This is a genomic window from Shewanella insulae (assembly GCF_009831655.1).
Lineage (GTDB): Bacteria > Pseudomonadota > Gammaproteobacteria > Enterobacterales > Shewanellaceae > Shewanella > Shewanella insulae.
Window position 1 is genome coordinate 1 of sequence record NZ_WRPA01000028.1, and the last position, 46,558, is coordinate 46,558.

Genomic DNA, 46,558 nt, shown 5'->3' on the forward strand with positions numbered 1-46,558 from the left:
CCTGTCGGCGTCAAGCGCTTTTTTCAAAAGATTTTTAAGTGGTTAATTACTGTGCTTTCGCGCTGTAACTACCGGCTTAAAAACTCGAACCGCTTATCACCTTGACTCGACCTTGGTTACCTACTCATTTGGTAAGTAGCGCCGTTTGCCGTGTCAGTGGGAGCGCATTATAGGGAGCCAAATCTTTTGCGCAAGGGCTTTTTACAAAAAAAAGATCGCATGCCGATCTTTTAGGCAATTGCGATCATTTTCGTATGATTTACGGCCAATATTGCCGTGTTTTACTGCTTTTGAGTCTCTGACGCGATAAAGCTCTCGATCAATTTCACCGCTTTCTCATCATCCCAGTCGACAAATGTTCTGACGAAGGCGATCAATTCGCCCTGTTGATTGAGAATAAAGGTAGCCGGAATGGTATCGAGGGGGAAGACCTGACCCAGTTGCTGCTTCGGATCATAGTAAGTCTCAAACTTATCCATCCCCAGAGAAGCCAGGAAAGGTTCTACCTTCTCCTTACCATTCATATCGATCGATATCGGCAGCACGCGAAACTGTTTAGGATCGAATTTGCCTTTGAAACGATCTATGGCTGGCAGCTCACGCACACAAGGGGGACACCAGGTGGCCCACATGTTCACCATCACCACCTGACCACGATACTGACTAAAGTCAATCGCCTTGCCCTGGGCATCCTTAAAGGGCACAGGATCTATCGGATAGGCTTTTGGCAGCACGTTGATCAGATCGACACTCGACTGCACCTCACCGCCTTGCTTCTTCTGCATACCGGGATAGGCCTGCACGCTGGCGGCGTAGCCGCTTAAGGCAAGCGTCGTCGACAGCAGCGCCGTGGCTAACTTTGACTTCATTTATCGTCTCGCTTGAGCAATTTATCCAGCTCGGCTTGCTCCTCGGCGCTGATCTCCTGTTCGACGGCATTGCTGATACGCTGCTGTCTAACGAAGATAAAGCCGATCACTAAGCCCACCAGCAATAAGGCAATTGGACCTAGCCATAGGATGTAGGTCTTGGCTTCCATACGTGGCTTATAGAGGACGAACTCGCCGTAGCGGCTGGTCATGAACTCGATGATCTCATCGTCGCCCTTACCTGCATCGACCATTTGGTAGACTTCGAGGCGCAGATCCTGTGCCACAGGTGAATTCGAATCGATCAGGTTCTGGTTTTGACACTGCGGACAACGCAGTGAGTGAGCCAGTTCGAGCGCCCGTTTCTGGTTATCTACCGACTTAAACTCATAGGTATCCACCGGGGTCGCCATCGCGGCGCCCACCAGGGAGAAAGATAACAGTATTGCGGTAATAAACCCGACTAAGGTCTTCATTAAGATGCTCCCTCAGCTTTAGCCTGTGCCTGTAACTCTTGAATCATAGGATAGAGTGTCTCTTTCCAGACACGCATATCGATAGGACCGGCATAACGGAAACGAATGATACCGTTGTGATCCACCAGATAACTCTCGGGAGCACCGTAAACACCAAGATCCAGACCTAAACGTCCGTCGTGGTCGAAGATGTTCTTGGTATAAGGATCCCCTTCGCGGCTAAGCTCACGGATAGCCATCGCACGCTCGTCACGATAATTGATGCCATAAATAGGCAAAATGTTTTGTCTGGCCAAACGCATCAGATAAGGATGCTCATACTTACATGAAGGACACCAGGTGGCCCACACGTTCAGCAGTGAGACCTGCCCCTTGATGCTTTCATTGGTAATGATCTCATTGGCATCTTCTAGCTTTTGCAGCTGGAAAGCCGGTATCGGCTTTCCTTCTAATGCAGAGTCCAGCTGCTGTGGATTCAGGAAGAGTCCCTTATAGAGGAACACTCCCATCACCAAAAACAGAATCAAAGGAATAAAGAGTACTAGCCTTTTCTTCATACTTGCCCCAATTCAAGTTATGCGGTTGCTAATTTTGCTTGTTTGGCTTTTTCGCCGGCGCTTTCGGTCGCCTTGGCTCTGCGGTAACGCTTGTCCGATGCCGCGAACAGACCACCGACCATCATAAAGATGCTTCCGAACCATAACCAACGCACGAATGGCTTATAGTTCAGACGTACGGCAAACTCGGTACGGCTGATAGGATCGCCCATGGTGATATAGAGATCGCGGAACAGTCCCCAATCGATACCAGCCTCTGTCATATCCATGGTACGTACGTTGTACTGGCGACGATCAGGCTTAAGCAGCGTGATGAACTCACCATCTTTAGTGACTTCGACCTGCCCCTGCTGGGCGGTATAGTTAGGGCCGACAACATTCTTGGTCTCGATATAATGGAAGCTATAGCCCGCCAGCTCCTGGGTAATGCCAGGGCCCATGCGAACACTCTTCTCGATCGAGTAGTTAGAAACCATAGTGGCACCAACCACAGAGACGGCGATACCTAGGTGCGCAATGATCATACCTAACTGGCTGCGCCCCATACGCGCCAGGCTTAGGCCATCTTTAGACTGCATGATGTCGTAGGCGGCGCGCAGGGTTGAAACCGTCACCCATACCGCAAGACCGATACCAAACATCACCCAAGCATTAAACTTGCCATCGACAAGGAAAGGTGTCGCGATACCGATCACTGCAGAGACGATAGCAGGCACCATCAGCTTGGCCTTAAGTTCGCCGGCCTTGGCACGCTTCCAGCGGATGCTAGGACCTATGCCCATGAAGGCAAATAGCACGAGTGCGATCGGCACGAATACCGCGTTGAAGTATGGTGGGCCTACAGAGATCTTACCCATGTTCAGGGCATCGATCAGCAGCGGGTACAGCGTACCCAGCAATACGGTACCACAGGCTACGGTAAGCAAGATGTTACCGACCAAGAGCATGGTCTCTTTTGACATCAGCTCGAAGCGCGCCGGGCTCCTCATATCACTAGCGCGGAAGGCAAACAGCGTCAGTGAGCCGCCGATGGCAAGGCCAAGCAGCAATAGGATGAACATACCACGGCTTGGATCCGCCGCGAATGAATGCACCGAAGTCAGTACCCCTGAGCGCACGATAAAGGTACCCAAGAGACTCAATGAGAATGCGAAGATTGACAGTAATACCGTCCAGTTACGGAAGGTTGCACGCTTCTCGGTCACGATGACTGAGTGCAGCAAGGCGGTACCGATCAACCAAGGCATGAATGAGGCGTTCTCGACGGGATCCCAGAACCACCAGCCACCCCAGCCGAGTTCGTAATACGCCCACCAAGAACCGAGAGAGATACCGCCGGTCAGGAAGATCCAGGCCGCCAGTGTCCAAGGACGGCTCCAACGTGCCCAGGCCGAATCCAGACGTCCGCCCATGAGCGCGGCAATGGCGAAGGCAAAGCTCACCGAGAAACCAACATAACCCAGGTACAACATAGGTGGATGGAATATCAATCCAACATCCTGCAGCATAGGGTTAAGATCGCGTCCCTCCATCGGGATAGGGAATAGACGCTCGAATGGGCTCGATGTCAGCAGCATGAAGAGAGAGAAGCCTATCACTATCATGGCGAGAATAGAGAGTACACGCGCGGTGAAGACCTCTTCGAGCCCCTTACTAAAGAAGGCAACCGCAGCGGTCCAGACAGACAAGGCGAACACCCAGAAGAGCAATGAACCTTCGTGGCCACCCCATACCGCGGCTATCTTGAAGAAGATCGGCAGCTGAGAATTTGAGTGGTGTGCAACATAGGCGACAGAGAAATCGTCGACGGCAAAACTATAACCTAGGACGATGACAGAAAGAGCGATAAAGAAAAACATGCCGTAACTCAACGGCCAGGCATAACGCACCAGATATTGATCTTTGCGAGCAACACCGATTAAGGGGACGCTGGCCAATAGAAAGGCAAATGCCAATCCTATTATCAACGAAAAGTGACCTAATTCAGGGATCATGGGGTTTCCTCAGTCCTATATGAGAACCAGTCGAAGCATTAGCCTCTCCTAATTCACCAGAGTTTGCAATTCACACTACTCAAGGTACAAAATTTGAGTCATTTTAGTATTTGCTATTGTATCTGTCTGCCTCTTTCGCACAATTCTGGGTGACCTGTCTCATTCTTGCAAACAGAAACGCAGGGTTACAATTGTTATAAACTGACAGATTTTATGCTCTGACCCTTGTTTGAAACTTAAGTTTCAGCCAATTTTTGAAAATAGAATCGAACTGTGAACCAGTGCAAAAGTATCAGTATTTAACGGCTTGAATCCCTTATATTACTGTTCAATGAATAATCTTTACGTATAATCTGATCCCTATATCGCGCGGTATCCCCGCATTCCTGCAACTAATGTGAAAAAGAAATAATGACCACACTCTGGATTTTTATTGCGCTTTTTGTATTAGTCAGCCTAGTGCTGATTTGGTTTCCACACTTCCGCCAGCAAAAGATGTTAAAGGCCGAAGAAGCCGGTGTGCGTAGGGCCACCAACCTCGAACTCTTTGACAATCGCCTGGCGACGCTAGAGAAGGAACTCGAGGATGAGCTGCTGGATCAAGATGAGTTTAACGCGCTAAAGAAAGAGCTCGAGATCAGTTTGCTACAGGACATGAAGCAGGGCGAAGATGAATCCTTGGTCGGTCAAATAAAGCCTAAGAGCCTGCTCTGGCCAACCCTGATGTCTGTCGTCGTCATAGGCGTTTCAGGCTACTTCTATGCCAACCTAGGCGCCTATGCCAACCTGGATAAGGCCGTTCCCGACAACCCACACGCAGGTATGGATGCCGCCCAGATCATGACCCAGCGCATTCAGATGATGGAATCACAGCTGCAGGCCGAGCCGGAAAACAGCCAACTGCTATTTAGCTTGGGCCATGCCTATATCAGCGCCAACCGTTATGACGATGCGGTAAAGGCATTCGACAAGGCGATGGAGCTTGTAGGTACCCACGCCGAACTGCTTGGGCCTAAGGCGACGGCCATGTACTACAAGGCAAACCAGAGAATCACTCCTGCGGTACAGGCTATTATCGACCAGTCACTGGCTCTAGATCCTGAAGACCCATCTACCCTACTCCTCGTCGGTATGGATGCCTTCTTCAGTGCCCAATATAAGAAGGCCATCGATGCCTGGCAGATCATTCTCGACAGCGACAGAAGCGATGTGGATCGTAGCGCTATCATCAACGCCATCGAGAGCGCCAAGATGAGAATGCAGGCTGAGACTGGCGAGATGCCTAACGACGCGACGCATCAGCAGGCCGCCACTACAGGCAAGACTGTCACCATAGATGTCTCTATCGCACCTGAGCTGGCAAAGAATGTCAGCAGTAGCGACATGCTATTTATCTTTGCCCGTAACACCCAGGGCCCTAAGGTTCCGCTAGCGGCAACTAAGGTATCTGCAAAATCACTGCCTGTATCTATCACCTTAGATGACAGCACAGGCATGGGCGGCGATATCAAGCTAAGCGACGCCAAGCAGGTTGAGGTGATCGCCGTGCTTTCTAAGCATGGGTCGGTTAAGGCACAACCTGGCGATCTGCAGGGTCGTCTGGAATCTATGGATGTGGGCGCAACCGCCAAACTGGTGATTGATACCCTGGTACAATAATCCTGGTTCAGTCATGAACAGAAAAGCCGGCATTTAGCCGGCTTTTTTTTTTGCTCCTCTGCTTTATTACAAGCATCACTTTTAATGGAACCTACCGAGAAGCAGACATAAAAAAACCGACCACAAGGTCGGCTTTTATCAACGAAGTCAAATTACTTAGACATGAACTCGATAGCGTTCTTGTAATCTTCGTCGGTACAATCTGTGCACATACCACCTGGTGGCATAGCGTTCAGACCAGTCTTAACACTACCTACTAGTGCGTCTAGGCCTTTCGCTAAACGAGGCTCCCATGCAGCTGCATCATGAGCTTTAGGTGCACCGGCGACACCCATACTGTGGCATACATGGCATGCCTTGTTATATACAGCTTCACCTTCTTGTGCAAAAGTGTTTGCAGACAAGGTCAATGCAGCCACTGCAGACAATGCTAACAGTTTTTTCATGTTCAATGTTCCTAATGCAAATATTAACAGAGCTCTATGCCACCCTAAACTGGGGCAGACTTATTATATAGCGGCACTAGGATACATCAAACTTCAATAAATCTCACCTTTTTGTGATTAATATCAGAATTTGACAGCTCAACATGTTATAGGTGCCCGTGTTACCTGATACATTAGCAATTGTTGAAAAAGTTCAATCTTGATGAGGAAAAGGTTTTACTTTTTGGAAGCATATCAAATTGCTGACACTAATCAGAGAGCAAGACTAAACCCCTCAAAGGGATTATGTTAATATCGCTTATGTTTACATCAGGCTTGAGATAGAGGGTTCAGTGGTAGAAGAAAAAACAGCAACAACACTGGTATCAGCCGATAACTTGACTTGTATCCGCGAAGAGCGAATTCTCTTCGATGAGCTGAGCTTTGATATCCAAGCAGGTGAGATCGTTCAAATCGAAGGCCCCAATGGTGCGGGTAAAACCAGCCTACTGAGGATCCTTGCCGGCCTGTCGCGTCCCTATGCGGGCGAGGCCAAGTACAAAGGCACCGACATTACTCGCTGCCGCGACGAATACAATGACGATCTTTTGTATCTGGGCCACCTTGCAGGTGTAAAGAGCGAGTTAACCGCCGAAGAGAATCTTAACTTCAATTTAAGAATCAGCGGGTATGATGATTTCGAAACCAACCAGATCCTCGCCAAGGTAAACCTGTCTGGCTTCGAAGAAGCCTTGGCCGGCCATCTGTCGGCGGGTCAGCATCGTCGTACCGCCTTAGCCCGACTCTGGCATACCAACTGTAAGGTCTGGCTACTGGACGAACCATTTACTGCAATCGATAAGAAAGGCGTCGAAGAATTGGAACACCTGTTTTTACAACATGCTCAAAACGGCGGCTGTGTCATCATGACCACCCACCAGGACATGAGCATTATCGGTGACGATATTCTCCGTAAGATTCGCCTCGATTACCGCTTTATTTAAAGGTGCAGTGAATGAATAAAGGTATCAGTTTCACCCAAGCGTTTTTCACCCTACTTAAGCGCGATCTAAAGATTGCGATTCGTCACAAGGGTGACATCTTTAACCCCTTACTGTTTTTTATCTTGGTCGTCACCCTCTTCCCGTTAGGTATTGGCCCTGAGCCACAGGTACTGACTCGCGTGGCGCCGGGAATCATCTGGGTAGCCGCCCTGTTAGCCTCTATGCTGTCGCTCGAGCGGCTGTTTAAGGCAGACTTTGCCGATGGCAGCCTGGAACAGATGCTGCTTAGCCCACAACCGTTGTCACTCATGGTATTGGCCAAGGTGCTAGCCCACTGGTTATTGACGGGTGTGCCATTGATCTTGGTTGCTCCACTGCTGGCCGTGCTGCTGCATCTGGAAGCCAACAGCTATGGCGCACTGATGGCGACTCTCGCACTGGGCACCCCGGTATTGAGTTTACTGGGTGCTATCGGTGTCGCACTAACCGTAGGCCTACGTAAAGGCGGCGTTCTGCTGAGTCTGTTGATCCTGCCGCTCTATATACCGGTTCTAATTTTCGCAACCAGCGCCATCGACGCCGCTGGTCTAAATCTACCCTACAGCGGCCATCTCGCTATCATAGGCGCTATGCTGGTCGGTTCGTTAATATTGGCACCTTTTGCAATTGGTGCCTCACTAAGAGTGAGTACTAACTAATATGTGGAAATGGCTACATTCTTACGCAGACCCTCAAAAAGCCTATAAGCTCTCGGGTACGCTGTTGCCTTGGTTTGCAACGCTTGCATTCCTCTTCATCGGTGTGGGTTCTATCTGGGGACTGTTATTTGCACCGGTAGACTACCAGCAGGGTGACAGTTACCGCATCATCTTCATCCACGTACCAGCGGCTTCCATGTCGATGTCGGCCTACATGGCAATGGCGACCTCAGCCTTTATTGGCCTGGTATGGCAGATCAAGTCGGCCGACTGGGCGGCGGCGGCCATTGCACCTATCGGTGCGGTCGTTACCTTTATCGCCCTCATCACAGGTGCGGCCTGGGGTAAGCCTATGTGGGGCACTTGGTGGGTATGGGATGCACGCCTGACTTCAGAACTTGTATTGTTATTCCTCTATCTGGGTGTCATCTCTCTATATGCCTCTTTCGAAGACAAGGTGCTCGCCGCTCGCGCCGCTGGTATCTTAGCCATAGTAGGTGTGATCAACATTCCTATCATCAAGTACTCGGTAGAATGGTGGAACTCACTGCACCAACCCGCCACCATTAAGATCACTGAGAAGTCTTCCATGGCGCCCGAGATGCTATATCCACTGCTGATCAATATCTTAGGTTTCGGTCTGATGATAGGTGCCATCACTCTGATCCGTTTCAGAGCCGAAATCCTTGCCAGAAACGGCATGCGTCCCTGGGTAAGGGAACTTGCAAAAGCTGAAGGAGTCAAATAATGCAGTTCGATTCATTAGCAGATTTTTTTAACATGGGTGGCTACGCCTTTTATGTGTGGCTATCTTACGGCATAACCGCCTTCGCACTGGGGACTTTGATCGTGATGAGCCTACGCCAGAAGCGTAAGATCCTCACCGAGATATCGAAGAAGATGCAACGCGAAGAACGCCTCAAAGCCAACCGGAGTAAAGAACAGTGAACGCCAGACGTAAGAAAAGACTCGCCTTAGCAACCGCCCTCATAGGTGGCGTCGCCGCCATCGCGTCCTTGCTACTTTATGCGCTCAATTCCAACTTGAACCTTTTCTATACCCCAACAGAAATTGTTCACGGTAAGAAAGACACAGGGGTTAAGCCCGAGATTGGTCAACGTATCCGTGTCGGTGGTATGGTGACCGTTGGCTCCCTGGTGCGGGATCCCGATAGCCTGCATGTAGAATTCGCCGTTCACGATGCCGCCGGTGGCGAAGTCATGGTGACCTATGATGACCTACTGCCCGACCTCTTCCGTGAGGGACAAGGTATCGTCGCGCAGGGCGTACTGATTGAAGGTGGTAAGCTGGAAGCGACCGAAGTATTGGCTAAGCATGACGAAAACTACATGCCGCCAGAAGTTGCCGAAGCCATGGGTCAGACCCATGAGAAACTCGATTATGACTCTTCACAGAAGTCTGGTTACTAAAACCAGATATCGAATAGCTAAAGGCCTCTTTTGAGGCCTTTTTTATTGCCTGTTATCTACGTTGGCACAAAATCGTCTATAACTATGTAAAAGACTTTGGGGTGAAATAATTTAGGGAATCCCGTCTATGCGCATACTTGCCTGTCTCCTGCTACTCTGGGCCAGCCTACCCGTATCGGCCGCTAAGCTAATGTTTATTCATAGTTATCATGAAGGCTACCCTTGGGTACAAGACTATCGAAGAGCAATACTGGGTAATATTAGCGAGCCAACCAAGATGACGGAGATCTATCTGGACTCCAAGCGTTTGCCCCGCGATGTCTATGTCAAACGCGCTGACAAGGCCTGGGAAGCCATTAAACGTGATAGACCAGACATCATATTACTCGCCGATGACAACGCCATATCCCTGCTAAGCGAGCGCATTGCCGCCACTGAGATCCCTGTGGTATTTCTTGGGCTCAATACCAACCCCAGAGATCATCGGCTGCAGGCCTATCGACAGTTCACCGGCATTCTAGAGCGTCCGCTATTCAAACGATCCCTTCTCCTGGTGGACTGCTTACTGCCAGACATGGATCGTAAGAAGCTGTTGATCCTATCGGACAACAGCGCCACTTCTCGCGCCGCCCTCAGCCCCATCAGCGACGATTTCAAACCTATTAAGATTGGCAAACTCATCATAGACTTCACCCTAACCAACTCGGCAAAAGAGTGGCAGCAGGCAGTGCTTAATGCCAAGAAAGCCGGCTACCATGGCATATTTATCGCGCTTTACCATACGTTAATGGCGCCTGGCGGCGACTACATGAAGCCTGACAGCATCATCGCTTGGACCGCCAATAACTCACCCGTGCCCCATTTCGGCTTCTGGGATTTCACCATAGGAAAACAGGCCAACGCAGGAGGCTATGTGCTTAATGGCTATGAACACGGCATCTTAGCCGCCAAGCTGGTCAATAGGCTCTTAGCGGGCGAGAGTGCGGCCGATCTTGGCTATATCAGCGACAGTAAGGGAATGTTCCGTTTTAGCCGCTCAGGGGTAGCCAGATGGAATCTCTCAATCCCTAAGGAGATGGCCGACAAGGCCGTTTGGGTAGATTAAATTTGAGGGCAATAAAAAAGCCGGGCAATGCCCGGCTTTTTACAATGAACTTAAGTGTTACTCAGCAGCTTCTTCAACAGCTTCAGCAGCTTCTGGACGACCTACTAGTTCGATATACGCCATAGGCGCTTTATCACCAGTACGAAGACCGCACTTAAGGATACGGGTGTATCCACCAGGACGTTCCTGGTAGCGTGGACCCAATTCATTAAATAACTTACCTACGACTTCAGCGTCGCGAGTACGTGCAAATGCCAAACGACGGTTTGCAACACTGTCACTCTTAGCAAGTGTTATTAGAGGCTCAACTACGCGACGCAATTCTTTCGCCTTAGCTACAGTAGTCTTGATCACTTCGTGACGGACTAATGAACTTGCCATGTTACGGAACATAGCTTGACGATGACTGCTGTTACGGTTTAGTTGACGACCACTCTTACGATGGCGCATGACCTAATCCTTATTACCTAAATCTGTACAAACTAGGACTTATAGGTCGTCTGCTAAACTGGCTGGAGGCCAGTTTTCTAGACGCATACCTAATGAAAGTCCACGAGAAGCCAACACATCCTTAATTTCGGTAAGAGACTTCTTACCCAAGTTAGGAGTTTTAAGTAGCTCAACCTCAGTACGCTGTACCAGATCTCCGATGTAATGAATCGCTTCGGCTTTCAAACAGTTAGCCGAACGTACAGTTAGCTCTAGATCGTCGACAGGACGCAACAGAATTGGGTCGAACTCTGGTTTCTCTTCTTTCTGCTCTGGCTCAGTGACATCACGAAGCTCAACAAACGCATCTAGCTGTTCAGCCAGGATGGTTGCAGAACGACGAATCGCTTCCTCAGGATCGATAGTGCCGTTAGTGGTCATATCGATAACGAGTTTGTCCAAGTCAGTACGCTGTTCAACACGTGCTGCTTCAACGTTATAAGCAATACGCGCGACAGGTGAGAAAGATGAATCTACTAGCAGACGGCCAATTGGGCGATCGTCGTCTTCAGTTTGTGCACGAGCCGAAGCTGGTACATAACCACGACCACGCTCAACGCGGATACGCATGCTAATGTCATTGTTACCAGTCAGGTGACAGATAACATGATCAGGATTCATAATAGTAACATCACCATCGTGCGTGATATCTGCTGCGGTAACAGGGCCTGCGCCTGACTTGCTTAAAGTAAGCATAGCCTCGTCTTTACCCTCGATAACCACTGCCAAACCTTTAAGGTTTAGTAGGATCTCTAGGATATCCTCTTGTACGCCTTCCTTGCTGCTGTATTCGTGCAGTACACCATCAATCTCGACTTCGGTAACCGCGCAGCCGGGCATAGACGACAATAGGATACGACGCAACGCGTTACCTAAAGTATGACCAAAACCACGCTCAAGCGGCTCCAGTGTAACCTTGGCACGTGTTGGGTTAACCTGCTCGATATCAACGAGACGCGGTTTAAGAAATTCTGTAACAGAACCCTGCATTGTGTCCTCTCTTGTTTATTAGCTTTACTTAGAGTAAAGCTCGACGATCAGCTGTTCGTTAATATCCGCAGATAAATCGCTACGCTCTGGCAGACGCTTGAAAGCACCTTCCATCTTAGCGGCATCTACTTCAACCCATGTTGGCTTTTCGCGCTGAGAAGCAACCTCTAGAGCAGCTTTAATACGAGCTTGCTTTTGAGACTTCTCACGAACGCTAATTACATCATTCGCAGACACTTTGAATGATGGAACGTTAACAACGCGGCCGTTTACCATAATTGACTTATGGCTAACTAGCTGACGTGCTTCAGCACGGGTAGCACCAAAACCCATACGATAAACAACGTTATCTAAACGAGTTTCCAAAAGAGCAAGCAGGTTTTCACCAGTGTTACCTTTTAGACGTGCAGCGTCTTTGTAGTAGTTACGGAATTGCTTTTCAAGCACACCATAAGTACGACGAACTTTTTGTTTTTCGCGCAGCTGAACGCCGTACTCAGACAAACGTGCTTTACGAGCGCCGTGTTGTCCAGGTGCAGCTTCAAGCTTACACTTCGAATCAATTGCTCTCACACCGCTTTTCAGGAAAAGGTCTGTACCTTCTCGGCGAGTGAGCTTGAGCTTTGGACCCAAGTATCTTGCCATGTTCTTTCTCCAACTATCCTATTAAAAACGGGGCGATTACACGCGACGTTTCTTAGGAGGACGACAACCATTATGAGGGATCGGCGTCACATCGGTAATGTTAGTTATCTTGTAACCAACCGCGTTCAGCGCTCGAATAGCTGACTCACGTCCTGGACCTGGACCCTTCACGAAAACTTCAAGGTTTTTAACACCGTAGTCCTGAGCAGCAACACCTGCGCGCTCAGCAGCTACCTGTGCAGCAAATGGGGTAGATTTACGTGAACCACGGAAACCTGAACCACCAGAAGTTGCCCAAGAAAGTGCATTACCTTGACGATCTGTAATGGTGATAATTGTGTTGTTGAAAGATGCATGGATATGAGCCATGCCATCAGCAACCTGTTTACGTACGCGCTTGCGCGTTGAACGTGACGGAACTTTAGCCATATTGGTTTACCTTCCCGTTACTTTCTAATTGGCTTACGTGGACCTTTGCGAGTACGCGCATTGGTCTTAGTACGTTGCCCACGAAGGGGCAGGCTACGACGGTGGCGGAGACCACGATAACAACCAAGGTCCATCAGACGCTTGATGTTCATAGAGATCTCACGACGCAAGTCACCTTCTACAATGTATTTAGCAACTTCTTCGCGTAGTGTGTCTATTTGAGCTTCGCTCAATTCCTTGATCTTAGCATCTTCAGCAATTGAAGTAGCCGCGCAGATTTGTTGTGCGCGAGTTAGTCCAATACCATAGATAGCAGTCAATGCAATGACTGTGTGCTTCTGATCAGGAATGTTAATGCCAGCGATACGGGCCACTATGCACTCCTCATAAGTTAAAGGCCATCTGTGAAAAGCCCGGTAGGATACTCGACAGATGACGATTTTGCAAATAATATTTTGACCAGCTCAGAAACTGAGCTGGTCAAAAAGTTTTTAGCCTTGACGCTGTTTGTGTTTTGGTTCAACACAGATAACGCGTACAACGCCGCTACGCTTTACGATCTTGCAGTTACGGCAGATCTTCTTCACGGAAGCTCGAACTTTCATTTCATCACTCCGTAAAGCTACTTAGCGACCAAAGCGATCTAAGTTCGCTTTATTCACTAGGTTAGCTTTCTTCATCACAGACTCATACTGATGTGACATCATATGGGTCTGAACCTGAGCCATGAAGTCCATGATCACGACTACCATAATCAGTAGTGAAGTACCGCCAAAATAGAACTGTACTTTCCACGCGATTAACATGAACTCCGGAATTAAACAGATAAAGGTAATATATAATGCACCGGCCAGTGTCAGGCGAGTCATCACTTTATCTATATATCGCGAAGTCTGTTCTCCAGGACGGATCCCGGGAATAAACGCACCACTCTTCTTCAGGTTGTCTGCCGTCTCACGCGGGTTAAATACCAACGCAGTATAGAAGAAACAGAAGAAGATAATCGCTGTTGCATACAACAATGAGTAAAGCGGCTGACCTGGCGATACTGCAAGTGAAAAATCACTTAACCAAGACAAGCCTTCATTCTGACCAAACCACTGAGCCAGTGTGCCTGGGAACAAAATGATGCTTGACGCAAAGATTGGTGGAATCACACCTGCCATGTTGACCTTAAGCGGTAAGTGAGTGCTCTGTGCGGCAAACACCTTACGGCCCTGCTGACGCTTAGCATAGTTAACAACGATACGACGCTGTCCACGCTCAACAAACACAACAAAGTAGGTCACAGCAAATACGATCACTGCAATCAACAATAATACTAGTACGTTCAAGTCGCCTTGACGCGCCTGCTCGGCCGTTTGGCCGATAGCAGAAGGTAGACCGGCCACAATACCTGCGAAAATAAGAATCGAGATACCGTTGCCTATGCCTCGTTCGGTGATCTGTTCACCCAGCCACATTAGGAACATGGTTCCCGTGACCAGACTCACTACAGCAACGAAGTAGAAACCGAATCCAAGGTTTACAACTAAACCAGGAACCAGGTTTGGCAGACCCGTTGCGATACCGATCGCTTGGAATGTACCCAAGACCAGAGTGCCATATCGAGTGTACTGACTTATCTTCTTACGTCCTGATTCGCCTTCCTTTTTCAGTTCGGCCAATGCAGGATGTACCACAGTCAGTAGCTGCATGATAATCGATGCCGAGATGTACGGCATGATACCAAGAGCAAAGATAGAAGCACGTTCAAGGGCGCCACCAGAGAACATGTTGAACATGCCTAAGATGGTACCCTTCTGCTGATTAAACAGCTCTGCTAATACAGCTGCGTCAATACCAGGAATTGGTACGAACGAACCGGCTCTAAAGACGATAATCGCACCAATCACGAACAGGAGGCGGGTTTTCAATTCTGATAGACCGCCTTTCGCGCTTTTTAAATCAAGTCCTGGTTTTGCCATCGACGTATTATTCCTCGATCTTTCCGCCGGCAGCTTCAATAGCTGCACGAGCACCTTTGGTTACCTTCAGACCTTTAACGGTCACTGGGCGTTCAATGGTACCTGAAAGAACGACTTTAGCAAACTGTATGTTGCGAGTAACAAGATTCGCATCTTTCAGTGCATTCAAGTCGACAACATCACCGTTAACTTTAGCCAGTTCGCTTACACGAATTTCGGCAGTTACCAACGCTTTACGCGAAGTAAAACCAAACTTAGGCAAACGGATCTTAAGTGGCATTTGACCACCTTCGAAACCGACGCGAACGCCGCCGCCTGAACGTGACTTCTGACCCTTGTGACCGCGACCAGCAGTCTTACCTAGGCCAGAACCGATACCGCGACCTACACGCTTAGCTGCTGATTTTGCACCTGCAGCAGGTGATAGAGTATTCAATTTCATTGATTAGTCCTCCACCTTAACCATGTAGTAAACCTTGTTAATCATACCGCGAACAGCAGGAGTATCTTCCAGCTCAACGGTGTGATTAATACGGCGTAGACCTAGACCAGTCAAAGTGGCACGATGCTTAGGCAAGCGGCCAATTGAACTCTTAGTCTGAGTTACTTTCAATGTTTTAGTAGCCATGGTGCTTAACCTCGAATTTCATCAACATTCAGGCCACGCTTAGCTGCAATCTGTGCTGGTGACTTCATGTGCACCAACGCGTCTACAGTTGCGCGAACGATGTTGATCGGGTTAGTAGAACCGTATGCTTTCGACAGTACGTTATGAACGCCTGCTACTTCCAATACGGCACGCATCGCACCACCGGCAATAATACCGGTACCTTCAGAGGCTGGCTGCATGTATACACGCGAACCAGTGTGACGGCCCTTAACAGGGTGGTGCAAAGTACCATTTACAAGTTCAACAGAAACAATGTTACGGCGAGCCTTTTCCATTGCTTTCTGGATAGCGGCTGGTACTTCACGCGCTTTACCATAGCCATAGCCGACTTTACCGTTACCGTCACCCACTACAGTCAGTGCAGTGAAGCTAAAGATACGTCCGCCTTTAACTACTTTAGAAACACGATTTACTGCAACTAACTTCTCTTGCAGATCGTCTTTTTGTGGAGCTTCAAATTTAGCCATTTTTAATCATTCCTTAGAACTGTAGGCCAGCTTCACGAGCAGCGTCTGCCAGGGCAGCTACGCGTCCGTGATACTTAAAGCCGGAACGATCGAATGCAACTACAGTTACGCCTTTCTCGATAGCACGCTCTGCAACGGTTTTACCCACTACTTTTGCTGCATCAACGTTACCTGTGTATTTAAGCTGCTCTGATACCGCTTTCTCAGCAGTAGAAGCTGCCGCCACAACTTGCGCGTTGGCATCAATAACCTGTGCGTATGTGTGACGTGGTGTACGATGTACAACCAGACGGTTAACGCCCAGCTCTTGGATCTTCTTACGGGCGCGAGTCGCGCGGCGTAAGCGAGATGTTTTCTTATCCATATCGCGTTACCTACTTCTTCTTAGCCTCTTTACGGCGTACTTGTTCATCAGCATAGCGAACACCCTTGCCCTTGTAAGGCTCTGGTGGACGGTAGCCACGAATTTCTGCTGCAACCTGACCAACAAGCTGCTTATCGGTACCCTTAAGTACGATTTCAGTCTGTGATGGACACTCAGCAGTTACGCCGTCAGGAAGCTGGTGTACTAGAGGGTGAGAGAAACCTAGAGTCAGGTCGATACCGTTACCAGCAACTTTTGCACGGTAACCAACACCAACTAGAGTCAGCTTTCTTTCGAAACCTTCGTTAACACCAACAACCATGTTGTTGATTAGAGCTCGAGCTGTACCAGCTTGTGCAGCGTTAGCAACACCTTCTACTGGAGAACACTTGATTTCGTTGTTTTCAACAACAACAGAAACGTCAGCGTTGATTACTCGAGTCAAACTACCTTTAGAACCTTTTACGGTGATAGTTTGTTCGTTTAAAGTCACTTCTACGCCTGCAGGGATAGCGACTGGTGCTTTTGCGACACGAGACATTGCTAGCTCCTTATGCTACGTAGCAGATAACTTCTCCACCCATGCCTTGTTGGCGGGCGGCACGATCAGTCATCAAACCTTTAGAAGTGGACACGATTGCGACACCCAGACCGCCCATCACCTTTGGTAGATCGTTTTTACCTTTGTAAATACGAAGACCAGGACGACTTACGCGCTGGATAGTCTCAACGACTGGTTGGCCTTGGAAATACTTCAAAGTGATTTCCAGAACCGGCTTGGCTTCGCCTGCTACGGCGTAGTCAGTGATATAACCTTCTTCTTTAAGCGTCTGTGCAATAGCAACTTTTAGCTTAGCAGAAGGCATAGATACTGATACTTTGTTAGCAGCTTGGCCGTTACGAATGCGAGTTAACATATCCGCAATTGGATCTTGCATGCTCATATTAGCTTACTCCGTGACAAGTATTACCAGCTGGCCTTACGCAGACCAGGAACTTCACCACGCATGGTAGCTTCACGCAATTTGATACGGCTAAGGCCGAACTTGCGTAGGAAACCATGTGGGCGACCAGTTTGACTACAACGATTGCGCTGGCGCGCAGAACTTGAGTCACGTGGTAGACCTTGCAGCTTAAGAACTGCATCCCAACGTTCTTCTTCAGAAGTAGTTGGATTGCTAATGATAGCCTTAAGAGCTAGACGCTTTTCAGCATACTTAGCCACGAGCTTGGCACGTTTTGCTTCACGTGCTTTCATTGAACTTTTTGCCATTTCGCTACCCTTATTTCTTGAATGGGAAGTTAAAGGCGTCTAGTAAAGCACGGCCTTCTTCGTCATTCTTCGCAGTAGTAGTGATAACAATATCCATACCACGGATCTTATCGATCTTATCGTAATCGATTTCCGGGAAGATGATTTGCTCACGTACACCCATTGCGTAGTTACCACGTCCGTCGAACGACTTAGCGCTCAGACCACGGAAGTCGCGAATACGCGGGATTGCGATATCAACTAAACGCTCAAGGAACTCCCACATGCGTTCGCCACGCAGAGTTACCTTACAGCCGATCGGGTAGCCATCACGGATTTTAAAACCAGCAACTGATTTACGAGCAACAGTTACAACTGGCTTTTGACCAGCGATAGCAGTCATGTCACGAAGCGCGTGCTCCATAACCTTCTTATCTGCTACAGCTTCGCCAACACCCATGTTAAGGGTGATTTTCTCAATCCGAGGGACTTGCATGACACTGGTATAACCGAACTTCTTAGAAAGCTCAGCGATAACAGTCTCTTTATATTTATCATGCAGTTTCGCCATCGTTTACTCCAATTACTTAACGAGTTCACTGTTCGACTTAAAGAAACGGACTTTCTTGCCGTCTTCAAATCGGAAACCAACGCGATCAGCTTTGCCAGTGGCAGAGTTGAAAATCGCTACATTTGATGCTTGTATTGGCGCTTCTTTCTCAACGATACCACCAGTCACACCCATTTGCGGGTTAGGCTTCTGGTGTTTCTTGATCAGATTGATGCCTTCTACAATTAACTTACCAGTTGGTAAAACTCGAGTAACCTTACCGCGTTTACCCTTGTCTTTACCTGCTAGTACAATTACTTCGTCTTCACGACGGATTTTAGCTGCCATTTTGAAGCTCCTTACAGTACTTCTGGTGCCAGAGAAACAATTTTCATAAATTGTTCTGTACGCAGTTCACGCGTCACTGGTCCAAAGATACGAGTACCAATCGGTGCAAGGTTTGCGTTCAGCAATACCGCTGCATTGCGATCGAAGCGAATGACAGAACCATCTGGACGACGTACGCCTTTCTTAGTACGGACTACCACCGCGTTATACACGTCACCTTTCTTCGCTTTACCGCGAGGAATTGCTTCTTTTACAGAAACTTTGATGACGTCGCCGATACCGGCATAACGACGATGAGAGCCACCCAAGACCTTAATACACTGAACTCTACGAGCGCCACTGTTACAGGCGACTTCTAGAGTCGATTGCATTTGGATCATTTTAAGTGCTCCGCTATCGTTACTTCACTAATCCCATATTTGGGGCATTTTTAAACCATTTTAGACCAAATAACGTCTAAAATGGCGCGCAAGTATAACACCGCAAAAAAGGAATAGATAGTATTAAAAATAAAAACGGCCCCAAATCTAGGAGCCGTTTCGCTAATCACCTAATTAAATTAGGCTTTTGATACTACTTCAACCAGAGTCCAAGACTTAGTCTTAGACAGCGGACGGCATTCGCGAATAGTCACGATATCGCCAGCATTACACTGATTTGTTTCGTCATGTGCATGGATCTTAGTAGTGCGCTTGATAAACTTCCCGTATAGAGGATGCTTAACCTTACGCTCAATAGCTACAGTGATAGACTTGTCCATCTTGTTGCTAAGTACACGACCTTGCAAAGTACGGATTTTATCAGACATTATGCACCCGCCTTAGAAGTAATAATGGTCTTAACGCGCGCAATGTTACGACGCACGATTTTAAGCTGATGAGTCTGAGTCAACTGACCAGTGGCGTGTTGCATACGCAGATTAAACTGCTCACGCAGCAGACCAAGCAGTTCAGCGTTCAGTTCTTCAACGCTCTTCTGAGTTAGTTCGCTCGCTTTCATTACATCACCGTCTTAGTTACGAAGGTAGTCTTAATTGGAAGCTTGGCAGCAGCTAGAGTGAAAGCTTCACGAGCCAACTCTTCTGATACACCATTCATCTCATAAAGAACCTTACCAGGTTGAATCTGGCAAACCCAGTATTCAACGTTACCCTTACCTTTACCCATACGCACTTCAAGAGGCTTAGAGGTGATTGGCTTGTCAGGGAAAACGCGGATCCAGATTTGACCTTGACGTTTAATGTGACGTGTCATAGCACGACGCGCAGATTCGATTTGACGAGCAGTCAGACGACCACGTCCAACAGCTTTCAAACCAAACTCACCGAAGCTTACTTCAGTGCCGTTCGCCAGACCGCGGTTACGGCCTTTGAACATTTTACGAAACTTCATTCGTTTTGGTTGCAGCATTGCCAGCTCTCCTATTTACCGCGAGGCTTACGCTTCGGCTGCTGTTTCGGCTCTTCAAGCGCAGGTACAACGCCGTCTAGAACTTCACCTTTGAAGACCCAAACTTTAACGCCGATCACACCGTATTGAGTGTGACTTTCTGCAGTAGAATAGTCGATATCAGCACGCAGTGTATGTAGAGGCACACGACCTTCACGATACCACTCTGAACGCGCAATCTCAGCACCGCCTAGACGGCCGCTCACTTCAACTTTGATACCCTTAGCACCTAGACGCATAGCGTTCTGTACCGCGCGCTTCATAGCACGACGGAACATTACACGACGCTCTAGTTGAGAAGCGATGCCTTCGGCAACTAGCTTCGCATCTAGTTCTGGCTTACGGATCTCAGCGATGTTGATTTGAGCTGGAATACCAGTCAACTTGGCAACTTGGTTGCGCAACTTTTCAACATCTTCGCCTTTCTTACCGATCACAACACCTGGACGGGCAGTGTGAATGGTAACGCGAACACTCTTAGCTGGACGCTCGATAACAATCTTAGAGACTGAGGCTTGCTTAAGTTTCTTCTCTAGAAACTTACGCACTTCCCAGTCGCTGCTTAGATTGTTGGCATAATCTGATTTATCAGCGTACCAAGTCGAGATCCAAGGCTTAGTGATACCCAGACGGATACCATTAGGATGTACTTTCTGTCCCATTGCTAACTCCTAGCGATCTGACACAACCACAGTGATGTGGCTGGTACGCTTGATTATACGATCAGCACGGCCTTTAGCACGTGGCATGATACGCTTCATAGTTGGACCCTCGTCTACAAAGACCTTTCCAACTTTCAGCTCGTCAATGTCAGCACCTTCGTTGTGCTCAGCATTAGCGATAGCAGAGTCTAGTACTTTCTTAACAAGTACAGCTGCTTTCTTAGGGCTGAAAGTCAAAATTTCAAGAGCCTTAGCAACAGGCAGTCCACGAATTTGATCTGCAACCAAACGACACTTTTGAGGCGACGTACGGGCAAAACGATGTTTAGCTAAAACTTCCATCTAGAGTCTCCCGTATTAACGCTTCTTCGCTTTCTTATCAGCAGCATGGCCGCGATAAGTGCGAGTTGGTGAAAATTCACCAAGCTTGTGGCCGATCATCTCGTCAGTTACGAACACAGGTACGTGCTGACGACCATTATGGACAGCGATGGTCATTCCAATCATGTTAGGAATGATCATTGAGCGGCGAGACCAAGTCTTGATAGGCTTCTTGTCACCCGCTTCCATCGCTTTCTCTACCTTCTTCAGCAAGTGTAGGTCAATGAATGGACCTTTCTTGAGAGAACGTGGCATGGCGAATCCTCTTACTTTTTGTTACGACGACGTACGATGTACTTGTCGGTGCGTTTGTTACTACGGGTCTTATAACCCTTAGTTGGGACACCCCATGGGCTCACTGGGTGACGGCCACCAGAAGTACGGCCTTCACCACCACCATGTGGATGGTCTACTGGGTTCATTGCAACACCGCGAACTGTTGGGCGAACGCCTCTCCAGCGCTTAGCACCTGCTTTACCCAACTGGCGTAGCATGTGCTCGGCATTACCAACTTCACCTAATGTCGCGCGGCAATCAACTGGAACTTTACGCATTTCGCCAGAGCGAAGACGTATAGTCGCGTATGCGCCATCACGAGCTACAACTTGTACATAAGTACCCGCTGAACGCGCTAGCTGAGCACCTTTACCAGGCTTCATTTCAACAGCGTGAACAACACTACCTACTGGGATGTTGCGTAATGGCAAAGCGTTACCCACTTTGATTTCAGCATCGATACCAGACTGGATCTGATCACCAGCTTGCATGCCTTTAGCAGCAAGGATGTAACGACGCTCACCATCAGCATACAAAACAAGTGCGATGTTTGCGGTACGGTTTGGATCATATTCCAAACGCTCAACCTTAGCAGGGATACCGTCTTTGTTGCGCTTGAAGTCAACAATACGGTAGTGCTGCTTGTGTCCACCACCTACGTGACGAACAGTGATGCGACCAGTGTTGTTACGGCCACCACTCTTAGATTTTTTCGCCAACAGGCCAGCAAAGGGTTTACCCTTATGCAGATCGCTGCTTACCACTTTAACGACGTGGCGACGACCAGCAGAGGTTGGCTTACACTTAATAACTGCCATGATAATTCTCCTTTGCTTACTCAGCGCCGACGAAATCGATGTCAGCACCAGCAGCTAAAGTCACGTAGGCTTTTTTCCAATCGCTACGACGGCCAGTACGGGCACCGTGACGCTTAGTCTTACCTTTGTTAACTAGAGTGCGAACTGAATCTACTTCAACTTCGAACAACTTAGCTACTGCAGCTTTAATTTCAGCTTTAGTCGCATCGATAGCTACACGGAAAACTACCGTGTTGTTATTTTCAGCGCATACAGTACTCTTTTCAGAGATGTGTGGCGCTAGAATAACTTTTAGCAAACGTTCTTCGCTTATCATCCCAGCATCTCCTCGATTTGCTTAACAGCATCGGCAGTAACCAGTACTTTTTCGAACGCGATTAGGCTTACTGGATCGATACCAGCAACGTCGCGAACGTCAACTTTGTAAAGGTTGCGTGCAGCTAAGAACAAGTTCTCGTCAATCTCTGGAGTAACAATTAATACGTCTTCCAGCTTCATGTCTTTCAGCTTAGCCTTCAACTCTTTAGTCTTAGGAGCTTCAACACCGAATGACTCAACAACAACAAGACGATCTTGACGTACTAATTCAGACAGAATGCTCTTAAGCGCTCCGCGGTACATCTTCTTGTTTACTTTTTGGCTGTGATCTTGGGTTTTAGCAGCGAAAGATACGCCACCGCCACGCCAGATTGGGCCTTTAACAGTACCAGCACGTGCACGGCCAGTACCTTTTTGGCGCCATGGCTTCTTGCCAGAGCCAGTTACTTCTGCGCGAGTCTTTTGAGCACGAGTACCCTGACGCGCGTTTGCAGCATATGCTACAACTACCTGATGAACCAGTGCTTCATTAAAGTCACGGCCGAAGGTAGTTTCGGAAACTTCAAGAGCACTCTGTGCGTCTTTCAATACCAATTCCATTACTATCTCCTCAGACCTAAGCTTTAACGGCAGGCTTGATGATCAGGTCGCCATTAGTAGCGCCTGGAACTGCACCCTTAACCAATAGCAGGTTACGCTCAGCATCTACACGTACAACGTCTAGATTTTGAGTAGTTACTTGCTCTGCACCCATGTGGCCAGACATTTTCTTACCTTTGAAAACGCGACCAGGTGTTTGGTTTTGACCGATAGAACCGTTAGCTCTATGTGCCAATGAGTTACCGTGTGTTGCATCTTGAGTACGGAAGTTCCAACGCTTGATACCGCCTTGGAAACCCTTACCCTTTGATTGACCAGTAACATCAACTTTCGCTACGTCAGCGAAGATATCAACATTAAGCTCAGCACCTACTTCGATGCCTTCGCCTTCACCATCAGCCAGACGCATCTCCCACAAACCACGACCAGCTTCAACGCCAGCCTTAGCAAAGTGACCTGCTTCTGGTTTAGTGATGCGATTAGCTTTTTTGGTACCAGTAGTAACTTGAAGTGCACGGTAACCGTCAGTTTCTAAAGTTTTCACTTGAGCAACACGGTTAGCTGCAATTTCAATTACTGTTACAGGTATTGACGCACCATCTTCAGTGAAGATGCGAGTCATACCTACTTTACGACCGATAAGACCGATAGCCATCTCTCAAACCTCTTCTAAGGATCTCAATTAACCTAAGCTAATTTGAACGTCAACACCTGCCGCAAGATCTAGACGCATAAGTGCATCTACAGTCTTTTCAGTCGGCTCTACGATGTCAACAAGACGCTTATGAGTACGAAGTTCGTACTGATCACGCGCATCTTTATTAACGTGTGGAGAGATCAAAACGGTATAACGCTCTTTACGCGTTGGTAGTGGAATTGGACCACGTACCTGGGCGCCTGTGCGCTTAGCAGTTTCAACGATTTCCGCTGTAGACTGATCGATCAGACGATGATCAAATCCTTTCAGGCGGATACGGATTCTTTGGTTCTGCATTGACCAGAGCTCCTAAAATGGACACATAAAAAATCACCCTCTAGCTTCTTCCTTACTGGAAAAGCAGAGCGAGATGATTTAACCGTTCGACTCCAAATCGGAGTCGCTGTATTATTTTACGTCGGTTTCGAGAACCGACAAACTTCGCCTAATGGTTAAGGCGAGGGGCTATTATACTGATCTAACGCTGGAGATCAAGCCCGTTGAACGAATTAACAGCAGTTATGCATTAATCCTCAAAGTGGCGTGTATTATACTTATCCAGATCAGAAAAGCTAGTCTCCTCACCCGAGAAATTATAGGCAATAAAAAAGGCAGCCTAAGCTGCCTTTTTCAGTGTCTCTGTAAAATCAAACGCTATTAAGCGATGATCTTAGCTACAACACCAGCACCAACTGTACGGCCACCTTCACGGATAGCGAAACGTAGACCTTCATCCATCGCGATTGGGCAGATTAGGGTTACGTTCATCTTGATGTTGTCACCAGGCATTACCATTTCAACGCCTTCTGGCAGCTCGATAGTACCGGTTACGTCAGTTGTACGGAAGTAGAACTGTGGACGGTAGCCCTTGAAGAATGGAGTGTGACGACCACCTTCTTCTTTTGACAGTACGTATACTTCTGATTCGAACTGAGTGTGTGGAGTGATTGAACCAGGCTGAGCCAGTACTTGACCACGCTCAACTTCATCACGCTTAGTACCACGTAGTAGTACACCACAGTTCTCACCTGCACGACCTTCGTCAAGCAGCTTGCGGAACATTTCAACACCAGTACAAGTAGTCTTAGTAGTGTCTTTGATACCTACGATTTCTACTTCGTCACCAACTTTGATGATACCGCGCTCAACACGACCTGTTACTACAGTACCACGGCCTGAGATTGAGAATACGTCTTCGATAGGCAGAATGAATGCACCGTCGATAGCACGCTCTGGCTCTGGGATGTAAGAATCTAGCGCTTCAGCTAGTTCTACAATCTTAGCTTCCCACTCTGCCTCGCCTTCTAGGGCTTTCAGTGCAGAACCTTGGATAACTGGTAGGTCATCACCTGGGAAGTCATATTCAGATAGCAGTTCACGAACTTCCATCTCAACCAGTTCTAGCAGCTCTTCATCATCAACCATGTCACACTTGTTCATGAATACGATGATGTAAGGTACACCTACCTGACGAGAAAGCAGGATGTGCTCACGAGTCTGTGGCATTGGACCGTCAGTAGAAGCTACTACCAGGATAGCGCCGTCCATCTGTGCAGCACCAGTGATCATGTTTTTAACATAGTCAGCGTGGCCTGGGCAGTCTACGTGTGCGTAGTGACGAGTTGGAGTATCGTACTCGATGTGAGAGGTATTGATGGTAATACCGCGCTCACGCTCTTCTGGAGCGTTATCGATCTGTGCGAAATCTTTAGCTTCACCACCGTACGTCTTAGTCAGTACGTGAGAGATAGCAGCAGTTAGAGTTGTTTTACCATGGTCAACGTGACCGATGGTACCAACGTTAACATGGGGTTTACTACGTTCAAATTTTTCTTTAGCCACGATATATTCCTTTCTTTTCAGAAATACTCAGCCTTGCTGAGCAATAGCATTCAATTATGAGTTATAGACTAGTTTGCGATTATCCGCGCGCTTCTATAACTGATTTTGCAACATTCTGCGGCGCATCCGCGTACTTCAAAAACTCCATAGAGTATGAGGCACGTCCTTGGGTAGCACTACGCAGGTCTGTCGCGTAACCAAACATTTCAGATAGAGGCACTACAGCTCGAACGATTTTGACGCCGCCAATGCCGTCGTCCATTCCTTCGATCAAGCCGCGACGTCGGTTCAAGTCGCCTACCACATCCCCCATGTAATCTTCAGGAGTGGTCACTTCAACCTTCATACAAGGTTCCAGTAACACAGGGTCAGCTTCTAGAGCGCCCTTCTTGAAGCCCATGGAGCCGGCCACTTTAAACGCCATCTCGTTCGAGTCGACATCATGATATGAGCCGTCGAACAGCGTAACTTTAACGTCCAGCACAGGGAAACCGGCGAGCACGCCGTTCTTCATCTGTTCCTGGATACCTTTATCTACTGCAGGGATGTATTCTCTTGGAACAACACCACCAACAATCTCGTTGACAAATTCATAGCCAAAACCTTCTTCTTGAGGTTCAAGCTTCAACCAGACGTGACCGAATTGTCCTCGGCCCCCTGATTGACGAACGAACTTGCCTTCGGCTTCTACACTCGAGCGAATAGACTCACGATACGCTACTTGTGGTTTACCTACGTTACACTCGACACTGAATTCGCGACGCATACGGTCGACGATGATATCTAAGTGCAACTCACCCATGCCTGAGATCAGGGTTTGACCCGATTCTTCGTTGGTTTCAACGCGGAAAGAGGGATCTTCTGCAGCGAGTTTCTGCAGGGCAATCGCCATCTTCTCTTGGTCGGCTTGTGATCTTGGCTCCACAGCGATCGTGATTACGGGCTCAGGGAACTCCATACGTTCGAGAATAACTTTGTGGTCAGCATCGCATAGGGTGTCACCAGTGGTAACATCCTTCAGACCAATAGCCGCCGCGATGTCACCAGCACGGACTTCTTTGATCTCTTTACGGTCGTTTGCATGCATCTGCACCATACGACCAATACGCTCACGCTTCTGTTTGACCGAGTTATATACGCCGGAACCCGTTTCCAATACGCCTGAATAAACACGCACAAAGGTTAATGTTCCAACGAATGGGTCTGTCGCGATCTTAAATGCTAACGCCGAGAAAGGTGCGTTGTCGTCCGCTGGACGTTCAACTTCATTCTCTCGCTCGTCGATGCCCTTGATAGCAGGTACTTCGACAGGTGATGGCAAATAATCGATAACAGCATCGAGTACGGCCTGCACACCCTTGTTCTTAAACGCAGAACCACAGGTGGCCAGCACGATCTCATTAGCCAGAGTTCGCTGACGTAATGCAGCCTTAATCTCTTCTTCCGATAGCTCACCTTCTTCAAGGTATTTGTCCATCAGCTCTTCAGAGGCTTCGGCGGCACTCTCAACTAGGTATTCACGCATCTCGTTGGCTTTATCAACCAACTCAGCGGGAATTTCTTCATAAGTGAAGGTCGTACCCTGATCTGATTCGTTCCAGTTAATGGCCTTCATCTTGATCAGGTCAATGACACCCTTAAACTCTTCTTCGGCACCTATGTTTAATTGAATAGGTACACAAGTCGCTCCCAGACGGTTACGTATCTGTCCAACGACGCGTTCAAAGTCAGCACCAGCGCGGTCCATCTTATTGACAAACACTAAGCGCGGGACGTGGTACTTGTCCGCTTGTCGCCATACAGTTTCGGACTGAGGTTCAACACCAGATGAACCACAGAACACAACTACCGCACCATCGAGCACACGCAGCGAACGCTCAACTTCAATGGTGAAGTCAACGTGGCCAGGGGTATCGATGATATTGATACGGTGCTCGGTAAATTGAGCATCCATACCGCGCCAGAACGTGGTTGTTGCCGCAGAGGTGATGGTAATACCACGCTCCTGCTCCTGTTCCATCCAGTCCATGGTGGCTGCGCCATCATGCACTTCACCGATCTTGTGAGACATACCGGTGTAGAAGAGAACACGTTCTGTAGTTGTGGTTTTTCCTGCGTCAACGTGAGCACAGATACCGATGTTACGGTAGCGCTCAATTGGAGTTGTACGAGCCACGATTAAACCCTCTTTACTAAGGTAGGAACCTTAGTGATGTAAAACATGGTGCAGGCAAACGCCTGCACCAAAAGATTACCAGCGGTAATGAGCAAACGCTTTGTTTGCTTCTGCCATACGATGCACGTCTTCGCGCTTCTTAACGGCAGTGCCTTTGTTTTCGGCAGCATCTAGCATTTCACCTGCTAGACGTAGAGCCATAGATTTTTCACCACGCTTACGTGCAGCTTCAACTAACCAGCGCATCGCTAGTGCGTTACGACGCACTGGACGAACTTCACATGGTACCTGGTAAGTAGAACCACCAACACGACGAGACTTAACCTCGACTGATGGTCGTACGTTATCCAGGGCTGCTTCAAGGATCACTAGGTGCTCTTCGCCTTTCTTCTCAGCGACAACGTCTAGTGCCTTGTAAATGATTTTTTCAGCAGTCGACTTTTTGCCGTCCTGCATAATGACGTTGATGAACTTAGCCAGCAACTCACTATTAAATTTTGGATCTGGTAGGATTTTACGTTGTCCTACAACGCGACGTCTTGGCATAACAATTTCTCCGTATGCTTCAGGGACCCCAAAACTGGAATCTCAATTATCTCTAGCTTGGCCTTACTTAACGGAAAACGTTAAGACTTAGGACGCTTAGCTCCGTACTTAGAACGTCCTTGACGACGCTCACTAACACCAGCACAGTCTAATGCGCCACGAACAGTGTGATAACGAACACCTGGTAAGTCTTTAACACGACCACCACGGATTAGGATCACGCTGTGCTCCTGCAGGTTGTGGCCTTCACCGCCGATGTACGAAGTTACTTCGAAACCGTTAGTTAGACGCACACGAGCTACTTTACGTAGTGCAGAGTTAGGTTTTTTAGGTGTGGTTGTGTACACGCGAGTACAAACACCACGCTTTTGTGGACACGCATTCAACGCTGGCACATTAGTCTTGATGACTTTTGGCGAGCGAGGCTTACGTACCAACTGGTTTACAGTTGCCATGTATAGCTCCGAATCAGTTGATTAAACTCAACAGTAAGGTGTGAAAAATCTATATCCCACAGGTGTGGGACGCGAAATTTTAGAAAGGTAAGGGGTCGCTGTCAAGAAATAGCCAACTTTTTACCCAATTTAAGTAAAAAAAAGGCACCCGAGGTGCCTTTTTTACAATCTATTTACCCACTAGCACCGATTATTCGGAGCTGCCAGCCAGGTTCAATAGATCGGCAAGGTTCTGCTCTGCTTCACTGGCACTGATTGCCGGCACTTCTTCTGCCTGGCCATTCTGTGCAGCCTGGTTACGGCTGTTGTGATACGCATAACCAGTACCTGCCGGGATCAGACGACCCACGATCACGTTCTCTTTCAGGCCACGCAGCTTATCGCTCTTACCGCCTACGGCAGCTTCGGTCAATACGCGAGTGGTTTCCTGGAACGATGCCGCCGAGATAAACGACTCGGTCGCAAGCGATGCCTTGGTGATACCCAGTAGTTCACGGTCGAACTTAGCAGGCTCTTTGCCTTGCGCTTCAAGTTCGCGGTTAGCGATCTTAACGCGAGAGACTTCAACCTGTTCGCCCGGTAGGAACTCACTGTCACCGGCTTCGGTGATCTCACACTTACGCAGCATCTGACGGATGATCACTTCGATGTGCTTATCGTTAATCTTCACGCCCTGCAGACGGTAAACGTCTTGCACTTCGTTAACGATATAGTTAGCCACCTTGTGAATACCACGTAGACGCAGAATGTCGTGTGCAGCTTCTGGACCGTCGGCGATAACTTCGCCGCGCTCAACCTTCTCACCTTCGAACACGTTCAGGTTACGCCACTTAGGAATCATCTCCTCGTATGGCTTACCACCATCGGCAGGTGTGATCACCAGACGACGCTTACCTTTGGTCTCTTTACCGAACGAGATAGTACCTGAGTACTCGGCCAGGATGGCAGGCTCTTTCGGCTTACGCGCTTCAAACAAGTCGGCAACGCGTGGCAGACCACCGGTAATATCACGAGTCTTAGATGATTCTTGCGGAATACGTGCAAGCGCGTCACCCACGGCGATTTGAGCGTTATCGTCTTGGTTAACGATCGCCTTACCAGGCAGGAAGTATTGCGCTGGTACTTCGGTACCTGGAATCATCAGATCGTTGCCATCGGCACCAACCAGACGAATCGCCGGACGCATCTCTTTACCCGCGGTCGGACGTTGACCCACATCCATCACCACGATAGAAGATAGACCTGTTAGTTCATCGGTCTGACGTGTCATGGTGACACCTTCGATCATGTCGACGAACTTGATGCTACCCGCTACCTCAGAAACGATTGGGTGAGTGTGCGGATCCCAGTTAGCGATGATTTCACCGGCATTAACCGCTGCATCTTCTAGCTTCTCTAGGATAGTACCGTAAGGCACCTTATAACGCTCTTTCTCACGACCCAGTTCATCGATGATCGCGATTTCAGATGAACGCGATACGATAACCAGCTTACCGTCACTATTGGTTACATGCTTAGCGTTGTGCAGCTTAACGGTACCGGCGTTCTTCACCTGTACGTTGTTTTCTGCAGACGCTCTCGATGCCGCACCACCGATGTGGAAGGTACGCATCGTCAGCTGTGTACCTGGCTCACCAATTGACTGAGCGGCAACAACACCAATAGCTTCACCTTGGTTGATCAGGTGACCACGTGCCAGGTCACGACCGTAACACGCCGCACACACACCGAAGTCTGTGTCACAGCTGATTACTGAGCGAACCTTCACTTCGTCGACACTGTGCTTCTCAAGCTTGTCACACCATGTTTCATCCAGCAGGGTGTTACGCGGCGCAAGTACATCTTCGGTGCCGGGATAGTAAACATCTTCTGCTACCACACGACCCAGTACACGCTCACGCAATGGCTCAACAACGTCACCACCTTCAATCAGCGGCTTCATGGTCAGACCTTCGTGGGTACCACAATCGTCTTCGATAACCACTAAGTCTTGCGCAACGTCAACCAGACGACGAGTCAGATAACCCGAGTTCGCTGTCTTAAGTGCGGTATCCGCCAGACCCTTACGAGCACCGTGAGTAGAGATAAAGTACTGAAGTACGTTTAGACCTTCACGGAAGTTCGCCGTAATTGGGGTTTCGATGATAGAGCCATCAGGCTTAGCCATCAGACCACGCATACCCGCTAGCTGACGAATCTGTGCAGCACTACCACGAGCGCCTGAGTCGGCCATCATGTAGATGCTGTTGAACGAAGCTTGAGTTTCTTCTTCGCCATCACGGTTAATCACTGTCTCGCTAGACAGGTTATCCATCATCGCCTTAGAAACTTTTTCGTTCGCGCTTGCCCAGATATCGATAACCTTGTTGTAACGCTCACCGGCGGTAACAAGACCCGACTGGAACTGCTCTTGAATCTCAAGAACTTCGGCTTCGGCATCAGATACCAGAGTGTACTTCTCATCTGGGATAACCATATCGTTAATACCCACAGAGGCACCAGATACAGTCGCGAAGTGGAAACCGGTATACATGAGTTGGTCAGCAAAGATAACGGTATCTTTCAGACCCAATTGACGATAACAAGTGTTCAATAGCTTAGAGATCTGCTTCTTACCCATGTTCTGGTTAACCAGATCATAAGATAGACCCTTTGGCAGCACCTGAGACAACAGAGCACGACCCACAGTCGTATCAACGATACGGCGTGACTCGGTGCGCTCTCCGTCTTCACCGATAATGGTCTCGGTAATACGTACCTTGACGCGAGCATGTAGCTCGGCAACGCCAGTACGGTATGCCTTTTCTACCTCGGCAACAGATTCGAACGCCATGCCTTCACCGCGGCCGTTTACACATTCACGGCTGGTGTAGTACAGACCCAATACAACGTCCTGTGACGGTGTGATCACCGGCTCACCGTTTGCAGGTGACAGGATGTTGTTGGTAGACATCATGAGTGAACGTGCTTCCAACTGAGCTTCTAGCGTCAGTGGCACGTGAACCGCCATCTGGTCACCATCGAAGTCAGCGTTATACGCCGCACACACCAATGGGTGCAGTTGGATCGCCTTACCTTCAATCAGTACCGGCTCGAACGCCTGAATACCAAGACGGTGAAGTGTCGGTGCACGGTTAAGCATCACAGGATGCTCACGGATCACGTCATCGAGTACGTCCCAAACCTCTGGTACTTCGCGCTCAACCATCTTCTTAGCAGCTTTGATGGTAGTAGCCAGGCCACGACCTTCCAGCTTGCCATAGATGAATGGCTTGAACAGTTCGAGTGCCATCTTCTTAGGCAGACCACACTGATGCAGACGCAGAGTAGGACCTACGGTAATAACCGAACGGCCTGAGTAGTCAACACGCTTACCCAGTAGGTTCTGACGGAAACGACCCTGCTTACCCTTGATCATGTCGGCCAAAGATTTCAGAGGACGCTTGTTAGAACCCGTGATCGCACGACCGCGACGACCGTTATCCAGTAGCGCATCCACAGACTCTTGCAGCATACGCTTTTCGTTGCGTACGATGATGTCCGGTGCAGCTAGGTCTAACAGACGCTTCAGACGGTTGTTACGGTTGATCACGCGGCGATACAGATCGTTCAAATCTGAAGTCGCGAAACGGCCGCCGTCCAGCGGTACCAGTGGACGCAGATCAGGTGGCAGAACCGGTAGCACCTTGAGGATCATCCACTCTGGCTTGTTGCCAGACTGGTAGAAGGCCTCAATCAGCTTCAGGCGCTTAGTGATCTTCTTACGACGAGTCTCAGAGTTGATCGATGGCAGCTCTTCGCGCATCTCTTCAATCTCTTTTTCAAGATCGATAGCACGCAGCAGCTCAAGCACTGCCTCGGCACCCATCTTGGCTTCGAACTCGTCACCGTACTCTTCCAGTGCGTCGAGGTAGTTTTCCTCAGTCAGCATCTGACCGCGCTCGAGGCTGGTCATGCCAGGCTCGATCACCACGAAAGATTCGAAGTAAAGCACACGTTCAATGTCACGCAGGGTCATATCCAGCATCAAACCGATACGAGACGGCAGAGACTTCAAGAACCAAATGTGTGCAACTGGGCTTGCAAGATCGATGTGACCCATACGCTCACGACGTACTTTAGTCTGGGTAACTTCAACGCCACACTTCTCACAAATCACACCACGGTGCTTAAGACGCTTATACTTACCGCATAAACACTCGTAGTCTTTAACTGGACCAAAAATACGCGCACAGAACAAGCCTTCACGCTCAGGCTTGAAAGTACGGTAGTTAATGGTTTCTGGCTTCTTAACTTCACCAAATGACCAAGAGCGGATCAGATCAGGCGACGCTAGGCCGATCTTGATACCTTCAAATTCTTCAGTCTTGCTTTGCTGTTTCAGAAACTTTAATAAGTCTTTCACGTTTCTCTCCTGAAGGAGTTAAACCAGGCGCCCTGCTCTCGCAGAGCACCGTCTATTGCCAAACTTCGGCGATGGCCAAGTCTTACTCTTGATCCAACTCGATGTTAATACCGAGCGAACGGATCTCCTTCAGCAATACGTTGAAGGACTCAGGCATACCTGGTTGCATCTGATGGTTACCGTCGACGATGTTCTTATACATCTGAGTACGACCGTTAACGTCATCAGACTTAACAGTAAGCATTTCTTGTAGCGTGTAAGCGGCACCGTATGCTTCAAGTGCCCACACTTCCATCTCACCGAAACGCTGACCACCAAACTGAGCTTTACCGCCCAGTGGCTGCTGAGTAACAAGACTGTAAGAACCTGTTGAACGCGCGTGCATCTTATCGTCAACCAAGTGGTTAAGTTTAAGCATGTACATGTAACCAACGGTTACTGGGCGTTCAAATTCGTTACCGGTACGACCATCAAACAACTTACGCTGTCCAGAGGTTGGCAGACCCGCTAGTTCAAGCATGTCCTTAATCTCTTTCTCTTTCGCGCCGTCGAATGCTGGTGTCGCAGTCGGGATACCGCCTTTGAGGTTCTTAGCAAGACGTAGAACTTCTTCATCGGTGAACGAATCGATATCGACTTGCTGCTGCACGTCTTCACCCAGTTCGTACACCTTCTTGATGTAGCCACGAAGCTCTGCAAGTTCACGCTGCTCTTCAAGCATGGCTGTGATTTGATCACCAATGCCCTTGGCCGCGGCACCTAAGTGCACTTCGAGAACCTGACCTATGTTCATACGTGATGGTACACCGAGTGGGTTTAGTACTATGTCCACTGGGTTACCATTTTCGTCGTACGGCATATCTTCGATTGGGTTAATCTTAGAGATAACACCCTTGTTACCGTGACGACCCGCCATCTTGTCACCAGGCTGGATAGTACGCTTAACCGCCAGGTAAACCTTAACGATCTTGAGTACGCCAGGAGCCAAGTCATCACCTTGGGTGATCTTGCGGCGTTTGATCTCGAATTTCTTATCGAAATCTGCTTTCAGCTCTTCATGCTGCTCGGCAAGTTGCTCGAGTTCAGTCTGCTTAGCTTCGTCTTCAATGGTTTGTACCAGTAGTTGAGGACGTGGCAGCGCATCAAGCTCGGCTTCGGCAAAACCTGCTCCCAGGAGAAGGTTACGCGCACGGCCGAAGACACCTTCTTCAAGGATCTTGAACTCTTCGGTCAGGTCTTTCTTAGCCTGAGCGATGTGCATCTCTTCGATTTCTACAGCACGCTTGTCCTTCTCAACGCCGTCACGGGTAAATACCTGAACGTCGATGATGGTCCCCTTAACAGAGTTAGGGACACGCAGCGAGCTGTCTTTAACGTCAGAAGCCTTCTCACCGAAGATAGCGCGTAGCAGCTTCTCTTCAGGGGTCAGCTGAGTCTCACCCTTAGGCGTAACCTTACCAACCAGGATGTCGCCACCCTTCACTTCTGCACCGATATAAACGATACCTGATTCATCCAGCTTAGATAGCGCAGACTCACCTACGTTTGGAATATCGGCAGTGATCTCTTCGCTACCCAGCTTAGTATCACGCGCGATACAAGAAAGCTCTTGAATATGGATAGTGGTGAAACGATCCTCTTGCGCAACGCGCTCAGAGATTAAGATCGAATCCTCGAAGTTGTAGCCGTTCCAAGGCATGAACGCGATACGCATGTTCTGACCAAGCGCCAGATCACCTAGGTCGGTAGATGGACCATCGGCCAGTACGTCACCACGAACCACTGGCTCACCAACGCTACAACATGGACGCTGGTTGATACAGGTGTTCTGGTTAGAACGTGTGTACTTAGTCAGGTTGTAGATGTCGATACCGGCTTCACCAGGAGTCAGCTCATCTTCGTTAACCTTAACCACGATGCGGCTCGCATCGACATAGTCAATGTAACCGCCACGCTTAGCGGCAACCACTACGCCTGAGTCAACGGCCAGAGTACGCTCAATACCTGTACCTACTAGTGGCTTGTCGGCCTTAAGTGTCGGTACCGCCTGACGTTGCATGTTCGCACCCATCAATGCACGGTTCGCATCATCGTGTTCCAGGAACGGAATCAGAGATGCCGCCACAGAGATGATCTGCTGCGGAGATACGTCCATGTATTGAACGTCTGCAGCGCGCATAAAGGTTGATTCACCCTTATGACGACAAGCGATCTGCTCTTCAACCATACGGCCATTGGCATCGACTTCGATGTTGGCCTGTGCGATCACGTAACGACCTTCTTCGATAGCAGACAGGTAATCCACCTGATCTGTGATCACACCATCAACCACTTTGCGGTATGGTGTTTCGAGGAAGCCGTATGAGTTGGTACGCGCGAAGCTTGCCAACGAGTTGATCAGACCAATGTTTGGACCTTCAGGGGTCTCAATCGGACATAGACGACCATAGTGAGTTGGGTGAACGTCTCGAACCTCGAAACCTGCACGCTCACGGGTCAGACCGCCTGGGCCAAGAGCCGAAATACGACGCTTGTGTGTCACTTCTGACAGCGGGTTGTTCTGGTCCATGAATTGAGACAGCTGAGAAGAACCGAAGAACTCTTTCACTGCCGCAGAAATCGGCTTAGCGTTGATCAGATCTTGTGGCATGAGCTCGTTAAGATCGCCAAGAGACAGACGCTCACGTACGGCACGTTCTACACGAACAAGACCGACACGGAACTGGTTCTCAGCCATTTCACCAACACTACGGATACGACGGTTACCCAGGTGGTCGATATCGTCGACTTCATCGTTACCGTTACGGATTTCGATGATCTTCTGCATTACTGCAACGATATCTTCTTTGGTCAGGATACCTGTACCTTCATCGTCTTCGATACTAAGACGACGGTTGAACTTCATACGACCTACTTTAGACAGGTCGTAACGCTCTTCGCTGAAGAAGAGATTTTGGAATAGCGCTTCGGCAGCATCCTTGGTTGGCGGCTCGCCAGGACGCATCATACGATAGATCTCAACCAGGGCCTCTAGACGGTTAGTGGTTGAATCGATACGTAGTGTGTCAGAGATATAGGCACCGTGATCAAGCTCGTTGATGTATAGGGTGTCGATCTCTTTGATGCCGGCCATAGACAGCTTAGCAAGATCTTCCAGGCTGATTTCGGCGTTAGCAGAAACCAGTACTTCGCCCGTGTCTGGGTCGATATAGTCTTGTGCAGCAATCTTGCCTGAGATGTACTCTACAGGTACTTCAAGCTCTGTGGTGTTGGTCTTTTCAAGCTGACGAATATGACGCGCAGTAATACGGCGGCCCTTCTCAACTATAATGGTACCTTCAATGTCTTTGATATCGTAGCTTGCAGTCTCACCGCGTAGACGATCGGCAACCAACGCCATGACTAGGCTATCTTTCTTGATCTTGTACTGAACGCGTTCGAAGAACAGATCGAGAATGTCTTGAGTAGAGTAGTCAAGTGCACGCAGAATGATAGACGCCGCAAGCTTACGACGACGGTCGATACGTACAAACAGTGCATCTTTAGGATCGAACTCGAAGTCCAACCATGAGCCACGGTAAGGAATAATACGTGCGTTATAAAGCACCTTACCTGAAGAGTGGGTCTTACCACGGTCGTGATCGAAGAACACACCAGGACTACGGTGTAGCTGAGATACGATAACACGCTCGGTACCATTGATAACAAAGGTACCGTTTTCAGTCATCAGAGGGATATCCCCCATATAGACTTCTTGTTCTTTAATGTCTTTAACTGTGCCAGGCGCAGCTTCACGATCATACAGCACCATACGCAGCTTAACACGTAGTGGAGCAGAGTATGTAACACCGCGAATTTGACACTCTTTCACATCAAAAACTGGCTCACCTAGCTTATAGCTGACATATTGCAGCTCTGAGTTACCAGAAAAGCTCTTGATGGGAAAAACGCTACGGAAAGCGGCTTCTAAACCACGCTCACCTGTAGGATCTTGATCGGTGAACTTCTTAAACGAGTCCAACTGGATTGACAGAAGGTAAGGGATATCCAACACTTGTGGACGCTTACCAAAGTCTTTGCGAATACGCTTCTTTTCAGAATAGGAGTAAACCATGGGTTTCCTCTGATTGCGAGATGTGACCAAGACTGAAACAACACTGAGTTGCAACAGCACGTTTGCCCATCACCGTTGAAAGCAAGAACCTAACCAATAATCTCTGCTAGGGACTGCGAAATCTGGCGACAAACGGTGAATAAAAAATCGCCTACGCTTACAGCGCAAAAAAGGCCGACGGTTAAAAAACCGTCAGCCTCCGCCCGATTGCTCGGGAGGTTGTAAGTTAGAGTATAACTTACTTGATCTCTACTTGAGCACCGGCTTCTTCAAGATCTTTCTTCAGAGCTTCAGCTTCTTCTTTAGAGATGCCTTCTTTAACAGCTACTGGAGCTGATTCAGCCATACCCTTGGCTTCTTTCAGGCCTAGACCTGTAGCGCCACGAAGAGCTTTAATTACTGCAACTTTGTTGTCGCCGTGTGAAGCAAGAATTACGTCGAATTCTGTCTTCTCTTCAGCAGCGCCAGCGTCAGCAGCACCACCAGAAACAACAGCAGCAGCGGCAGAAACGCCGAACTTCTCTTCCATTGCTTCGATTAGTTCAACAACTTCCATTACAGACATTTCTGCAAGGGCTTCTAAGATTTGGTCTTTAGTGATAGACATAACAAAAAATTCCTAATTGTACTGAATTCAATTTATTTAAGCGGCTTGTAAAATTAAGCAGCTTCTTTCTGATCGCGTAGAGCGGCCAATGTACGAACGAACTTGCCAGCAGATGCTTCTTTCAGAGTCATCATGAACTGTGCTAGAGCTTCTTCGTATGTTGGTAGTTTTGCTAAACGATCAATGTCGCTTGCAGGGATTAATTCCCCTTCAAAGGCTGCTGCTTTGATTTCAAACTTCTCTTGCGCTTTAGCGAAATCTTTAAGAAGACGCGCAGCGGCACCTGGGTGCTCGTTAGAGAATGCAATCAAAGTAGGACCAGTAAACGTTTCGCCTAGGCACTCAAAATCAGTACCTTCAACAGCACGCTTAACCAGTGTGTTACGTACAACTTTTACGTAAACACCAGCTTCACGAGCAGTTTTGCGAAGACCGGTCATATCACCTACAGTCACACCGCGAGAATCGGCAACAACTGCAGATAAAGCACCTTTGGCAGCTTCGTTGACTTCAGCAACAATCGCTTTTTTGTCTTCGAGTCTTAATGCCATTGGCTTTACTCCTGGATTCAATCTAGGGATATCCCTAGCAATTACCATACTAAGTATTAAATACTCAGTTACTTACGGCGCGAATATCCAGGCAGAATAAATCTATCTGGGGTCCGACACCGTCTACGTAGGGAATTAAGCTAACGTTTATTCGTTAACACCTACGGTCTTGGACGTGAACCATTTACACGAATGAAAATGGTCCTCAACCCACAAGGTGCGCGCATTATAGACTAATCCCCGCACCTTGTAAAACAAGCTAAGAAATTAAGCAGTTGGGCTCAGAGTGCTCTGATCAACCGCAACACCTGCACCCATAGTGGTAGAGATGCTAACTTTCTTAACGAAAACGCCTTTCGCAGAAGCTGGCTTAGCTTTGATAAGCGCGCCTAGCAGAGCGTCTAGGTTTTCTTTCAGTTGAACAGTTTCGAAGTCCACTTTACCGATGGTAGTGTGGATGATACCGTTCTTGTCGTTGCGGTAACGAACCTGACCAGCTTTAGCGTTCTTAACAGCTTCAGCAACGTTTGGCGTTACAGTACCGGTCTTAGGGTTAGGCATCAGACCACGTGGGCCCAGGATTTGACCTAACTGACCAACAACGCGCATTGCATCAGGAGATGCGATAACTACGTCGAAGTTCATTTCACCAGCTTTAACTTGTGCAGCAAGCTCGTCCATACCAACTAGCTCAGCGCCAGCTTCTTTAGCGGCGTCAGCGTTGGCACCTTGAGTAAACACAGCAACACGTACTTCACGACCAGTACCGTGTGGCAGAACAGTAGCGCCACGAACGTTTTGGTCTGATTTACGTGGGTCAACACCTAGGTTAACCGCAACGTCAACACTTTCAACGAACTTAGCAGTAGCTAGTTCTTTCAGTAGTGCAACAGCTTCGTTGATGTCGTAGCTTTTAGTTACTTCTACTTTCTCGCGAATCAAACGCGCGCGTTTAGTTAGCTTTGCCATGATATTAATCCTCTACTACCAAACCCATTGAACGCGCAGTACCTTCGATTGAGCGAGTCATCGCTTCAATGTCAGCACCAGTCATATCAGCGGCTTTAGTCTCAGCGATTTCCTGGACAGCGCTACGCTTGATAGTTCCCACTTTTTCAGTGTTAGGACGGCCAGAACCAGACTTAAGACCAGCAGCTTTCAGCAGCAGGAATGAAGCAGGTGGAGTCTTAGTTTCAAAAGTGAAAGAGCGATCAGTGTAAACAGTGATCACAACAGGAATCGGCATACCTTTGTCGAACTTTTCAGTACGAGCGTTGAATGCTTTACAGAATTCCATGATGTTGACACCTTTTTGACCCAATGCAGGACCAACTGGTGGCGACGGGTTTGCAGCACCGGCTGCTACTTGTAGTTTGATGTAACCATCAACTTTCTTTGCCATGAGACATTTTCCTCAAGTTTGGGTACAAACGCTAACGACGACATGTCGATTAGCTCCCCGAAAATAATGGGTGCGGATTATACAAAAAATCCGCACCCATTTCCAATACGTTTTGTGCTTTATTTAATCAGCTTTTTTCGATCTGGCTGAAATCAAGCTCTACAGGTGTTGAACGACCGAAGATCATTACCGACACCTTAACGCGGTTCTTCTCGTAGTCCACCTCTTCAACGGTACCGTTGAAGTCGGCAAAAGGACCGTCGGTAACACGAACCACTTCACCCGGCTCAAACATCACGCGATGAGTCGGAGACTCTGTAGTCTCTTGTAGGCGCTGCAGAATCGCATCAGCTTCGCGATCAGAGATAGGCGCAGGACGATCAGAGGTGCCACCGATAAAGCCCATCACGCGTGGGATGCTCTTTACCAAGTGCCAGCTTTCATCGTTCATTTCCATCTGTACCAACACATAACCAGGGAAGAACTTACGCTCGCTCTTACGACGCTGGCCAGCACGCATCTCGACAACTTCTTCGGTCGGAACTAGCACTTCACCGAAGTAGTGCTCCATGCCGTGCATTTTGATGTGTTCAAGCAATGATTTGCATACACGACCTTCATAACCCGAAAAGGCCTGAACCACATACCATCTTTTTTTAGCTTCAGTCATATGAAATGCCTATACGCCCGTAATAAAATTAACAATTCTCAGCAATACAGCATCCATTCCCCAAAGGACCAATGCCAGTACGCCTGTTGCCGCCAGTACGATAAATGTCGTGTTTAGGGCTTCTTGACGCGTCGGCCATACCACTTTGCGCACTTCAATGTGAGACTCGCGAGCGAAAGTCAGCGCTTGTTTACCCTTCTCGGTTTGAAGCGCGATAAAACCTGCTATAGCAAATGCCACTACGACACCGATAGCACGAACTAATACACTAGCTTCGCTATACATCTGATTAGCAATAATGGCGGCCGCTAGTAGTACGACTACTATGCCCCATTTAACGATATCCAGAGAGTTTCCCTGGTTTTCAGTATTTGTTGTCATCGGTTAATTCCGTTACTCACTACGACCTGAGCTTAAGTCTGGTCAGGCTTTTAAAAACTCGCAACCGCCGAGATAGCCAAGACCATACCACTAACATTCTCCGAACTTACTCCCAGAGCAAGCAGTAAGCCCAGAGGGTCAAAAATCGGCCATAGATTGTATTCTTATTCCGCGCAGTTAGCAAGGCTCAGCCGCACAAGGATAATCACAATATCTGAGTGACCTAAAACAAAAAAGGCAGCCTAAGCTGCCTTTTTCAGTGTCTCTGTAAAATCAAACGCTATTAAGCGATGATCTTAGCTACAACACCAGCACCAACTGTACGGCCACCTTCACGGATAGCGAAACGTAGACCTTCATCCATCGCGATTGGGCAGATTAGGGTTACGTTCATCTTGATGTTGTCACCAGGCATTACCATTTCAACGCCTTCTGGCAGCTCGATAGTACCGGTTACGTCAGTTGTACGGAAGTAGAACTGTGGACGGTAGCCTTTGAAGAATGGAGTGTGACGACCACCTTCTTCTTTTGACAGTACGTATACTTCTGATTCGAACTGAGTGTGTGGAGTGATTGAACCAGGCTGAGCCAGTACTTGACCACGCTCAACTTCATCACGCTTAGTACCACGTAGTAGTACACCACAGTTCTCACCTGCACGACCTTCGTCAAGCAGCTTACGGAACATTTCAACACCAGTACAAGTAGTCTTAGTAGTGTCTTTGATACCTACGATTTCTACTTCGTCACCAACTTTGATGATACCGCGCTCAACACGACCTGTTACTACAGTACCACGGCCTGAGATTGAGAATACGTCTTCGATTGGCAGAATGAATGCACCGTCGATAGCACGCTCTGGCTCTGGGATGTAAGAATCTAGCGCTTCAGCTAGTTCTACGATCTTAGCTTCCCACTCTGCCTCGCCTTCTAGGGCTTTCAGTGCAGAACCTTGGATAACTGGTAGGTCATCACCTGGGAAGTCATATTCAGATAGCAGTTCACGAACTTCCATCTCAACCAGTTCTAGCAGCTCTTCATCATCAACCATGTCACACTTGTTCATGAATACGATGATGTAAGGTACACCTACCTGACGAGAAAGCAGGATGTGCTCACGAGTCTGTGGCATTGGACCGTCAGTAGAAGCTACTACCAGGATAGCGCCGTCCATCTGTGCAGCACCAGTGATCATGTTTTTAACATAGTCAGCGTGACCTGGGCAGTCTACGTGTGCGTAGTGACGAGTTGGAGTATCGTACTCGATGTGAGAGGTATTGATGGTAATACCGCGCTCACGCTCTTCTGGAGCGTTATCGATCTGTGCGAAATCTTTAGCTTCACCACCGTACGTCTTAGTCAGTACGTGAGAGATAGCAGCTGTAAGAGTTGTTTTACCATGGTCAACGTGACCGATGGTGCCCACGTTTACGTGAGGTTTGCTACGTTCAAATTTTTCTTTAGCCATGGTATTGCCCCAATTAAGAGATACTTGGTGATGAAATCTACATACAACAAAAAATCCGATGCCTATAATGTCATCGAATCGATTTAATTAAGATAATCAGGGAAGCTTAGTTTGGAAGGCTGAAGGCAGTTTATCGTGAACGGGACCCTGTTGGGTTGGCTCATAGATACGGGCACAATCAGCGAAAATTGGAGCGGATGGCGGGAATCGAACCCGCGTTATCAGCTTGGAAGGCTGGAGTAATACCATTATACGACATCCGCGCAACCTAACTAAGGTTACCTAACTACCTAGAAAAATGGTGGAGGGAGAAGGATTCGAACCTTCGAAGGCTGAGCCGTCAGATTTACAGTCTGATCCCTTTGGCCACTCGGGAACCCCTCCAGAGAAATGGTGCCGGCACCAAGAGTCGAACTCGGGACCTACTGATTACAAGTCAGTTGCTCTACCAACTGAGCTATGCCGGCGTGTCATTTCGGTAGCGGATATTAGGTAATCGTGAGCACAAGTGCAATACCTAATTTTAAAAATCTGCAAAAAAATCACCTAAACGACGTTTTTTCCGCCACGCAAGCACCAGAAAGTGCACTATTTACCCATTATCTCTAAACAGGTTAATCAGCCATTATGGAATCGTGTTTTTGATGTTGTTCCACCGAGGTCTATGGTGTACTGTGCCTTGCCTAAGGGGAGATTTCATTCATGCACGCCAACAACCAAATTCATAATGCACTCTATCTCGCATTTGCCCGCCAACAGTGGGCCGAGCTGCGAAAATCTGTGCCTCTGACACTCAGCGAATCCGATCTCGACGATCTGCGCGGCATCAACGAATCTATCTCTCTCGATGAAGTGACCGACATCTATCTGCCGCTAAGCCGCCTGCTGAATCTAATCGTCGGCGCCAAGCAGCAGAGAGGACTGGTATTGAATCAGTTTCTCGGTCGTGTGCCGCCTAAGCGCCCCTATATTATCAGCATCGCCGGCAGTGTCGCCGTGGGTAAGAGCACGACGGCGCGTATCCTGCAGGCGCTATTGCGTCAGTGGCCCGAGCATCCCAAGGTCGACCTGGTCACCACAGATGGCTTCCTCTATCCCCTATCCGAGCTAAAGCGCCGCGGGCTGCTACAGCGTAAGGGATTTCCAGAAAGCTATGATATGAAGCTACTTGTCGAGTTTATCTCAAAGATAAAGGCTGGTGAGAGTCTGGTGCATGCGCCTATCTATTCCCATATCAGTTACGACAGGGTGGCCGATACCCAACAGGCGATAGAACAGCCCGATATTTTGATCATCGAGGGGCTCAATGTACTGCAGACGGGGCAAGATACCCATGTCGCCATACAACAGCCCTTCGTCTCCGACTTTGTCGACTTCTCTATCTATGTGGATGCCGAGGAGCCGCTGCTCAAGGAGTGGTATATCTCCCGCTTCCTGAAGTTCCGTACCGGCGCCTTTAGTGACCCTAACTCGTACTTCCATCACTATTCTGAGTTAAATGACGATGAGGCCACCAAGATAGCCGCTAATATCTGGGACAGCATCAACGGTCCAAACCTGAATCTGAATATTCAACCCACCCGGGACAGGGCCCATCTTATCCTGCGCAAGGGAACAGATCATATGATGCACCAGGTGCTGATGCGTAAATAGGCTGGCAACAGATAGCCGACACTTGCTTACAGATAAACAAACGGCCATCAATTGATGGCCGTTTTGTTATGCGGGACGCATGGAGATCTCGCCGCCGACGAAGGACTTGGTGCCCTCCTCCGTCTTGAGCAATATCGCCCCCTGCTCGTCAATTCCGCAGCAGATCCCCTCGACGCTATGCTCTCCCATCAACAACTTGATAGGCTCACCGTCAAATAGGTCGGCCTCACGCCACCTTGACTGAAATGCCTTGAGCCCTTGGCGCTGAAACAGTTCAAGATCGGTAACTAACTGCTGCTGCAGCGCTATCATTAATTCGGTTTTGTCCGGCAATTGCGCTAACTCAGACAGGTCGCTCCAGGGTTGATCTATTTTATCCGCCTGGGCCGGCGACATGGAAAGGTTAATGCCTATGCCAATCACCAGATCGCACACGCTGTCAGCCTGACCACTCATCTCGATCAGTATGCCCGCAAGCTTCTTATGATTTAGATAGATATCGTTGGGCCACTTAACCCCAATGCCTTCGACGCCCAATGAACGTAGCACAGTCACTAATGAGCAGCCGACCACTAGGCTTAGCCCCATTGCCTGGGCCATGCCCTGAGAAAACTGCCAGTAGAAGGAGGTATAGAGATGGCAACCATAAGGTGATACCCATTGGCGTCCACGGCGTCCTCGCCCGGCAGACTGGTACTCGGCCACGCAGATATCGCCGCTGCTGAGGTCCTTCACATGCTCAAGCAGGAATCCGTTGGTACTGTTGATCTCATTGAAGTAGAAACAACGATTCTTGATAGAGGTCTTAAGCGCTGCCTCTTCGATAAACGAGATAGGCGTGGCTAACTTATAGCCCTTGCCTTTGACACTATAGATATCGACACCAAACTCCTCTAGGTTGGCCACCTGCTTACTGACTGCCGCCCGAGAAATACCGAGCTCACTGGCCAGCGCCTCGCCCGACACAAACTGCCCCTGGCTCAACAAGCGAATAATGTCCCGGCGACGGGCCCACTGATCATGCATCTGCTAATTCCTTCTGTCCTGTTGCGCCTATGATCCTAGGTTCGACTTCTAACCTTACGCCAAATTGCTCGAATATCCTATCTATCACTAGCCTTGCCAGGTCACACACATCCTGACCCGAGCAGCCCCCTTTATTGACAATAACTAAAGCCTGCTTAAGATGAATCGATGCATTGCCGACAGACAGGCCCTTGAGCCCAGCCCTATCGATCAACCAGCCCGCCGCCAACTTAATCTTTGAATCATCTAGCGTATAGCCTACTATGTCGGAATATTGCCGCTTAAGCGCGTCGAATGTTTGCTGGCTCACAACCGGATTCTTAAAGAAACTGCCGACGTTACCCAGCACGGCAGGATCGGGCAGTTTGGCCATTCGCGTCTCACAGATGCAATCGAACACCTCTCTTGGCGTCACCCCTTGGCTACGCTCGCTCAATTCTTGTAGTGGCCCATAACTCAGGTTGGGCTGCCACGCCTTGGGCAACACGAAGCCCACCCGCAAAATGACGGCGCGATGTTTAAGGGCATTCTTGAAGATGGATTCTCGGTAGGCAAACTCGCAGTCACCGCCTTTTAGTCGCTTTATCTCGCCGCTAACTAGGTCTAGATATTCGACCCAGTCACAGAACTGAGCCAACTCGGCGCCATAGGCACCGATATTTTGGATGGGCGCGGCGCCGACTGAACCTGGAATCAACGCAAGGTTCTCGAGCCCTGGCATCTCATTATCGAGACAGAAATTAATGAGATCATGCCACACCTCGCCGGCCTCAACCTTAAGGTAGTAACATTGCTCACCCTGAGTCACCTCAATACCTTTGGTCTCTACCAATACAGCAGTCCCTTCAAAGGTTTCGGTGAGCACAATGTTGCTACCACCACCTATCAGCAATATTGGCTCTTGCTGCTTAAAGGCCTGTAAACAGATGGCAACAAGCTCAGCCTCCTGCCTTGCTCGAACCAATCGAAGGCAATCAGCCTTAATGCCCAGGGTATTAAATTGCGTTAAAGAATGCGTGGTCTTAGAGTCCATAGAGGAAGCGTGTATTTGCCAATCAGTCAAAAAAGCCATTGTAACGTATCTGGCCCCGGCAACCTAAATCCCAACAAAGATTAATCTTACGGGATCGCAAGATTCTTATATGGATAGTTACAGATTGCGACGAGTGGAGTTCACAGAGTGAAAACTCGCGTCTTGGACTGTGCTTGTGGGTTATAAGGCACTATAAAAAATATCGGATACTGCCACAACACTTACCTCACATGGGGGCGTAAGACATCCGACTAGAACTGAACACAGGGAATATACATTCAGTTACTTTGTCAAAAGCAATAGAACCGTAGCAGCTTGAAATGACCTACTCGGTTCGCGCAGCGAACACATGGGGGTGAAAGTGAGGCTCTTTAAATACTCAGTATTTAGCCTCACTTGAACGCGGAGAAGCTATGCTTCGTAGCCGGAGACCCCGCTTAGCGGTGGGGCGACCACCATGGATGGTGGAAGTGTCGATATAGAAGGAGCATTTATCGACCGACGTCGGGAGTAGGCGCCTGTCATGGCCAGCTTCGAGCAAAGCTCTCCGCGTTCATCCCTTGCATCAAACTTCGTTTGATAAACGCAAGTGCTTCACCATACGACCACCACGGACGGTGGAAGTGTCGATTATGCAGGAT

56 protein-coding genes and 3 tRNA genes are annotated in these 46,558 nt (G+C 48.7%); 8 read left to right on the top strand and 51 right to left on the bottom strand.

Annotated elements, in window-relative coordinates; all coding sequences use genetic code 11:
* Window positions 1–281: 281 nt before the first annotated feature.
* Genes GNT65_RS19735 through GNT65_RS19750 form a run of 4 tightly spaced genes read right to left on the bottom strand, consistent with a single transcriptional unit; the run spans window position 282 to window position 3,896 of the window.
* Complete coding sequence (locus tag GNT65_RS19735) at window positions 282–869, bottom strand: TlpA disulfide reductase family protein (protein ID WP_160798910.1); 588 nt, start codon at window positions 867–869, stop codon at window positions 282–284.
* Window positions 866–1,345 carry a heme lyase NrfEFG subunit NrfF gene (gene nrfF, locus GNT65_RS19740; RefSeq protein WP_160798911.1) on the bottom strand — a complete coding sequence of 160 codons (480 nt, stop codon included), beginning with the start codon at window positions 1,343–1,345 and terminating at the stop codon, window positions 866–868. Before nrfF ends, GNT65_RS19735 begins: the two co-directional genes overlap by 4 nt.
* Window positions 1,345–1,902 (bottom strand): DsbE family thiol:disulfide interchange protein, encoded by a 558-nt coding sequence (locus tag GNT65_RS19745; protein ID WP_041510722.1) that lies wholly within the window; start codon window positions 1,900–1,902, stop codon window positions 1,345–1,347. The genes nrfF and GNT65_RS19745 overlap by 1 nt, the downstream gene beginning before the upstream one ends.
* A gap of 17 nt (window positions 1,903–1,919) precedes the next feature.
* Window positions 1,920–3,896, bottom strand: a complete 1,977-nt coding sequence (locus GNT65_RS19750) for a heme lyase CcmF/NrfE family subunit (protein WP_160798912.1) — start codon at window positions 3,894–3,896, stop codon at window positions 1,920–1,922.
* A gap of 411 nt (window positions 3,897–4,307) precedes the next feature.
* On the opposite strand from GNT65_RS19750, the gene ccmI reads away from it, so the two are divergent.
* Window positions 4,308–5,555 carry a c-type cytochrome biogenesis protein CcmI gene (gene ccmI, locus GNT65_RS19755; protein WP_160798913.1) on the top strand — a complete coding sequence of 416 codons (1,248 nt, stop codon included), beginning with the start codon at window positions 4,308–4,310 and terminating at the stop codon, window positions 5,553–5,555.
* 152 nt (window positions 5,556–5,707) lie between these two features.
* Here the strand turns inward: ccmI and GNT65_RS19760 are convergent, their stop codons facing one another.
* A complete protein-coding gene (locus GNT65_RS19760; protein ID WP_041510725.1) occupies window positions 5,708–6,001 on the bottom strand; it encodes a c-type cytochrome in 294 nt (97 codons plus the stop codon).
* 332 nt (window positions 6,002–6,333) lie between these two features.
* Here GNT65_RS19760 and ccmA point away from each other — a divergent pair, with 332 nt between their 5' ends.
* The 6 genes from ccmA (at window position 6,334) to GNT65_RS19790 (ending at window position 10,217) form a co-directional block, all read left to right on the top strand.
* Window positions 6,334–6,984, top strand: a complete 651-nt coding sequence (gene ccmA / locus GNT65_RS19765) for a cytochrome c biogenesis heme-transporting ATPase CcmA (protein ID WP_160798914.1) — start codon at window positions 6,334–6,336, stop codon at window positions 6,982–6,984.
* 11 nt (window positions 6,985–6,995) lie between these two features.
* A complete protein-coding gene (ccmB, locus tag GNT65_RS19770; RefSeq protein WP_041510727.1) occupies window positions 6,996–7,682 on the top strand; it encodes a heme exporter protein CcmB in 687 nt (228 codons plus the stop codon).
* Window position 7,683: 1 nt separating this feature from the next.
* On the top strand, window positions 7,684–8,430 hold the full coding sequence (locus tag GNT65_RS19775) for a heme ABC transporter permease (protein ID WP_160798915.1): 747 nt from the start codon (window positions 7,684–7,686) through the stop codon (window positions 8,428–8,430).
* Window positions 8,430–8,630, top strand: a complete 201-nt coding sequence (gene ccmD / locus GNT65_RS19780) for a heme exporter protein CcmD (RefSeq protein ID WP_160798916.1) — start codon at window positions 8,430–8,432, stop codon at window positions 8,628–8,630. Before GNT65_RS19775 ends, ccmD begins: the two co-directional genes overlap by 1 nt.
* Window positions 8,627–9,112, top strand: coding sequence for a cytochrome c maturation protein CcmE (gene ccmE, locus GNT65_RS19785; RefSeq protein ID WP_160798917.1), 486 nt, complete (start codon window positions 8,627–8,629; stop codon window positions 9,110–9,112). The genes ccmD and ccmE overlap by 4 nt, the downstream gene beginning before the upstream one ends.
* A 127-nt stretch (window positions 9,113–9,239) precedes the next feature.
* Window positions 9,240–10,217 carry an ABC transporter substrate-binding protein gene (locus GNT65_RS19790; protein ID WP_160798918.1) on the top strand — a complete coding sequence of 326 codons (978 nt, stop codon included), beginning with the start codon at window positions 9,240–9,242 and terminating at the stop codon, window positions 10,215–10,217.
* A gap of 57 nt (window positions 10,218–10,274) precedes the next feature.
* On the opposite strand, the gene rplQ is transcribed toward GNT65_RS19790, so the two are convergent.
* The 44 genes from rplQ to GNT65_RS20010 form a co-directional block, all read right to left on the bottom strand.
* On the bottom strand, window positions 10,275–10,667 hold the full coding sequence (gene rplQ, locus GNT65_RS19795) for a 50S ribosomal protein L17 (RefSeq protein ID WP_011863991.1): 393 nt from the start codon (window positions 10,665–10,667) through the stop codon (window positions 10,275–10,277).
* 39 nt (window positions 10,668–10,706) lie between these two features.
* Window positions 10,707–11,696 carry a DNA-directed RNA polymerase subunit alpha gene (locus tag GNT65_RS19800; protein ID WP_011863990.1) on the bottom strand — a complete coding sequence of 330 codons (990 nt, stop codon included), beginning with the start codon at window positions 11,694–11,696 and terminating at the stop codon, window positions 10,707–10,709.
* A 24-nt stretch (window positions 11,697–11,720) separates the two neighbouring features.
* Window positions 11,721–12,341 (bottom strand): 30S ribosomal protein S4, encoded by a 621-nt coding sequence (gene rpsD, locus GNT65_RS19805; RefSeq protein WP_160798919.1) that lies wholly within the window; start codon window positions 12,339–12,341, stop codon window positions 11,721–11,723.
* A gap of 36 nt (window positions 12,342–12,377) precedes the next feature.
* Window positions 12,378–12,770, bottom strand: a complete 393-nt coding sequence (gene rpsK, locus GNT65_RS19810; RefSeq protein ID WP_011863988.1) for a 30S ribosomal protein S11 — start codon at window positions 12,768–12,770, stop codon at window positions 12,378–12,380.
* Between the two features lie 17 nt (window positions 12,771–12,787).
* Complete coding sequence (rpsM, locus tag GNT65_RS19815; RefSeq protein WP_011863987.1) at window positions 12,788–13,144, bottom strand: 30S ribosomal protein S13; 357 nt, start codon at window positions 13,142–13,144, stop codon at window positions 12,788–12,790.
* A gap of 117 nt (window positions 13,145–13,261) precedes the next feature.
* On the bottom strand, window positions 13,262–13,375 hold the full coding sequence (gene rpmJ, locus GNT65_RS19820; RefSeq protein ID WP_006083579.1) for a 50S ribosomal protein L36: 114 nt from the start codon (window positions 13,373–13,375) through the stop codon (window positions 13,262–13,264).
* Window positions 13,376–13,396: 21 nt separating this feature from the next.
* Window positions 13,397–14,737, bottom strand: coding sequence for a preprotein translocase subunit SecY (secY, locus tag GNT65_RS19825; protein ID WP_041510733.1), 1,341 nt, complete (start codon window positions 14,735–14,737; stop codon window positions 13,397–13,399).
* A gap of 7 nt (window positions 14,738–14,744) precedes the next feature.
* The gene (gene rplO, locus GNT65_RS19830) at window positions 14,745–15,179 is read right to left on the bottom strand and encodes a 50S ribosomal protein L15 (protein WP_033540780.1); all 435 of its coding nucleotides are present in this window, start codon (window positions 15,177–15,179) and stop codon (window positions 14,745–14,747) included.
* A gap of 3 nt (window positions 15,180–15,182) precedes the next feature.
* Window positions 15,183–15,365 (bottom strand): 50S ribosomal protein L30, encoded by a 183-nt coding sequence (rpmD, locus tag GNT65_RS19835; protein ID WP_011863984.1) that lies wholly within the window; start codon window positions 15,363–15,365, stop codon window positions 15,183–15,185.
* Window positions 15,366–15,370: 5 nt separating this feature from the next.
* Window positions 15,371–15,874 (bottom strand): 30S ribosomal protein S5, encoded by a 504-nt coding sequence (gene rpsE, locus GNT65_RS19840; RefSeq protein ID WP_011863983.1) that lies wholly within the window; start codon window positions 15,872–15,874, stop codon window positions 15,371–15,373.
* Between the two features lie 13 nt (window positions 15,875–15,887).
* A complete protein-coding gene (gene rplR, locus GNT65_RS19845; RefSeq protein WP_028764670.1) occupies window positions 15,888–16,238 on the bottom strand; it encodes a 50S ribosomal protein L18 in 351 nt (116 codons plus the stop codon).
* 10 nt (window positions 16,239–16,248) lie between these two features.
* Window positions 16,249–16,779: a 50S ribosomal protein L6 gene (gene rplF, locus GNT65_RS19850; protein WP_160798920.1), complete on the bottom strand. Its 531-nt coding sequence runs from the start codon at window positions 16,777–16,779 to the stop codon at window positions 16,249–16,251.
* A gap of 10 nt (window positions 16,780–16,789) precedes the next feature.
* Window positions 16,790–17,182 (bottom strand): 30S ribosomal protein S8, encoded by a 393-nt coding sequence (gene rpsH / locus GNT65_RS19855; RefSeq protein ID WP_041510735.1) that lies wholly within the window; start codon window positions 17,180–17,182, stop codon window positions 16,790–16,792.
* Window positions 17,183–17,205: 23 nt separating this feature from the next.
* Window positions 17,206–17,511 carry a 30S ribosomal protein S14 gene (gene rpsN / locus GNT65_RS19860; protein WP_160798921.1) on the bottom strand — a complete coding sequence of 102 codons (306 nt, stop codon included), beginning with the start codon at window positions 17,509–17,511 and terminating at the stop codon, window positions 17,206–17,208.
* 10 nt (window positions 17,512–17,521) lie between these two features.
* Entirely contained in the window at window positions 17,522–18,061 is a 540-nt protein-coding gene (rplE, locus tag GNT65_RS19865; RefSeq protein ID WP_011863978.1) for a 50S ribosomal protein L5, read from the bottom strand.
* A 12-nt stretch (window positions 18,062–18,073) separates the two neighbouring features.
* Window positions 18,074–18,388, bottom strand: a complete 315-nt coding sequence (rplX, locus tag GNT65_RS19870; RefSeq protein ID WP_041510736.1) for a 50S ribosomal protein L24 — start codon at window positions 18,386–18,388, stop codon at window positions 18,074–18,076.
* An 11-nt stretch (window positions 18,389–18,399) separates the two neighbouring features.
* The gene (gene rplN / locus GNT65_RS19875; RefSeq protein WP_011863976.1) at window positions 18,400–18,768 is read right to left on the bottom strand and encodes a 50S ribosomal protein L14; all 369 of its coding nucleotides are present in this window, start codon (window positions 18,766–18,768) and stop codon (window positions 18,400–18,402) included.
* Window positions 18,769–18,947: 179 nt separating this feature from the next.
* Window positions 18,948–19,196: a 30S ribosomal protein S17 gene (rpsQ, locus tag GNT65_RS19880; RefSeq protein ID WP_033540775.1), complete on the bottom strand. Its 249-nt coding sequence runs from the start codon at window positions 19,194–19,196 to the stop codon at window positions 18,948–18,950.
* Window positions 19,196–19,387 (bottom strand): 50S ribosomal protein L29, encoded by a 192-nt coding sequence (gene rpmC, locus GNT65_RS19885; RefSeq protein WP_011863974.1) that lies wholly within the window; start codon window positions 19,385–19,387, stop codon window positions 19,196–19,198. The genes rpsQ and rpmC overlap by 1 nt, the downstream gene beginning before the upstream one ends.
* A complete protein-coding gene (rplP, locus tag GNT65_RS19890) occupies window positions 19,387–19,797 on the bottom strand; it encodes a 50S ribosomal protein L16 (RefSeq protein ID WP_011863973.1) in 411 nt (136 codons plus the stop codon). Before rplP ends, rpmC begins: the two co-directional genes overlap by 1 nt.
* 11 nt (window positions 19,798–19,808) lie before the next feature.
* The gene (rpsC, locus tag GNT65_RS19895) at window positions 19,809–20,498 is read right to left on the bottom strand and encodes a 30S ribosomal protein S3 (RefSeq protein ID WP_160798922.1); all 690 of its coding nucleotides are present in this window, start codon (window positions 20,496–20,498) and stop codon (window positions 19,809–19,811) included.
* A 9-nt stretch (window positions 20,499–20,507) separates the two neighbouring features.
* A complete protein-coding gene (gene rplV, locus GNT65_RS19900) occupies window positions 20,508–20,840 on the bottom strand; it encodes a 50S ribosomal protein L22 (RefSeq protein WP_011863971.1) in 333 nt (110 codons plus the stop codon).
* A gap of 15 nt (window positions 20,841–20,855) precedes the next feature.
* Window positions 20,856–21,134: a 30S ribosomal protein S19 gene (rpsS, locus tag GNT65_RS19905; protein ID WP_011863970.1), complete on the bottom strand. Its 279-nt coding sequence runs from the start codon at window positions 21,132–21,134 to the stop codon at window positions 20,856–20,858.
* 11 nt (window positions 21,135–21,145) lie between these two features.
* Window positions 21,146–21,973, bottom strand: coding sequence for a 50S ribosomal protein L2 (gene rplB, locus GNT65_RS19910; protein ID WP_160798923.1), 828 nt, complete (start codon window positions 21,971–21,973; stop codon window positions 21,146–21,148).
* 16 nt (window positions 21,974–21,989) lie between these two features.
* Window positions 21,990–22,289 (bottom strand): 50S ribosomal protein L23, encoded by a 300-nt coding sequence (gene rplW, locus GNT65_RS19915; RefSeq protein WP_028774664.1) that lies wholly within the window; start codon window positions 22,287–22,289, stop codon window positions 21,990–21,992.
* A complete protein-coding gene (rplD, locus tag GNT65_RS19920) occupies window positions 22,286–22,891 on the bottom strand; it encodes a 50S ribosomal protein L4 (RefSeq protein WP_011863967.1) in 606 nt (201 codons plus the stop codon). The genes rplW and rplD overlap by 4 nt, the downstream gene beginning before the upstream one ends.
* Before the next feature lie 16 nt (window positions 22,892–22,907).
* Window positions 22,908–23,546: a 50S ribosomal protein L3 gene (rplC, locus tag GNT65_RS19925; protein ID WP_033540771.1), complete on the bottom strand. Its 639-nt coding sequence runs from the start codon at window positions 23,544–23,546 to the stop codon at window positions 22,908–22,910.
* Window positions 23,547–23,573: 27 nt separating this feature from the next.
* A complete protein-coding gene (gene rpsJ / locus GNT65_RS19930; protein ID WP_011070616.1) occupies window positions 23,574–23,885 on the bottom strand; it encodes a 30S ribosomal protein S10 in 312 nt (103 codons plus the stop codon).
* A 360-nt stretch (window positions 23,886–24,245) separates the two neighbouring features.
* Window positions 24,246–25,430 (bottom strand): elongation factor Tu, encoded by a 1,185-nt coding sequence (tuf, locus tag GNT65_RS19935; protein ID WP_160798924.1) that lies wholly within the window; start codon window positions 25,428–25,430, stop codon window positions 24,246–24,248.
* Between the two features lie 79 nt (window positions 25,431–25,509).
* Entirely contained in the window at window positions 25,510–27,606 is a 2,097-nt protein-coding gene (gene fusA, locus GNT65_RS19940; protein WP_160798925.1) for an elongation factor G, read from the bottom strand.
* Window positions 27,607–27,681: 75 nt separating this feature from the next.
* Window positions 27,682–28,152: a 30S ribosomal protein S7 gene (gene rpsG, locus GNT65_RS19945; RefSeq protein ID WP_041508314.1), complete on the bottom strand. Its 471-nt coding sequence runs from the start codon at window positions 28,150–28,152 to the stop codon at window positions 27,682–27,684.
* Window positions 28,153–28,232: 80 nt separating this feature from the next.
* Entirely contained in the window at window positions 28,233–28,607 is a 375-nt protein-coding gene (gene rpsL / locus GNT65_RS19950; protein WP_011863962.1) for a 30S ribosomal protein S12, read from the bottom strand.
* A gap of 190 nt (window positions 28,608–28,797) precedes the next feature.
* Window positions 28,798–33,012: a DNA-directed RNA polymerase subunit beta' gene (rpoC, locus tag GNT65_RS19955; protein ID WP_160798926.1), complete on the bottom strand. Its 4,215-nt coding sequence runs from the start codon at window positions 33,010–33,012 to the stop codon at window positions 28,798–28,800.
* Window positions 33,013–33,094: 82 nt separating this feature from the next.
* Window positions 33,095–37,126: a DNA-directed RNA polymerase subunit beta gene (gene rpoB / locus GNT65_RS19960; RefSeq protein WP_160798927.1), complete on the bottom strand. Its 4,032-nt coding sequence runs from the start codon at window positions 37,124–37,126 to the stop codon at window positions 33,095–33,097.
* Between the two features lie 238 nt (window positions 37,127–37,364).
* Window positions 37,365–37,733 (bottom strand): 50S ribosomal protein L7/L12, encoded by a 369-nt coding sequence (rplL, locus tag GNT65_RS19965; RefSeq protein ID WP_160798928.1) that lies wholly within the window; start codon window positions 37,731–37,733, stop codon window positions 37,365–37,367.
* 53 nt (window positions 37,734–37,786) lie between these two features.
* Window positions 37,787–38,284, bottom strand: coding sequence for a 50S ribosomal protein L10 (gene rplJ / locus GNT65_RS19970; protein WP_160798929.1), 498 nt, complete (start codon window positions 38,282–38,284; stop codon window positions 37,787–37,789).
* Window positions 38,285–38,551: 267 nt separating this feature from the next.
* Window positions 38,552–39,253 (bottom strand): 50S ribosomal protein L1, encoded by a 702-nt coding sequence (gene rplA, locus GNT65_RS19975; RefSeq protein WP_160798930.1) that lies wholly within the window; start codon window positions 39,251–39,253, stop codon window positions 38,552–38,554.
* 4 nt (window positions 39,254–39,257) lie between these two features.
* Window positions 39,258–39,686 (bottom strand): 50S ribosomal protein L11, encoded by a 429-nt coding sequence (gene rplK / locus GNT65_RS19980; RefSeq protein ID WP_160798931.1) that lies wholly within the window; start codon window positions 39,684–39,686, stop codon window positions 39,258–39,260.
* 127 nt (window positions 39,687–39,813) lie between these two features.
* The gene (gene nusG / locus GNT65_RS19985; RefSeq protein ID WP_011863955.1) at window positions 39,814–40,356 is read right to left on the bottom strand and encodes a transcription termination/antitermination protein NusG; all 543 of its coding nucleotides are present in this window, start codon (window positions 40,354–40,356) and stop codon (window positions 39,814–39,816) included.
* Window positions 40,357–40,365: 9 nt separating this feature from the next.
* Window positions 40,366–40,737 (bottom strand): preprotein translocase subunit SecE, encoded by a 372-nt coding sequence (gene secE / locus GNT65_RS19990; RefSeq protein WP_041508308.1) that lies wholly within the window; start codon window positions 40,735–40,737, stop codon window positions 40,366–40,368.
* A gap of 283 nt (window positions 40,738–41,020) precedes the next feature.
* Window positions 41,021–42,205 carry an elongation factor Tu gene (gene tuf / locus GNT65_RS19995; protein WP_160798924.1) on the bottom strand — a complete coding sequence of 395 codons (1,185 nt, stop codon included), beginning with the start codon at window positions 42,203–42,205 and terminating at the stop codon, window positions 41,021–41,023.
* 189 nt (window positions 42,206–42,394) lie between these two features.
* A tRNA-Gly gene (locus tag GNT65_RS20000) sits at window positions 42,395–42,468 on the bottom strand.
* 36 nt (window positions 42,469–42,504) lie between these two features.
* Window positions 42,505–42,589, bottom strand: a tRNA-Tyr gene (locus tag GNT65_RS20005).
* A 7-nt stretch (window positions 42,590–42,596) separates the two neighbouring features.
* Window positions 42,597–42,672 (bottom strand) — tRNA-Thr (locus tag GNT65_RS20010).
* 235 nt (window positions 42,673–42,907) lie between these two features.
* On the opposite strand from GNT65_RS20010, the gene coaA reads away from it, so the two are divergent.
* Window positions 42,908–43,858, top strand: coding sequence for a type I pantothenate kinase (gene coaA / locus GNT65_RS20015; RefSeq protein WP_160798932.1), 951 nt, complete (start codon window positions 42,908–42,910; stop codon window positions 43,856–43,858).
* 66 nt (window positions 43,859–43,924) lie between these two features.
* On the opposite strand, the gene birA is transcribed toward coaA, so the two are convergent.
* Window positions 43,925–44,884, bottom strand: coding sequence for a bifunctional biotin--[acetyl-CoA-carboxylase] ligase/biotin operon repressor BirA (gene birA, locus GNT65_RS20020; RefSeq protein ID WP_160798933.1), 960 nt, complete (start codon window positions 44,882–44,884; stop codon window positions 43,925–43,927).
* Entirely contained in the window at window positions 44,877–45,917 is a 1,041-nt protein-coding gene (murB, locus tag GNT65_RS20025; protein ID WP_160798934.1) for a UDP-N-acetylmuramate dehydrogenase, read from the bottom strand. The genes birA and murB overlap by 8 nt, the downstream gene beginning before the upstream one ends.
* Window positions 45,918–46,558 lie beyond the last annotated feature (641 nt).

Excerpts from the sequence above, each read along its gene's own strand:
- GNT65_RS19735 (WP_160798910.1), bottom strand. The coding sequence starts at position 869 with ATGAAGTCAAAGTTAGCCACGGCGCTGCTGTCGACGACGCTTGCCTTA.
- nrfF (WP_160798911.1), bottom strand. The coding sequence starts at position 1,345 with ATGAAGACCTTAGTCGGGTTTATTACCGCAATACTGTTATCTTTCTCC.
- GNT65_RS19745 (WP_041510722.1), bottom strand. The coding sequence starts at position 1,902 with ATGAAGAAAAGGCTAGTACTCTTTATTCCTTTGATTCTGTTTTTGGTG.
- GNT65_RS19750 (WP_160798912.1), bottom strand. The coding sequence starts at position 3,896 with ATGATCCCTGAATTAGGTCACTTTTCGTTGATAATAGGATTGGCATTT.
- ccmI (WP_160798913.1), top strand. The coding sequence starts at position 4,308 with ATGACCACACTCTGGATTTTTATTGCGCTTTTTGTATTAGTCAGCCTA.
- GNT65_RS19760 (WP_041510725.1), bottom strand. The coding sequence starts at position 6,001 with ATGAAAAAACTGTTAGCATTGTCTGCAGTGGCTGCATTGACCTTGTCT.
- ccmB (WP_041510727.1), top strand. The coding sequence starts at position 6,996 with ATGAATAAAGGTATCAGTTTCACCCAAGCGTTTTTCACCCTACTTAAG.
- GNT65_RS19775 (WP_160798915.1), top strand. The coding sequence starts at position 7,684 with ATGTGGAAATGGCTACATTCTTACGCAGACCCTCAAAAAGCCTATAAG.
- ccmD (WP_160798916.1), top strand. The coding sequence starts at position 8,430 with ATGCAGTTCGATTCATTAGCAGATTTTTTTAACATGGGTGGCTACGCC.
- GNT65_RS19790 (WP_160798918.1), top strand. The coding sequence starts at position 9,240 with ATGCGCATACTTGCCTGTCTCCTGCTACTCTGGGCCAGCCTACCCGTA.
- rplQ (WP_011863991.1), bottom strand. The coding sequence starts at position 10,667 with ATGCGCCATCGTAAGAGTGGTCGTCAACTAAACCGTAACAGCAGTCAT.
- GNT65_RS19800 (WP_011863990.1), bottom strand. The coding sequence starts at position 11,696 with ATGCAGGGTTCTGTTACAGAATTTCTTAAACCGCGTCTCGTTGATATC.
- rpsD (WP_160798919.1), bottom strand. The coding sequence starts at position 12,341 with ATGGCAAGATACTTGGGTCCAAAGCTCAAGCTCACTCGCCGAGAAGGT.
- rpsK (WP_011863988.1), bottom strand. The coding sequence starts at position 12,770 with ATGGCTAAAGTTCCGTCACGTTCAACGCGCAAGCGCGTACGTAAACAG.
- rpmJ (WP_006083579.1), bottom strand. The coding sequence starts at position 13,375 with ATGAAAGTTCGAGCTTCCGTGAAGAAGATCTGCCGTAACTGCAAGATC.
- secY (WP_041510733.1), bottom strand. The coding sequence starts at position 14,737 with ATGGCAAAACCAGGACTTGATTTAAAAAGCGCGAAAGGCGGTCTATCA.
- rplO (WP_033540780.1), bottom strand. The coding sequence starts at position 15,179 with ATGAAATTGAATACTCTATCACCTGCTGCAGGTGCAAAATCAGCAGCT.
- rpmD (WP_011863984.1), bottom strand. The coding sequence starts at position 15,365 with ATGGCTACTAAAACATTGAAAGTAACTCAGACTAAGAGTTCAATTGGC.
- rpsE (WP_011863983.1), bottom strand. The coding sequence starts at position 15,874 with ATGGCTAAATTTGAAGCTCCACAAAAAGACGATCTGCAAGAGAAGTTA.
- rplR (WP_028764670.1), bottom strand. The coding sequence starts at position 16,238 with ATGGATAAGAAAACATCTCGCTTACGCCGCGCGACTCGCGCCCGTAAG.
- rplF (WP_160798920.1), bottom strand. The coding sequence starts at position 16,779 with ATGTCTCGTGTCGCAAAAGCACCAGTCGCTATCCCTGCAGGCGTAGAA.
- rpsH (WP_041510735.1), bottom strand. The coding sequence starts at position 17,182 with ATGAGCATGCAAGATCCAATTGCGGATATGTTAACTCGCATTCGTAAC.
- rpsN (WP_160798921.1), bottom strand. The coding sequence starts at position 17,511 with ATGGCAAAAAGTTCAATGAAAGCACGTGAAGCAAAACGTGCCAAGCTC.
- rplE (WP_011863978.1), bottom strand. The coding sequence starts at position 18,061 with ATGGCGAAACTGCATGATAAATATAAAGAGACTGTTATCGCTGAGCTT.
- rplX (WP_041510736.1), bottom strand. The coding sequence starts at position 18,388 with ATGGCAGCTAAAATCCGTCGTGAAGACGAAGTAATTGTACTAGCAGGT.
- rplN (WP_011863976.1), bottom strand. The coding sequence starts at position 18,768 with ATGATCCAAATGCAATCGACTCTAGAAGTCGCCTGTAACAGTGGCGCT.
- rpsQ (WP_033540775.1), bottom strand. The coding sequence starts at position 19,196 with ATGTCTGATAAAATCCGTACTTTGCAAGGTCGTGTACTTAGCAACAAG.
- rpmC (WP_011863974.1), bottom strand. The coding sequence starts at position 19,387 with ATGAAAGCGAGCGAACTAACTCAGAAGAGCGTTGAAGAACTGAACGCT.
- rplP (WP_011863973.1), bottom strand. The coding sequence starts at position 19,797 with ATGCTGCAACCAAAACGAATGAAGTTTCGTAAAATGTTCAAAGGCCGT.
- rpsC (WP_160798922.1), bottom strand. The coding sequence starts at position 20,498 with ATGGGACAGAAAGTACATCCTAATGGTATCCGTCTGGGTATCACTAAG.
- rplV (WP_011863971.1), bottom strand. The coding sequence starts at position 20,840 with ATGGAAGTTTTAGCTAAACATCGTTTTGCCCGTACGTCGCCTCAAAAG.
- rpsS (WP_011863970.1), bottom strand. The coding sequence starts at position 21,134 with ATGCCACGTTCTCTCAAGAAAGGTCCATTCATTGACCTACACTTGCTG.
- rplB (WP_160798923.1), bottom strand. The coding sequence starts at position 21,973 with ATGGCAGTTATTAAGTGTAAGCCAACCTCTGCTGGTCGTCGCCACGTC.
- rplW (WP_028774664.1), bottom strand. The coding sequence starts at position 22,289 with ATGATAAGCGAAGAACGTTTGCTAAAAGTTATTCTAGCGCCACACATC.
- rplD (WP_011863967.1), bottom strand. The coding sequence starts at position 22,891 with ATGGAATTGGTATTGAAAGACGCACAGAGTGCTCTTGAAGTTTCCGAA.
- rplC (WP_033540771.1), bottom strand. The coding sequence starts at position 23,546 with ATGGCTATCGGTCTTATCGGTCGTAAAGTAGGTATGACTCGCATCTTC.
- rpsJ (WP_011070616.1), bottom strand. The coding sequence starts at position 23,885 with ATGCAGAACCAAAGAATCCGTATCCGCCTGAAAGGATTTGATCATCGT.
- rpsG (WP_041508314.1), bottom strand. The coding sequence starts at position 28,152 with ATGCCAAGACGTCGCGTTGTAGGACAACGTAAAATCCTACCAGATCCA.
- rpsL (WP_011863962.1), bottom strand. The coding sequence starts at position 28,607 with ATGGCAACTGTAAACCAGTTGGTACGTAAGCCTCGCTCGCCAAAAGTC.
- rpoB (WP_160798927.1), bottom strand. The coding sequence starts at position 37,126 with ATGGTTTACTCCTATTCTGAAAAGAAGCGTATTCGCAAAGACTTTGGT.
- rplL (WP_160798928.1), bottom strand. The coding sequence starts at position 37,733 with ATGTCTATCACTAAAGACCAAATCTTAGAAGCCCTTGCAGAAATGTCT.
- rplJ (WP_160798929.1), bottom strand. The coding sequence starts at position 38,284 with ATGGCATTAAGACTCGAAGACAAAAAAGCGATTGTTGCTGAAGTCAAC.
- rplA (WP_160798930.1), bottom strand. The coding sequence starts at position 39,253 with ATGGCAAAGCTAACTAAACGCGCGCGTTTGATTCGCGAGAAAGTAGAA.
- rplK (WP_160798931.1), bottom strand. The coding sequence starts at position 39,686 with ATGGCAAAGAAAGTTGATGGTTACATCAAACTACAAGTAGCAGCCGGT.
- nusG (WP_011863955.1), bottom strand. The coding sequence starts at position 40,356 with ATGACTGAAGCTAAAAAAAGATGGTATGTGGTTCAGGCCTTTTCGGGT.
- secE (WP_041508308.1), bottom strand. The coding sequence starts at position 40,737 with ATGACAACAAATACTGAAAACCAGGGAAACTCTCTGGATATCGTTAAA.
- tuf (WP_160798924.1), bottom strand. The coding sequence starts at position 42,205 with ATGGCTAAAGAAAAATTTGAACGTAGCAAACCTCACGTAAACGTGGGC.
- coaA (WP_160798932.1), top strand. The coding sequence starts at position 42,908 with ATGCACGCCAACAACCAAATTCATAATGCACTCTATCTCGCATTTGCC.
- birA (WP_160798933.1), bottom strand. The coding sequence starts at position 44,884 with ATGCATGATCAGTGGGCCCGTCGCCGGGACATTATTCGCTTGTTGAGC.
- murB (WP_160798934.1), bottom strand. The coding sequence starts at position 45,917 with ATGGACTCTAAGACCACGCATTCTTTAACGCAATTTAATACCCTGGGC.